The following is a 40,966-nucleotide window of genomic DNA, read 5'->3' as shown; positions in this document are numbered from 1 at the left end:
AGGTCGACCGGAACGCCGAGCGCGGTCGCGATCGACGCCAGCCAGTAACGCGAGCGCGAACCGCCGCCGATTGCCGTGACCCGGGATATGCCGGTGCCGGCCGAGCGCAGCGCTTCGAGATTGTCGCGAATGGCGAAGGCGACACCTTCGAGCACTGCCTGGGTCAGAACGATACGGCTGCTTTCGTGTTCGAGGCCGATGAAGGCGCCGCGGATGACGGCATCATTGTGCGGTGTGCGCTCGCCGGAGAGATAAGGCAGGAAGGTGACACCGGTGGGCGCCTTCAGCGTGTCGCCGACCTCGCCGGTAAGATCGGCGGCCGATCTGCCGGTCACACCGGAATGCCAGTTCAGTGCATCGGTCGCCGACAGGATGACGCCCATCTGGTGCCAGGTGTTCGGCAGCGCGTGGCAGAAGGCATGCACGGCGCTTTCCGGCTTCGGCAGATACGAGCCGTTCGCGGCAAAAAGTACGCCTGATGTGCCGAGCGAGACAAAGGCGGCGCCATCGCTGACCGTGCCCATGCCGCAGGCCGAAGCCGCATTGTCGCCGGCACCACCGGCAACGACGACATCACCTGATATACCCCATTGCGCCGCCAGTTCGGACCGGAGCTTGCCGGCCTGCTCGGTGCCTTCGACAAGCGCCGGCATCTGCTCCTCGGAAAGCTTGGTGGCGGCGAGCAGTTCGGAGGACCAGGCGCGTTTGCCGGTGTCGAGCCAGGAAGTGCCGGCAGAATCCGACATTTCCGAGATATATTCGCCAGTCAGCCAAAGACGCAGGTAGTCCTTCGGCAAGAGCACCTTGGCGATCTTGGCGAAGACATCGGGCTCATGTTTTGCGACCCAGGCGAGCTTCGGCGCCGTGAAGCCGGGGAAAACGATGTTGCCGGTGAGCGCGCGAAAGCGCGGATCGGCATCGAGTGCCGCGGCCTCGACATAGCTGCGGGTGTCGTTCCAGAGGATGCAGGGGCGCAGGACCTTGTCGGAGGCATCGATGAGCGTTGCGCCGTGCATCTGGCCGGAAAGGCCGATGCCCTTGACCGCAGCTAACTCCTTCGGATGTTTTGCCTTGAGGCCGGCGACAGCCTCCTCCGTGGCGCGCACCCAGTGGGCCGGCTCTTGCTCCGACCAGCCGGAATGCGGACGCGAGACGTCGAGCGAACCATTGGCCGAGCCGACGATCTTCTGATCACCGTCGATCAGCATCGCCTTGACGCCGGAGGTTCCGAGATCGAGACCCAGATACATGTGGTATTTCTCCCTTTGCCGTTACGGCAGATTGTCTTTCAGGAATATGTCGAGGCGGATGCGCTCCTGCGCTTCGATGACGGCAAGCCCATCCGCCTTGGCTTTCAGCACGCGGATTGCGCTGCGCACCTCATGGCCGGCATCCTGGTTGAGGATCGCGTCGATCGTGTTGTCGATGAGTGCCGCCCGCGTATGGGCGGTCAGCTCGTGGGCAATCACGGTCAGTATGCGGTCGACGGCCTTCTCCTTCAGAGCCCGGATCAGGCCGCGATTGCCGGCGCCGAGGCTGTAGACGCCGATGATTCCGGCATTCCTCGAAAGCGCGTCAGCGACGAGCATGTGGGCGACCTCGGGGTCGTCGCGGCCTTCGAGAACCGGCAGGATCGCCAGATCAGGAAATTCCTCGGCCATGACTGCGCTAAAGCCCTCCAGCCGCTCGCGATGATCGCGCACCAGCATGGAGCCGGCGAGCACAGCGATCTCGCCCTTTCGCCGCCCAAGAAATCGCCCGAGCAGTCGGGCGGCTGTACGGCCGGCCGCGATATTGTCGACGCCGGCATAGTGATGGCGCAGCGAGCCCGTGAGATCGGAAACCAGGGTAACGATGGGAAAGCGCTCGCGCACCAGCCGGTCGACGGCGGCGCGCACCTCAGGCGCATCGGTCGCGACCAGTGCGATGCCACAAGGTTTTTCCTGGGAAAGCCCTTCGAGCACGGAGACGAGGGCGGCCGGATCGAAGGCCGGCACCTCGATGGTGCGGATATCGGTACGCTCGGCCGGCGAGCGGACAGCGGCCTGCCGGATTTCGGCATTGAGCCCGTACATGAAGGAATTGTCGCTGGCCGGAAGGATGAAGACCAGCGGATAGGTGCGCCCCTTGGCAAGATTGGCGGCGGCGACGTCTCTGACATAACCGAGCTCGCGGATCGCGGTCTCGACCTTTTCCCGCGTGACGTGGCGCACACCGGGGCGCTGATTGAGAACCCGGTCGACAGTCGCGAGACTGACACCGGCGGCAGCGGCGATATCGTGAACTGTTGGCCTCATCATTCCTCCTGACGAGACCATTAGCGCCATTTTTGATGTACGTAAATCAAAAAATCGAATAGGCCAATTTCCGCTTTGTTTTCCGGTATTGCCGTCCGCTTCGCACCGATCCGGCCAACGCTTATCTGGCTGATGACACGGAGGCCAGAAAACGGCAAACAAAAAGGCCCTCCGAAGAGGGCCTTTTCAAGGGGCAGCAGGCCGGAGGTCAGTGGCCGCCACCGCCTCCCCCGCCTTGCGGCGCGGGTTTCTTGATCATCGCGACACCGAGGATCATGGCAAGGAAGAGTGCGGTCAGGATCAGGAACACGTCGCTGAAGGAGAGGATGATCGCCTGCTTGGTGGCAAGCCCCACCATCTGCTTGATCGCGACCGAGGCGCCATCCATGCCATAGGTATTGAAATTGGCGGCCATGTTGTTCATCTGGTCGATCGCCGCCGGATTGCCCCAATCCATATTCTCCCGCAGCCGCTCGTAATGCACGTCCTGCCGATTGGTGAGCACGGTGTTGATGACGGCAAGGCCGACGGCGCCGCCGAGGTTTCTGGTCAGATTGAACAGGCCGGACGCGCCGCGCATGCGCGAGGGCGGCATCGTGCCGAGCGCGATGTTGTTAATCGGCACCATGCACATCATTAGCCCGAAGCCACGCAGGATCTGCGGGATGAACAGTTCGTAGAAATCCCAATCCGCCGTCAGATGCATCATGATGAAAGTGCCGGCAGCGAAACTGACGAAGCCGATCACCATCATCAGGCGCAGGTCCATCTTGGTCGACAGCCGGCCGGCGATCGGCGCGGTGAAGAACATCGCAAGTCCGGAGACGAACATCGTCTCGCCGATCATCAATGAGTCATATCCACGGATGCGCCCGAGATAGACGGGATAGATATAGGTGAGGCCATAGAGGCCGATGCCCATGACGAAAGAAAACACCGAGCCGAAGGAAAAATTCCGGTTCGCGAAAGCCTTCAGGTCGACGACGGGGAAATCCACCGTGAAGGCGCGATAGAAGAAGACGATGGCTGCAACGCCGGAGGCAACCGCTGCGATGGTGATGGAACTGTCGTTGAACCAATCGTTCGAGTTGCCCTCTTCGAGCACATATTCCAGCGCGCCGAGGAACACGCCCATCGAGATCAGCCCCCACCAGTCGAACTTCTTGAAGAGCGACAGTTCCGGCTTGTCGAAATCGATGAAGTTCCAGGTGACGATCGTGACGATGATGCCGGGAACGATATTGACGAGGAACAGCCAATGCCAGGAGAAGGCGTGGCTGAGATAACCGCCGACCGTCGGGCCGATAGTCGGCGCCAGCGTCGCGATCAGGCCGATGATCGGCGAGACGATGCTACGCTTCGACGGCGGGAAGATGGTGAAGGCGGCCGCGAAGACCGACGGGATCATGCCGCCGCCGATGAAGCCCTGGATGACGCGATAGACGATCATCTGGTCGATATTCGTCGCCGTCGCCGCCAGCGCGCTCGCCATGGTGAAGCCGGCGGCCGAGATCGCGAAGAGATAACGCGTCGAGATGATGCGCGCCAACGTGCCAGACAACGGGATCATGATCACTTCCGCGATCAGATAGGACGTCTGCACCCAGCCGATCTCGTCGCTGCCGGCCGAAAGGCCAGCCTGGATCTCCGCAAGCGAGGCCGAAACGATCTGGATGTCGAGGATCGACATGAACATGCCGAGCACCATCGCGAAGAAGGCGATGAGCTTCTTCGGGTCCATGCGCTCGTCGGCATGGGCAGGCGCTGCCGGAATCGTCCCCGCTGTTGCTGTCGCGCTCCCGGCCATCAGACCACCTCCGCCTTTCCAGACCAATTCCGTTTTTCTTCGAATTACGGAATTGCTCTATCTCTTTGTTTCACGCAATTCCGGGTGCAAAACCGCTGCACACTTTTGCAGGAATTGCTCTAAAGGCTTACTTGCTCGGCGCCGTACGGGTGTCGACGTCGACGACGACGCTAAGGCCCGCGCGCAGACGCCCGCTGTCGAGCGCATCCTGCGGCAGCGCGATGCGCACTGGCACCCGCTGGATCACCTTGGTGAAATTGCCCGTGGCGTTTTCGGGCGGCAGCATCGAAAACACCGAGCCGGAGGCCGGTGAGATCGATTCGACGGTGCCGACAACCGGATGATCGCTATAGGCATCGACCTGGACGTTGACCTTCGAGCCCGGCACCAGATGCTGGATCTGCGTTTCCTTGAAATTGGCGTCGATGTAGAGCTGGCGCACCGGAACGAGTGCCATCAGGCGTTGGCCGGGAGAGACCAGGTCGCCTTCCTGGACGGAGCGGTTGCCGACAATGCCGTCATAAGGCGCCTTGAGCACGGTGAAAGAAAGGTCACGGATGGCCTTGTCGCGCGAGATTTCCAGCGAACGGACCGAGCCTTCTGCTTCCTTGCGCTGGGCCTGGAGGATGGTGATGTTGGCCTGTGCAGCGGTGATGTTGGCGTCGCCGCCGGCAAGATTGGCCTTGGCCTGGTCGAGGGCGATATTGGCGTTGTCGAGATCGGCGGCGGTGCCGACCGACTTCGCCTGAAGGTCGCTCTGGCGCTTCTGCGTGATCTCGGCACCACGAACGGCCGCTTCGAGTGCCACCTTCTGCGCCTGCGCCTGCACGAGGCTCGCATTCGCGCCTTCGATCTGCGCGTCGATACGCTGCAGCGAAAGCTGTTCGGTGACGATCTGGGCCTGGGCCAAGTCGAGGGCGTTCTGATAGTCGCCGTTATCAAGCGTGGCAAGCACGTCGCCCGCTTTGACTTCCTGGTTGGCGACAACGTTCACCTTCGCGACGTAGCCCGTGACCTTCGGCGAAATCGTTGCGATATCGCCTTCGATATAGGCGTCGTCGGTCGACACCATGAAGCGGCCGTTCGTCCACCATTCGTAACCATACCAGCCGCCGCCTGCGAGAAGGGCGAGCACGACGATCGGCAGCACCGGGCTGCGGCGCTTCTTTGCTGCCGCAGGTGCGGCGGCGACCGAAGCCGGCGCCGACTGCGCGGGAGCGGAAGGTACTTCGCGGGCTTCCGCCGTCGGAGCTTCTGCAACGGCCGCAACCTCGGCCTTTACCTCTTCGGTCCCGGCGTTTTCGCTGACGATACGCGCGACGTTGCTCTTCTGGTTGCTCGACATAACCACTTTACCGATCTTGGAGTAAATAATCGAACTGAACGGTTCGGTTCAGTTGACTTAAACCTGTTTTATCGTCATATCAAGATGTATAGAACCAATCGGTTCGATTTCTTTAAAGAAAGTGCGAAACCGTAAACACGGTTAAGAGGACATGACGCTGAAACTCGACCACGCCGCTGTATTCAGCCCTCCCGCTGCCGGAGGCCGATTTGCCGCAGGCGAAGATCCGGCCAAGCGCCAACAGATTCTCGCCGGCGCCAAGCGCGTCTTCATGAAGATGGGTTTCGACGCCGCCAGCATGAATGACGTGACGCGCGAGGCCGGAGTCTCCAAGGGAACGCTCTACGTTTATTTCACCAACAAGGAAGAGCTGTTTTCGGCGATGATCGAGACCGAGCGCGCCGCCTTCGTGGCGGCCGTGCGCACGGCACTTGCCGAACATGACGATCCCGAAGCCGGCCTGTACGAATTCGGGATAAGCTTCGTCACCCACATGACCGATGAGAAGGTCATCAACGCGATGCGCACCGTTCTCGGCGTTCGCGACCGCATGCCGGTGCTCTGTCAACGCTTCTTCAAGGGCCCGGTAAACCTGCGCACCATCATGCGCGACTTCCTGGAACGGCACATCGCCGAAGGCAGGCTGGAGATCGACGACATCGATCTCGCCGCCGGCCAGTTTCTCGATCTCGCCAGCGGTAGTTTCTTCAAACTCCGCCTGTTTGGAAGCATGGAAGAGCCGCCGCCGCGTGACGAAATCGAGCGCGTCATCCGCGGCGCCATCCGGGTCTTCATGGCCGCCTATGGCGTGCGCCGGCACGAGACCGCCTGACCACACCCTAGACCGCCGCACTCCATCGGCCAAAATCCCGCAATAGCGATCAAATCCGGCTGCCGGCTTTTCTTTAAGGAAGAAGCTGCAACACTGCATAATTCCTTAAATCGGAATCGATTTAAGGATAAAATTATGCAGCACTTCAAAGTGTTACAGCGTCCTTTGCGCCTCTCAAAAAGACGCGCGGCGCTGTAGGAGAGTGAGGATGAGCGCCGTTGGACGGGCGATCTGGTTCATCGAGAGCCATTTCGAAAGCGATATATCGCTGGAAGAGATATCGGAAGCAGCCGGATTGTCGCGCTACCATCTGTCGCGCGTCTTCGGGCTCGTCACCGGTCACTCGATCAGCGGCTATATAAGAGGGCGGCGCCTCAGCCGCGCCGTGCCCACACTGGTCGGCGGTTCATCCACCATTCTCGAGGTTGCGCTTTGCGCGGGCTACGGCTCGCACGAGGCCTTCACCCGTGCCTTCCGCGACCAGTTCGGCATGACGCCGGATGCGGTGCGCAGACAGGGGCACGCCCGTAACCTTGTCTTGCTGGAGCCGATCAGAATGGACCCTGCCCACCTCAACGACCTCGAACCGCCCCGCTTCGAAACCCTCCAACCGATGCTGTTTGCCGGCTTGCAGGAGATTTACCCCTATGGCGGCAACGCCGCCATTCCCTCTCTCTGGCAGAAGTTCAATGCCCATTTCGGTCATATCTCCGGTCAGAAAGGCAATGTCGCCTACGGCATCTGCACGCATATCGACGGCGAAGCGGAGAAATTCCGCTATATGGCCGCGGTCGAAATCTCCGATGCCGACGATCTGCCGGGAGATTTTGCAACGCTCAAGCTTCCAGGTCAGCGCTACGCCGTCTTTGCCCATCGCGGCCACGTCTCCGGCATTCCGGCGACGATGAACCGGATTTTTGGCGCATGGTGGCCGACCTCGGGCCTGGAGCACGGCGAGACACCCGACATGTTCGAACGCTATGACGAGCGCTTCGACCCCTATACGGGCATGGGCGTCACCGAAATCTGGTTGCCGATCAGAGCATGATGCCGAAAAGTGCGAGCGGTTTTCGGACGACGTCATGCTCCAACTCTTTAATTTAGAACAGGATTCAAATTTAAGGCCGACCCGGCCTTAAATCCTGTTCTAGGGAATAAAAGTCACATCGGTTTCGTATACCCCTTGCTGCGCTTGCTTGGCAGGCCGGCAACATTACATTGCGAGCGTCATTCACGCATGTGACGCGAAAGGGATATACGCTGATGCAGGAAATCATGACGCTCATTCAGGATCCGGCCGCCTGGGTGGCGCTCATCACGCTGGTGGTGATGGAAGTCGTTCTCGGGATCGACAACCTGATCTTCATTTCCATTCTCACCAACAAACTGCCGCCTGAGCACCGGGAGAGGGCCCGCAAGATCGGCATCGGTCTTGCGCTCGTCATGCGTCTCGTCCTGCTCGGCACCATCGCCTGGATCGTGCAGCTGACCGAACCGCTGTTTGAAGCCTTCGGCCACGGCTTCTCCTGGAAGGATCTCATCCTGATTGCCGGCGGTCTGTTCCTCGTCTGGAAGGCCACCAAGGAAATTCACCACAGCGTCGACCCCGTGGACCATGAAGAGGATTTCATCGCCAAGTCGGCCACGACAGGCTTTGCATCGGCCATCGGCCAGATCCTGTTGCTCGACCTCGTCTTCTCCGTCGACAGCATCATCACCGCCGTCGGCATGACGCCGCATCTGCCGATCATGGTGGTCGCCGTCGTCGCCGCTGTCACCGTCATGCTTGTTGCCGCGACCCCGCTTGCCAACTTCATCGAGAGGAACCCGACGATCGTCATGCTGGCGCTCGCCTTCCTGCTGATGATCGGCACGACGCTGATCGCCGAAGGCATGGGCTTCCATGTGCCGAAGGGCTACGTCTATGCCGCCATGGCCTTCTCGGCGCTGGTCGAGGTACTGAACATGATCGCACGCAACGCCCGCAAGCGAAAACGCGACGCCGCGCATTGAGGCTTGGGCACGAGGGCGCGGCGGAACCGACGCGCCCTCACGCACCACCATCAGGCCTTTGCAGGCGTGGTTTTTCTTGACGCGCCCGGTTGAATATGGCCTAAGGCCAGCCGAACGGACGATCGGCGGATAGTGCGGGCGCATGCCCTTTTCCGGCCGGTTTGCCGATGAAGATATCTGCATCCTTCCGGCCGAACGTCGCTTTCCCCATGAAAGCCGTCCGGCATCATTGACGGGCACACACAATGACAGTTTCCGGGACAGCTACCGGCGTCCGCGTTCGCATCGCTCCCTCGCCGACCGGCGAGCCGCATGTCGGCACCGCTTACATCGCTCTCTTCAACTACCTTTTCGCCAAGAAGCACGGCGGCGAGTTCATCCTGCGTATCGAGGATACCGATGCGACGCGCTCGACCCCGGAATTCGAGACGAAGGTGTTGGACGCGCTGAAATGGTGCGGTCTGGAATGGAAGGAAGGCCCCGATATCGGCGGCCCCTACGGCCCCTATCGCCAGTCCGACCGCAAGGAAATGTACCAGCCTTACGGGCAGGAATTGCTGGACAAGGGCCATGCCTTCCGCTGCTTCTGCACACCCGCGCGGCTGGAGCAGATGCGCGAAACCCAGCGCGCCGCCGGCAAGCCGCCGAAGTACGATGGTCTCTGCCTCAACCTCACGGCCGAGGAAGTCACCTCGCGCATGGCCGCCGGCGAGACGACCGTCATCCGCATGAAGATTCCGGCCGAAGGCTCCTGCGACTTCACGGACGGCGTCTACGGCGATGTCTCCATTCCGTGGGATTCGGTCGACATGCAGGTGCTCATCAAGGCCGACGGCATGCCGACCTATCATATGGCCAACGTCATCGACGACCATCTGATGAAGATCACTCACGTCGCACGCGGCGAAGAATGGCTGGCCTCCGTGCCGAAGCACATCCTGCTCTATCGCTATTTCGACTGGGACCAGCCGGTCTTCATGCACTTGTCGCTGATGCGCAATGCCGACAAGTCGAAGCTGTCGAAGCGCAAGAACCCGACCTCGATCTCCTATTATTCCGCGCTTGGCTACATTCCCGAAGCGTTGATGAACTTCCTCGGTCTGTTCTTCGTCCAGATCGCTGAGGGCGAAGAGCTCCTGACGATGGACGAGCTCTCCGAGAAGTTTGACCCGGAAAACCTCTCCAAGGCCGGTGCGATCTTTGACATTCAAAAGCTCGATTGGCTCAATGGCCGCTGGATCCGCGAGAAGCTGTCCGAAGAGGAGTTCCAGGCGCGTGTGCTGACCTGGGCGATGGAAAACGACCGTCTGAAGGAAGGTCTGCGCTTGTCGCAGACGCGCATTTCCAAGCTCGGCGAACTGCCCGATCTCGCCGGCTTCCTGCTGAAGTCCGATCTCGGCCTGCAGCCTTCCGACTTCGCCAAGATCAAGTCACCGCCGGAGGAGATCCTGGAGATCCTCAACACCGTTCAGCCGGATCTCGAAAAGATCCTGGAATGGAACGTCGAGACGATCGAGGCGGAGCTGCGCGCGATCGCCGACCGCATGGGCAAGAAGCTGAAGGTCGTGGTCTCGCCGCTCTTCGTCGCCGTATCCGGCTCATCGCGTTCCCTGCCGCTTTTCGATTCCATGGCGATCCTCGGCCGGTCCGTCGTGCGTCAGCGTCTGAAGCTCGCCTCGCAGGCGGTCGCCGCCCTCGTCGGCTCGAAGTAAGAACAGTCAGAGGATTTCGACAATGGCTGACAACAAGACCGAAAACACCCTTTCCTCCGACGCGACGGAAGTGCGCGCCCAGAAGCTGAAGCTGCTGCGCGAGCAGGTCGGCGAGGTCTATCCGGCGCATTTTCACCGCACGATGGGCAATGCCGAGCTTACCTCGAAATACGAGAGCCTGGAGCCGGACACCGAGACGCAGGATGTCGTCACCGTCGCCGGCCGCGTCTATTCCTCGCGCAACTCGGGCATGTTCATGGATCTCCATGACGCCTCCGGCAAGATCCAGATCTTCTCGCACAAGGATGTCACCGGCGAGGAAGCCCGCGCCCTGCTGCCGATGATCGACATCGGCGACATCATCGGCGTCACCGGCATCGTGCGCCGCACCAAGCGTGGCGAGCTGACGATCAACGCGCAGACGATCACCATGCTGACGAAGTCGCTGCTGCCGATGCCCGAGAAGTGGCACGGTCTCTCCGACATCGAGCTGCGTTATCGCAAGCGCCATCTCGACATCATGACCAACGAGGATTCGAAGCTCCGCTTCCAGCAGCGCTCGAAGATCCTCTCTGGCATCCGCCGCTTCATGGAAAATGACGGCTTCATGGAAGTCGAGACGCCGATGCTGCATTCGGTCTATGGCGGCGCCACCGCCGAGCCGTTCAAGACCCATCACAACACGCTGAAACTCGACATGTACCTGCGCATCGCGCCGGAACTGTTCCTCAAGCGCACGCTGGTGTCGGGGCTGACCGACAAGGTCTTCGAGATCAACCGGAACTTCCGCAACGAAGGCGTCTCCACCCGGCACAACCCCGAATTCACCATGATGGAGTGTTACTGGGCCTATGCCGATTACGAGGACATCATGGACCTCGTCGAGCGGTTGTTCGAAAACCTGGCGCTCTCCATCCACGGCGCGACGGAATTCCCCTTCGGCGACAAGACCATGTCCTTCAAGGGTCCGTTCAAGCGCGTGCCGATGCCCGATGCCGTCAAGGAAGCGACCGGCATCGACTTCCTCGCCATCAAGACCGATGAAGAGGCGCGCGCTGCCGCCAAGGCTGCCGGTTTTGCGGTCGAGAAAGATTGGACCTGGGGCGAATGCCTCGCCTTCATCTTCGAGGAAAAGGTTGAATCCACCCTGATCCAGCCGTCGCATGTCACGCATTTCCCGAAGGACATTTCGCCCTTCGCCAAGGAAGTGCCAGGCGAGCCGCGCCTGGTCGAGCGCTTCGAGACCTATTGCAACGCCTGGGAACTGGGCAACGCCTTCTCGGAGCTCAACGATCCCGAAGAGCAGCGCCGCCGCATGGTCGAGCAGCTCGAACAGGCGCATGCCCGCGGCGAAAAGGAAAAGCAGCTGGACGAGGAGTTCCTCGACGCCATCGACCAGGGCATGCCACCGGCAGGTGGCCTCGGCATCGGCGTCGACCGTCTCATCATGCTTCTGACCAACGCGCCGTCGATCCGCGACGTCATCCTCTTCCCGGCCCGCCGCAGCAAAGCCGACTGACCGGAAGAAAAGCAAAAAATCGAAGCGGGGTGCAACTGCATAATTCCTTAAATCGGGATCGATTTAAGGATAAATTATGCAGCAACTCAAAGTGCTACAGCGTCCTTTGCGCGTCCGAAAAGACGCGCGGCGCTGTAGCCGGCGCTCCGCTTTTTTCATGCTGTTCGTTCAATGGGCCTTAGATGGTGCAGTTTCCGCCGGCGGCTCTTCGGCCGGCGCTTCCGCCACCACATCGGCACCCGCGTTCTCGGCAGGCGCGGCTTCGCTTTCGGCTGCCGGTGCTGCGCCATGTGCGCCGCCTGCCGGCTTCTTTTCCTTGCCCTTTTCCCCGTTCTTCGTCGAGCCAACCGCGACCGGGTCGACGCAATCCTCGGGGTCCTTGAAACCAGCGCTGATCATGGCGATCTCGTCGAGTGGCATCTCAATCCGCTCGCCGAAGAACAGCCCGTTTTCACTGGCCTTGCCGTCGTAGTAGCGCGCCGTATAGGACTTGTCGTCGAGGCCGGGAACGGTCTTGTCGGGATGCGGGATATAGACGACATCGGCGCCGATCGCCCGGCCGCGAATATCCGCGCGCAAGGTGGGGCCGTTCTCGTCGAGCACCACCACCTGGACCAGATCCGGCTTCTGCGCGGCATAAACGGCCTGGGCGACACGAAGCGCGGTCTTGACGCGCGTCATCCCGTCGGTCGGTTCGGTTTTGATGTATTTGCGCACCCAGACGTGGTCCTGCTTCCGGATCGTCACCAGGTTGACGTCGCTGCATTCGAGCCCGTAGCCACCACCAGTTGCACCGATCAGCCTGTCCTTGCCGACATAGACCGCCGCACCGCCGGAAACGCCCGCCAGAAGAGCGACTCCACCGATGATGATTGCCAATTTCCGGGAAGGCCGGAAGATGCGCAGTAAGGCCTTCACGCCAACTGCTCCGCCATCTGAAACTCCAACGCAGGACAAGTGTTGAGAACGCTAAAGAAATGACGTTTCCGAAAGTTTAAGTGGGCGTGTGAAGCCTGCGCCATTTTGAGAAAACACCAAAAAAGGTCCGCTTTTTTGGGCCGCTTGCCACGGCCTATTCCGCCATGCTCTAAACGCCCATGGCCTTCACGCTTCGCCAGGTTCAATATTTCGTCGCCGTCGCCGAACAGGGTTCGGTGACGCGAGCCGCACAGAACCTTTCGATCTCGCAATCCTCGGTGACGGAAGCACTAAAGGAGCTCGAAACCGACCTCGGCGTCGAACTCTTCGAGCGCCATCCGCGCGGCCTGACGATCACCCATAACGGCCACCAGTTCCTGCGTCATGCGACGAAGATCCTGGCCTCCGTCTCCGATGCAAGGACCAGCTTTTCCGGCCAGCAAAGCGCCCTCTCCGGCACGCTGAACATCGGCGTCACCTCGCTTGTCGCCGGCTACGTCCTCTCCGACCTGCTGGCGCGATATCGGCGCGCCTGTCCGGGCATCGAGGTCAGCGCCATCGAGGACAATGGTGGTTACCTCGAACATCTCCTGGTCGGCGGCGAACTTGATGTCGCCGTCATGGTGATATCAAACCTGCGCGACCGCATGGCGCTGCAGGCGGAGATCTTGGAAACCTCGCCCTATCGACTATGGCTGCCGATGGGCCATCCCTTGGTATCGGCCGACATCATCTCGGTCGCCGACATCGCCCGCGAACCGCTGATCATGCTGACGGTCGACGAAATCGAGGAGAATACCGGCAAGCTGCTCTCAGCACTCGGCGCCCGCCCGCATGTCGCCTTCCGCACCCGTTCGGTGGAGGCGGTGCGCAGCCTGGTTGCAACAGGCGCTGGCGTGGCCCTGCTTCCCGATCTCGTGTACCGTCCATGGTCGCTGGAAGGCGACCGCATCGAGAGCCGCGACGTCTCCGGTTCGCTGCCGGTCGTCCAGGTCGGCATGGTCTGGCGCAAGGGCTCCAGCCTGCCGCAGGCGGCGCGCGACTTCGTCGGTATCGCCGAAACCTTAAGATCCGGCCGCATCCGCTGATATCGGAATTTCCGATACCGTCTTTCTGATAAATGAATTTGCGAAAGCGGCTTTTTCGCGTCACCTTTTCATCCGGGAACAAACCGCCACAGAAAGTGGCAAACCGGGAGACGGATGATGACGAATCTGTTGAAATCCTGCACGGTGGCTCTCACCTGCCTGAGCTTCGCGACGCAGGTGATCGCCGCCGAACCGCTGAAGGCCTTGGGCAAGGGCGAAGGCGCGGTCAGCATTGTCGCCTGGGCCGGCTATATCGAACGCGGCGAAACCGACAAGAACTACGACTGGGTCACCGATTTCGAAAAGGAGACCGGCTGCAAGGTTTCCGTCAAGACCGCCGCCACTTCGGATGAAATGGTGTCGCTGATGAACGAAGGGGGCTTCGATCTTGTCACGGCATCGGGCGACGCCTCGCTCCGTCTCATCGCCGGCAAGCGTGTCCAGCCGATCAACACCGATCTGATCCCGAGCTTCAAGACCGTCGACGAGCGCCTGCAGAACGGACCGTGGTATACGGTCGGTGGCGTGCATTACGGCGTGCCCTATCTCTGGGGACCGAATGTGCTGATGTACAATACCGATGCCTTCAAGGACAAGGCGCCGACCAGCTGGAACGTCGTCTTCGAGGAGCAGACACTGCCCGACGGCAAGTCCAACAAGGGCCGCGTCCAGGCCTATGACGGCGCGATCTACATCGCCGATGCCGCCATCTACCTGATGGCCCACAAGCCGGATCTCGGCATCAAGGACCCATACGAGCTGAACGAGGACCAGTACAAGGCCGCCCTCGACCTGTTGCGCGGCCAACGCAAGCTCGTCTCCCGCTACTGGCACGACGCGATGATCCAGATCGACGACTTCAAGAACGAAGGCGTCGTCGCCTCCGGCTCCTGGCCTTTCCAGGTGAACCTGCTGCAGGTCGACAAGCAGAAGATCGCCTCCGCTTTCCCGGATGAAGGCGTCACCGGCTGGGCCGACACCACCATGCTGCATGCCGACAGCGAACATCCGAACTGTGCCTATATGTGGATGGAACATTCGCTGAAGGCCAAGGTCCAGGGCGACGCCGCCGCCTGGTTCGGCGCCGTGCCTTCCGTTCCTGCGGCCTGCAAGGGCAATGAACTGATGGGTGATAGCGGCTGCGCCACCAACGGCTTCGATCACTTCGACAAGATCAAGTTCTGGAAAACCCCGGTCGCCAAATGCACGACGCAGGGCGAATGCGTGCCCTATCATCGCTGGGTGTCGGATTATATCGGCGTGATCGGCGGACGGTAACTTGCGCTCTCACTGAGGGGACTGTTGTAGCGTAAGACCCCTTCCCAACCCATCCCCACAAGGGGGAGGGGCTTCAGCGGCGCCGCCTCGTCCCTGCTGTATGCAGCAGTAAGGTTGTATCCGGAGGGTGCTGAAGGTTAAGTCCCTCCCCCTTCTGGGGAGGGGTTGGGGAGGAGTTTTTGCGTCTGCAAGAATCTCACCCGTTCAGTGCATCCCAAGACCCGGAGCCCTCATGACATCCGCCGTCCGTTTCCAACAGGTATCGCGCCATTTCGGCCAGGTTCGCGCCGTCGACGGCGTCGATCTCGAGATCGCGCCGGGCGAATTCTTCGCCATGCTCGGGCCATCCGGCTCCGGCAAGACGACGTGCCTGAGATTGATCGCCGGCTTCGAGCAGCCGACCGCGGGCCATATCCAGATCTTCGGCGAGACGGCAGACGGCGTTCCGCCTTATCGCCGCAACGTCAACACCGTGTTCCAGGACTATGCGCTCTTTCCGCATCTCAACATCCTCGACAATGTTGCCTATGGGCTGATGGTCAGGGGCGTCGGTAAGGCGGAGCGGATGAAGGCGGCAGGCGATGCCCTCGAACTCGTCAAGCTGCCGGGCTACGGCGCCCGCCGCCCCGGTCAGTTGTCCGGCGGCCAGCGACAGCGCGTGGCGCTCGCCCGCGCGCTCGTCAACAAGCCGAAGGTGCTGCTGCTCGACGAGCCGCTCGGCGCGCTCGACCTGAAGCTGCGCGAGCAGATGCAGGAAGAATTGAAGAGCCTGCAGCGCGCGCTCGGCATCACCTTCGTCTTCGTCACCCACGATCAGGGCGAAGCTCTGTCCATGGCCGACCGCGTCGCCGTCTTCAACGATGGCAACATCGTTCAGCAAGGCACGCCGCAGGATATCTACCGCTGCCCGAGGACCCGCTTCGTCGCCGATTTCGTCGGCTCGTCGAACGTCATCGCGCCTGATTTGATGGCCTTGCTTGGCGGCGAGAAACGCTGGGCGAGCCTCCGCCCCGAGGCGATCCGGCTGGCAAGCGACGGCGTCGAGGCGAAAGTTGAAAATGCAAGTTTCCTCGGCGCGGCCACGCGTCTCAGCGTCGACCTCAAGGGCAGCCGGCTGCATGTCATGCTGCCGGCCGGCGCGCCAGTGCCGGATCTCGGCGCCGGTATCCGCCTCGCCTGGCAACCGGCCGATATCCACTACATGGATGATGCGGCATGACGACGCTCACCATCACAGGCGGCAAGACTTCGATCCTTCCGGGGCGTGGCGGTTTCTTCGGCCAACTGTCGGATGCCTTCTGGCGGCACCCGAAGCTCTTGCTCTTCCTGATGCTGACGCCGCCGCTGCTCTGGCTCGGCATCATCTATATCGGCTCATTGATCGCGCTGCTTCTGCAGAGCTTCTTCTCGATCGACGATTTCTCCGGGCTGGTGAATACCGAATTCACCCTCTCGACCTATGCCCAACTGCTGAATCCTGCGAATTTCGACATCATCATCCGCACCCTGGTGATGTCGGCGCTGGTCACCGCCGCCGCCGCCCTGATCGGCTTCCCGATCGCCTATTATGCGGCGCGTTATGCGCAAGGCAAATGGAAGGCGCTCTTCTATCTCGGCGTCATGCTGCCGCTCTGGTCGAGCTATCTCGTCAAGATCTACGCCTGGAAGCTGATCCTCGCCAAGGAGGGCATCCTCACCTGGATCTTCGAGAAGCTCCATCTCTCCTGGCTGCTCGATGCCATCCTGAACCTGCCCGTCATCGGCGGAAACTCACTGTCGGTCAGCTACCTCGGCACCTTCATCGTCTTCGTCTATATCTGGCTCCCCTATATGATCCTGCCGACGCAGGCGGCCCTCGAGCGGGTACCCGGCAACCTGATCGAGGCCTCGGCGGATCTCGGCGCCACGCCGCGCCAGACCTTCCGCACCGTGCTCCTGCCCTTAGCACTCCCCGGCATCGTCGCCGGTTCGATCTTCACCTTCTCGCTGACATTGGGCGATTACATCATCCCGCAGATCATCGGCTCGTCCAGGCTCTTCATCGGCCAGGCGGTCTATGCCCAGCAGGGAACGGCCGGCAATGTGCCGCTCGCCGCCGCCTTCTCCGTCGTGCCGATCGTCATCATGGCGCTTTATCTGTCGCTCGCCAGGAAAATGGGGGCTTTCGATGCGCTCTGACCACAGGACATCGCCACTGACCTTGAAGATCGCCGCAGCCGTCGGATTGCTCTTTCTGCACCTGCCGATCCTGCTGATCTTCGTCTATGCCTTCACGACCGAAGAGAAGAGCTATCAGTGGCCGCCACCCGGGCTGACGCTGCAGTGGTTTGCCGTCGCCTGGAACCGGCCGGATGTCTGGTCGGCGCTTGGCCTTTCCGTACAGGTCGCCGTCATCGCCACGGCGATCGCGCTGGTCCTCGGCACGCTCTGTGCTGCGGCCGTCAGCCAGACGAAGTTCTTCGGACGCGAGGCGATCTCGCTGCTGGTCATCCTGCCGATCGCCCTTCCCGGCATCATCACCGGCATTGCCCTGCGCTCCGCCTTCAGCCTGTTCGACATCCCGTTTTCGGTCTGGACCATCGTGCTCGGCCACGCCACCTTCTGCGTGGTCGTCGTCTACAACAATGCCGTCGCTCGTTTCCGCCGCACATCCGGCTCGCTGATCGAGGCCTCGATGGATCTCGGCGCCGACGGTTTCCAGACCTTCCGTCATGTCATCCTGCCAAATATCGGCACCGCTCTTCTTGCCGGCGGCATGCTTGCCTTCGCCCTGTCTTTCGACGAGGTCATCGTCACCACCTTCACCGGCGGCCAGCAATCGACCTTGCCGATCTGGATGCTCGAAGAACTCATCCGCCCGCGCCAGCGCCCTGTCACCAATGTGGTCGCCATGGTCGTGGTGCTCGTCACCTTCCTGCCAATCCTGGCAGCCTATTACCTCACCCGCGATGGCGACCAGATCGCCGGTGCTGGCAAATAACAGGGAGAACATCATGGATATCCAAATGCTGATCGGTTCCCGCTTCGAAAGAGGCACGGAGACGGAAGAGCACATCCTGAACCCGAAGACGGGCGAGACAGTGATCGACCTTCCGGAAGCCTCGCTCTCTCAGGTCGACGCCGCCGTCGATGCCGCCGAAAAAGCCTTCACAAGCTGGTCGCAGACGACGCCAGGCGAGCGTTCCGGCTACCTGCTGAAGGTCGCCGACGCGATCGAGAAGGATGCCGTCGGCTTCGCCACACTGGAGGCTTTGAACTGCGGCAAGCCGATCAATGCCGTGCTGAACGACGAAATCCCGGCGATCGTCGATTGTTATCGCTTCTTCGCCGGCGCCGTGCGCAACCTGCACGCACCGGCGGCCGGCGAATATCTGCCCGGCCACACCTCGATGATCCGCCGCGATCCGATCGGCATCGTCGGCTCGATCGCGCCGTGGAACTATCCGCTGATGATGATGGCCTGGAAGCTGGCGCCGGCTATTGCCGGCGGCAATACCGTCGTCTTCAAGCCTTCGGAACAGACGCCGCTGACGGCGCTGAAGATGGCCAAGCTGCTCTCCGGGATCCTTCCCGAAGGCGTCGTCAACGTCATTCTCGGCCGTGGCGAAAGTGTCGGCAACGCCCTGATCAATCATGCCAAGATCGGCATGATCTCAATCACCGGCGATGTCGCAACCGGCAAGAAGGTGCTGCAGGCCGCTGCCAAGACAGTCAAGCGCACCCATCTGGAACTCGGCGGCAAGGCCCCGGTCATTGTCTTCGACGATGCCGATATCGATGCCGTCGTCGCAGGCATCCGCACCTTCGGCTATTACAATGCTGGCCAGGATTGCACGGCCGCCTGCCGCATCTATGCCGATGCCAAGGTCTACGACAATTTCGTCGCCGACCTCTCCTCGGCCGTCTCGAGCATCCGCTTCAACCAGGTCGACGATACCGAAAACGAGATCGGCCCGCTGATCTCCAGGCGCCAGCGCGACCGCGTCGAGAGCTTCGTCGCCCGTGCTTCCGAGCACAAGCACATGGAGATCACTGCCGGCGGCAAGGTCTCCGGCGACAAGGGCTTCTTCTTCACGCCGACCGTCATTGCAGGCGCCCTGCAGGACGACGAAATCGTCCGCCGCGAGGTCTTCGGCCCGGTCGTCTCGGTCACCCGCTTCTCCGATGCCGATGATGCCGTTGCCTGGGCAAACGACAGCGATTACGGCCTGGCCTCCTCCGTCTGGACCAAGGATATCGGCCGCGGCATGAAGACCGCCGCCCGCCTGCAATATGGCTGCACCTGGATCAACACGCATTTCATGCTGGTCAACGAGATGCCGCATGGCGGCCTCAAACAGTCGGGCTACGGCAAGGACATGTCGGTCTACGCACTGGAGGACTACACCGCCGTACGCCACGTGATGATCAATCACGGCTGAACCGGCGGGAAAAGCAAGGGTACGAAATTCGACGCAATGCCCATCAGTAGCACCGGGAGGTGCTTCACAGAGATCGCCATTCCATTCAAGCGATCTGGAACATTTTCCCGGTTGCTGCGTCTTTCCCAGGCAAACGCAAAGGATGATGTCATGCTGAAATGGGCTCTGATATTTTTCGTGATTTCGATCATCGCCGGCTTCTTCGGTTTTTCGGGCGTCTCCGCAGCTACCGCGACGATCGCCCGCGTTCTTTTCGGCATCGCGCTGGTGATCTTCCTGATCTTCCTTGTCCTTGCGCTGATGGCCGGTCAGGCGATCCTCTGATCGGTTGCGGAGCTGCTTGAAGACATCGGGGCCGCATCACTTCTGCATGCGGCCCTTCCTCTCTGTTGTCGAACGTCTCGGCTAGTTCGGCCGTGCATGGAACACGGCTAGGTCTTTTGCTCCTATCGCCTATTTCAACTCGGCAAGCAGAGCATCGGCACCTTTGCGGACACCCACCATGGAGGCGTCCATCGCCGTGAAGCTTGCGCCGATATTCATCGCATTGGGATATTGCTTGGTGACATAGGAAGACAGGAGACGATTGCTCGCAGCATCATAGACCTCCACGGCATAATTCACCGAACCGGTCATCGAACCTTCTCGGCCGCGAGCGGCCTGGACGGTGTTGTACAATCCGCCTGCAACATCGATGCGGGTGACCGTTCCGAGTACCGCAGTCGTCGCCTTCGCCCCCGTCAGTGTCAGATGCAATCTGAGCGTTGCCGGAGCGGGTGTGCTGACAATCGCAAAGCGCGTCTTCAATTTTTCGGTGAATTGCGCCTGCATGTAATTGGCCAGGAAGATCCTGTCTTTTTCCGCAAGCTTGCCAAACTGACTGTCAGGACCGCTATAGACGGTAACGGGATCGACGATGATCCGGTTGTATTGGCTCCAGTTGACTTTCGTCCGATAGCGATACGGCACGCGGCCGGTTTTATCCTCAGTGTTCGGCTGGAGCTGTGATGCCGAAGCAAGTCCGGAATAAATCGTGGGGTCAGGGGTCGTGCATGCGGCAACGCTCGAACAGGCGAGCATCACTGCAACGCCGATTTTCGGATTTTTTATCAATGACTTGGCTCCAGCTTTGGAAATGCCGAATGGCATGGGATCTGCTGGCACCGGTTTTATGGAATTCGAATGTTGCTGTGTTTGCTATGATATGCGGAAATGTTCGCGAGCCATCTTTTGCTGCGAAGGCAGCGCGACGCGTGACGACGCCACGACGGGCAGTAAGTCAATGTGATGAAGGGATCGACGGCGAGCCTCCGGGCTGGATCCCCTGAGGGGCGGGAAGATCGATCACGACGACCAAGCCGGTTGGCTTCCTGTTCAACAACGTCAATTGTCCATTGTGCGCTTTGGTGACGATCCCTTTGGCGATCGGAAGGCCGAGCCCAAGCCCAGAACCGCCTTTGGCACTGATCTGGCGGGATTTATCCACTTTGAAGAACGGCTCCAGAACTTTCGCCTTGGCCTCATCGGTCAAACCAGGGCCGTTGTCGCCCACCGATATTTTGATCCCGCCATCGTCGCTCTCTCGCAGATCGATTTCGACTTGCTTTGCATAACGAGACGCATTGTCGACCAGATTGGTAATTGCCCGAGTAAGGGCCTGAGGTTTGCAGATAAACGCCAGTCGCCGCGGACCGGTGAAGCTCACATCGATGCCCATGTCGGAGAAGTCTGTCGCAATCGTCTGCAGCAGGCTTGAGATATCGACCTTTCGATCAGCCTCCGCAGTGGATGCGTCTTTGAAATAGGCCAAGCACTCGTCGATCATGAAACTCAAGGTGGCGATATCGGTCAGCATCAGGCTGCGAAGCTCGGGCTCGCCGGAACGCTCGGCACGCATTCGCAATCTCGTCAGCGGTGTCCTGAGATCATGACCCACGCCACTCAGCATTCTTGTTCGATCCTCTGCCATGCTCTGGATTCGATCGCTCATAACGTTCAGCGATTCCGCCAGACTTCGAATCTCGGATGCGCCGTCCGGCTCGAAAGGCTTTTCCCAGCTGCCCTCCATGCTCGCTCGTTTTGCAGCGGCGGCAAAGTGCCTCAGAGGTTCGGTGATGAGCCGGCTGCTGAAATATGCGAGCAGCACCAATGGGATGACGATTTTTAAAAATCCGCTCGCCGCGGCTGGAACAAACCACACATAGCTGGGAAAAACTGGCAGTTGAAAGACAAGGGCGCGTTTGTCATCAATTCCGACAGTCAGGACATCAGGGTGTGATTGACCGATGACGAAGCGATGAAATGCCGCGAAAATATTGTCGGCGAGCATTGTGTTGATACGCGCCACCAGCTCGCCTGGAGATACCATCTGCTGTTTGCCGGCGAGCGGCCGGTCTAGCGACAATTTTTCGACCCCAACGCCGAGCGCTGCTGCTCTCGTGAGAACGGCGCCTTCATCTTGCGCTGAATTTGCCTGGGCAAATTGCTCCGCGACCATCGCCGCTCTGGCAGCAAACAGGCCGTTTTGAAAGCCGCGATCATGACGGCCGTAGATATAGGGCTCCATGGCGGTCGCCACCACGGAAACGAGCACGACAAGGAAGGTCGCCAATATGAGGATCTGGCTTTGGATCGAAGCCCGCCGGAAATTTCTCAAGAGAGACGCTCTACCTTGGATGCGAAAAGATAACCGCCCAGCCGCACCGTCTTTATGAACGACGGATCTTTCAGATTTGGCTCTATCTTTTGCCTGACCCGGCTGATGTGGGCGTCGATGCTGCGCTCGACCGGCCCCGCTGATCCGGCATGTGTCATCGACAAGAGCTGTTCGCGAGTCAAAACCTTGTTGGGATTGCAGCAGAAGGCCAGGAGGATATCGAACTCCGCGGTTGTCATGGAAACCTGCGCTCCATCGGCGTCGTGGAGTTGACGGCTTTTTGGATCGATGCGCCATCCCGAGAACATCATCGGTCCAAGTGCTTCCTCCTGATGATGAGCATAGGACGCTCTGCGGAGAATACTCTTGATCCGGGCCAGCAGCTCGCGGGAGTTGAATGGTTTCGTGACATAGTCATCGGCCCCGAGCTCCAGGCCGAGAATGCGGTCGATATCCTCCTGGAGTGCCGTCAGCATCAGGATTGGCACCGAGCACGACGCACGAAGCCGCCTGCAGATGCTGAAGCCGTCCTCGCCCGGTAACATCGCATCGAGGACGATGAGATCGAATTGCTGTCGCGCCATCATTCGATCCATAGCCGCGCCGCTCTCCACCGACGAGGCCTCGAAGCCGCTGGTTCGAACTAGGTCCACCAGCATATCTGCGATTGCGGGATCGTCTTCGACGATGAGGATATGAGCCTGATTGGGAACTGCCATTTCATATGCCATCGTCATTCGTTCTCTTGCCGGGAGATGTCTCTCGGCGCGAAATTACCACGTTTCACCGTGTCTACATCAGGCGGCCTCGGCCACTGTCAACCGCAGTGGTTAATCTCCCGGACATCAGACACCACACGATCTGTCGCCGCGCCGACACCGCTCCGCCTTTAGGATATCGAGTATCGTGCAATGCTATATTCGGTAATGTTGAGATATGTTGCGGGATTTCCGACACGGAGTCCGCCGTCAAAACTGCCTTTCGGGGTCGCCACTGACTTCCACATGGTCACCTCGGATTGCGCTATCGATGATGACGGTGGCGATGAAACACATCCGAACGACCAGCAGGCAAAAGAACACCAGAGAGACGATCGCCGTCGTGTAATGCTTCAACGCTGAGCGCTTCGGAAGCCGTGCGGTGAGCTTATGGAGAACGTTTCTGGCGAGACGACCGATCGCCACGAGCACGAACAGTGCCGTGATGATATATCCGCTCGCTGACGCTGCCCCGAGCAACTGAAACATGAGAAGACACCCGCACCAAGTCAGAAGTTCTGGTTTCGGAATGACGCTTTCAAGCCGACGAAACCCGGTAGAAAGATGCGCATAGGATCCGTCGGCAACGTGGCCCAGCGTGGCCGGCCAGAGCGCGCGCGCCGGGTCATCGGGATCTGAATCGAGCGAAGACCGGTCTGTCGGCAATGAGAATGCGCCCACGTCTAATCGGCTCGTTCTGCGCTGGGCGCGGCGCGGCGACTCAACAGAAGAGATGTGGCGGCCCGCCACCGGGATGCCTTCGCCGTGCTTGCAATCACTGTCTCGTTTGCGGCCGGATCTCTTCGGACTGCACTAACCCTGCCTGTCCTTGACTCCGTGAGGGCCGCGATCCTTCTTAGAAATGCATCGCTGTCGAACTCCTTCGAGGAGCGGACGGACTTTGTGGCCGACTGGACAGTGTGGAAGAACACCTCCAGATTGATGACCGGTATCGGCTTGATGTTTCGGACCATGTCGATATCCGATCGCATCGTTACGACCAGAAAATATCGGTCCGAACGCAAGGCGTCGAACAGTTCCGGCACCGAGGACACAGCCGCCGCGACATATCCGTTCTCATTCAATTTCGAGACGATGTCGCAGGCAGCGTCTTTTGCGAGAAAGACGAGAATTGGCTTTTGCTGATTGTTTTGCGCGGAAGACATCACTGGCACACTCCTGACCTGTCGCCAAAAGTGTAGCCCGCATCGACGCTTCTGTTTGTTCGGTTTTATTCGGTTTTATTGCGCCACTGAGTACTCGCGAAATTCGTTACGCCTTCGGATTTCGGTGCGCATTCACGACAACACCGCCCTGAGCCAAGGAGGCATTCTGTTTGTCTGCGTTCTCAGCAGCTTGTCGATCGATATCGATCCGGCACCCGAAACTACCAGGACGAACATACCGCCGGCAATCGCCAGGTCCTTCTCGAAATGCAGCAGCTCGTTCTGGCTCTCAAAATTCGTGTGAAAGAGCAAGGCGGTCGCCAGGCAGAAGAGCGCCAGCGCCAGTGCGCCAAGCCGGCTGAGGAGCCCTGTCGCAACGGAAAGGCCGGCGCCGATCTGAAGGGCAATGGTGGCAAGCGCGACCGGTGCCGACAGCCCCAGTTTCGCGAAAGTGTCGATGGTCGCGGTGATATCTGCCGCGAGTGACCAACCTTCGTGCAGGAAGATCAGTGACAGCAGAAGCCTGCCTAGGAGAAGAATAAGATCAGCCAGTCGGGGCCGGCTTGACGCGTTTTCCATCATACCCTCCAGTTAGAAGAGCAGGCGGCTCTCCCGCCTGTTCTTGCGTTCATATGCGGGTCAATTGCCGCCCTTGGCCGCGATGACCTCTTGCAGGTCTTCGAGTTCCTCGCAGCCGCTCGGACAAAGTTGCTTCAGCGATGACACCTGCTCCTCCGCCTTCGCCATCTCGCCCGTCTCGACATAGAGTTCGCCGAGATATTCACGCGCTGCCCTGTGATCTGGCTGCAGCTCTAGCGCCTTGGTGTAGTAGGTCAGCGACGTTCTGTAGTCGCCCGTCTTGCGCAGCGTATATCCCATCAGATTATAGACATCCGCCTGCTGGTTGTCTTCTGCAAGGCCGCGAAGCTCTGCCAACGCACCAGCATAGTCCTTGGCATCGATCTTGGCCCGCACCGAGGTCAGGTCGGGAGCGTCTGTCGTTTGCATGTTGTCGACGGCAAAGGCGGGAAGCGCCGTCACCGCGGAGAAGCCTGCGGATATAGCGCAAAGCCAGATGTATCCGAGAATTGCATATTTCGTCATGGTGATCTCCTTTCGGCCTTTCAGGCCTAGATTGTCGGCGTGAAGCCATAGGCGCTTCCGTCCTTGACAAAGGTGCCGGAGCCAGGGAACGGGAAATGTGAGCCGCAAATCGCGATATTGTCGGCAATGATGCGGTCGATAAGACGGCGGCGCGTGTCGATGGCCGTTGGCCCATCCTGGTCGTAGCTGCCCTGCCATTCAGGATGGGGTGCGAGCAGCGCCGGCACATACATGATATCGGCCGAGACGAGCAGTTGCTTGCTGCCGGAGGCGACAAGATAGGTCGAATGGCCGGGCGTGTGGCCGGGCGCGGCGACAAGCTGCACGCCGGGTGCGACTTCGGCGCCATCGGCGACGAGCTTCCAGTTCTTCCATTTCGGAAAGACCTCGGCGATGCGCTTGCCTGCCGGCTTGCGGCCTTCGGCGAGCTTTGAGACGCGGCCGGGCGCGGTCCACCAATTGTATTCGTCGGCATTGACGATGAGTTCGGCATTCGGGAAGACGGGATTGTTGGTGCCCTTTTCCATCAGTCCCCAGACATGGTCGGGATGGAAATGCGAGATCATGATCGTATCGATCTTCTTGTAGTCAATCCCCGCCGCGGCCATGTTCGCCGGCAGATGGGTGGCATTTTCCTGCCACTGGCCGACGCCCGAGCCGGCATCCATCATGATCAGGCGGTTGCCGAGCTTCAGGACCACGACAGTCAGCGGGATCGGCATGAACTCGGTGGTAAGCCCGGCTTTCGATAGCGCCTCCTTGGTATCCTCGATCGAGGCATTCTTGATGAAGGCCGGGTCATGCGGCTTTCTCCAGATGCCGTCGTAGATTGCCGTGATCTCGATATCGCCGACCTTGTATTTATAGAAGCCGACCGTCGGCTCCAGCGGTGTTGCAGCAAATGCCGGCATGACGAATTCAAGCTTCAACGACAGCCCGAATGCAGCAGCCGCAGCAGCCGACCCCAGGACGGCGCGACGTGACATGGTCAACATGAATATGCCTCCTCTTGTTGATGGCATTTCTGGTGGCGAAGACGGCTATTGCTCATATGTCCTCGCTGACGAACTAGATCGCCGGCAAGGAACGCTTATTCCCGATCTCCAGCGCTATTTCTTCAAGTGATTGAAAAGCAAACGTAATTTCTATCGCGCGCGACCGATATCCCGCTGCGTGCAGAAAAATCGGCGCCGGCGTGGAATAAAACCGCGTGCCGATCGGTCTAGACGGCAAGGGACCGCACTGCCGGTCTCACGCCTAAATTCGGCTGCTGTTGAGGCAGGGAGGATGATGACAAACGCTCAGATCACCTATCCCGTCGGATCGACCGATTGGACGCTGCTGTTGGCCCGGCACGCGTCAAGAACCCGCATTCGGCCATCAACGCTAGCGGAGTTTCTCGGCGGCGTGGGCCGCCTATTGCACCTCATGGTCTCGGAAAAATCGAGCAGCGATCCGATCGCTTCGACGGCGGATGCGACCATGCAGCACGAGTTCATGCAGCGCTTTCAGGACATGATCGTTCCGCATCTTGACGCGGCTTATAATTTTGCCCGCTTCCTCAGCCGCGACGCAGATGCCGCACAGGATATTGTGCAGGAAGCGTTCTTGCGCGCCTACCGCAATTTCGAAACCTATCGTGGCGGCGATCCGCGCGCGTGGCTCTTTGCCATCGTGAGGAACTGCTGCCATGTCTGGCGCCAGCAGGATCGCCGCAAGGCGCGGTTCGAGCAGCCTATGGGCAATGACGGCTACGCTGACCTTGATGAGGGTGGCGAGTACCAGATCGCCTCGGAGGAGGATTCGCCGGAGACTGAAACGATCCGGCGAAGCGAGCAGCAGCGCGTGCGCGCTGTTATCAGCCGGCTGCCGGAGGCGATGCGGGAAATTCTTGTCTTGCGCGAGCTTGAGGATCTCTCCTACCGGCAGATCGCCGAGATCATCGATGCGCCGATTGGCACTGTCATGTCGCGACTTGCCAGGGCGCGGCGTGACTTTGGCGAAGCCTGGGATGCATGCAACAAGAGCGAGACCGCAGGATGAGTGAAGCCCAACGGAAAAGCTGCCCGGAATGGCGCGTCATGCTGCACGGCTTTGTCGATGGCCAGCTGGATTCCGCCCATGCAGCGCAATTCGAGGATCATCTTGCCACCTGCGCGCATTGCAGCGCGGAGATGGAAAGCGTCCGTGCCGTGAAAGAGATCATCGATCAGGATGGCGTCAAGTGGCGACCGCCGGAGGCACTGCGTTCGCAGGTCCTGTCGATGTTGTCATTCGAACAGGCAGCGGCGGCGTCCAGCCTGTCCCCGCCGCGCCAGGCGCCTGTCTGGCGCCGCGCCTTGGATTTCATTCGGCAATGGAGCTTCGTGCCTTCGCTCGCGGTGCTGGCGGCAGGCGCCATCCTATTTGTCAACGCGCCGTCGCAGACTGTGCTTTTGCAGGACCAGATCATGGCAAGCCATGTCAGGTCGATGATGGCCGATCATCTGACCGACGTGCTGACCTCGGATCAGCATACAGTAAAACCTTGGTTTAACGGCAAGATCGATTTTTCGCCGCCGGTCAGCGATCTCGCCAAGGATGGCTTTCCGCTGGTCGGCGGACGTGTCGACTATATCGGTGATCGCGCCGTTGCGGCCCTCGTCTACCGGCGCCATGGCCATGTCATCAACCTGTTCATCTGGCCGGCGGCATCGGTCGCGCAGACGACGGCGGTGCATGACGGCTACAACATGACGCAATGGTCGGATGGCGGGCTCGTGTTCTGGGCGATTTCGGATGTCGCCGCGGGCGACCTGGCCGAGTTCGAGTCCTTCTTCAGGGCGGCGGCGAGAGCATGATGCCTAAAAGTGTGAGCGGTTTTCGGATGACATCATGTTCTGCTTTTTGATGATCTAAAGCAGGCTCGCCCCGACATTGATCGCCAGCGCCAGGATCGTCGTATTGAACAGGAACGACAGCACGGCATGCAACAGCGTCAGCTTGCGCATGCTGGTCGAACTGACCGCGACATCCGCCGTTTGTGCGGCAACGCCGATGGTGAAGGAGAAATAGAGGAAATCCCAGTAGCCAGGCTCTTCGATCCCGTCAGGAAACTTAAGCCCGCCCTCCTCGTCCGCCCCGCCGTAAAAATAATGGGCATAGTGGATGGTGAAGAGCGTATGCAGGAAGATCCAGGAGATCAGGATCGTCAGAACCGCGGCACCTGCCCGTGCCAGCGCAACATCAGGTGCCGCCTCCTTGATCGAATGAAGCTCCAGGCCGATCCCGGCAATGCTGGCAAGTGCCGCACCGATCGAAAGAGCCAGCAGGACGGTGTCGGAGAAGTCGAGATCCGCGGAACGTTTCCGGATGCTTTCGACCGTCGCCCGTAGCATCTTGCGCCAGCTGAGAGCGACAAAAACGCCGGCGCTGACATTCCAGCCGAACAAGATGTTGCCTGCGCTGACGTCGCGCGACGTCAGAAGCAGGAAGACCACCAGTCCGGCAAGGGCGGCGATGATGAAGCTCGCATGCTTGTAGGCAAATGCCGCCAGCGAATTTGCTCGTTCCTCATCCGCCATATCGGTCTCCGGCAGCATATGCGCTTGATAACACCACGAAAAAGGCGCGCCTGCCAGCCGGCAGCCGCGCCTCCGAATGCATGCCGTGCCTTATCAGGCGGCGGCGAGCTGCAGTTCCTTCTGCACCATGGTGCGCAGCGTTCCCAGATCCTTGGCGAAGGCGCGGATGCCTTCGGCGAGTTTTTCCGTCGCCATCGCATCTTCGTTCATCATCCAGCGGAAGGTCTTCTCGTCGACCGAGACCTTCGGATCCGGCTTGCGGCTGTCCGGCGAGAGCTTGCGCTCCAGCTTGCCTTCATCCTTGGCCAGCTCGTCGAGCAGGTTCGGGCTGATGGTCAGGCGGTCGCAGCCGGCAAGGGCTTCGATTTCGCCGGCGCTGCGGAAGGAGGCGCCCATGACGATCGTCTTGATGTCGTTCGCCTTGTAGTAGTTGTAGATTTCACGGACGGAGATGACGCCCGGATCTTCCTCGGCAGTGTAGTCCTTGCCGGTCGACTTCTTGTACCAGTCGAGGATGCGGCCGACGAAGGGCGAGATCAGGAACACTTTGGCGTCGGCGCAAGCGATCGCCTGGGCCTTGCTGAAAAGAAGCGTCAGGTTGCAGTCGATGCCCTCCTTCTGCAGGACTTCCGCGGCGCGGATGCCTTCCCAGGTGGAAGCGAGCTTGATGAGGATGCGGTCCTGGCCGATGCCGCGATCCTTGTAGGCGGCGATGATTGCGCGCGCCTTGGCAAGCGAAGCCTCGGTATCGAAGGAAAGATCGGCGTCGACTTCGGTCGAGACGCGGCCTGGGACGAGCTTCACCAGGGCTGCGCCGACGGAGATGGCGAGACGATCGGCGACGGCTGATGAAACGGCTTCGGGATTGCCGCCCTGTTTCTTGCCCCAGGCGACGGCTTCCTTGATGGCGTCAGCAAACATCGGCGTGCCGAGAGCCTTGAGCACGATGCTCGGGTTCGTCGTGCAATCCACAGGCTTCAGGCGTGCGACGGCTTCGATGTCGCCGGTATCGGCGACCACGGTGGTAATCTCGCGGAGTTGGTCAAGCTTGGATGTCATGGTCAATAATCCTTGTTGAACTTGGGCTGCGACCGGCGCGAGTTCCGCCGGGCAAAGGTGATCTACCGACAGGTTGTTTGCATGCTGCAGGCGAAAATGCGCGCATCCGTCACGGATGATTCACAAACGTGAAGGACGGTAGCCGTGTTCCCGAACGCAAGCGATGCCGCTTGCGGCTGGAAGGCCGGTCGTGACTTTCGGCATGCCCGCACTATGTCCTCCTCGGACGGACAAGAACGACGTGTGTCACCCGGACTATCGCCATTCGCCTAACGAAAAGTCAAGGACATTTGTGCATTTCAATTGACATAAGTGTCACACCCGTCATTATCCCCGGCAACAAAAGCGTCGCTAAGGCCTTTCATCCCATGAGGGATCTAGGGCAGGAAATCGTGCGGAGGAGATGTGGTCAAGCTCAAACGCGGCACGCACACGGCCTATTCGGAGGCATCCTCGCTGCGGCTAAGGGCGGCATGGCTCTATTACAACGAGGGCCTGACCCAGAAGGACGTCGCCGAACAGCTCGGCATCAGCCGCACGACGGTGATCCGCCTGCTCGACGAGGCGATGAAGCGCAGCGAAGTCCAGATCTGGATCAACGATTCGATCGGGGACTGCGTTGAACTTTCGGTGAAGCTGGAGCGTGCCTATGGCCTCGACGAGGCGATCGTCGTCCCTGCGCCGGTCAATGGTGACGTCAATTCGCTGGCTAAAAATGTCGGCCTGGCGCTTGGCCAGTTCCTCTCCGAAGCCATCCCCGACGACTATACCATCGGCGTCGGCTGGGGCCGCACCATGACCGCCTCGCTGTCGAGCTTCCGGCCGCCGCGCCGCGCCAATTGCAAGGTCGTCTCGCTGCTCGGCGGCATCGTCGCCGTGCACCAGACGAACCCGATCGATTACACATGGCGGCTGGCAAACCAGCTCGGCGCCGAATGCTACATGTTCCTGGCGCCGCTTCTCGTCGATTCCATCGAGACCAAGCGCAATCTGATCGAGAAATGCGGGCTGGACACGATCTATCGCCTCGCCGAGAACCTCGATCTGGCGATCGTCAGCTGCGGCGATATCGGCCCGCATTCGACCTCGCTGTCGGAGGGCTGGATATCAAAGGCCGAGTTGCAGCAATTGATCGATGCCGGCTGCGTCTGCGACACGATGTTCAACTTCCTCGACAGGGACGGCAATTCGGTTGACCATTCGATCAATCGGCGCGTCATGTCCGTCGATCTCGACACGCTGAAGGAGGCCAAGCACATCGTGCTCTCCTCCGGCGGAGCCCATCGGGCCGTGGCAATCCGTGCGACGATCAAGCGCATCGGCTGCAACACGCTGATCACCGACGAAAGTGCTGCCCGGGCATTGCTGGAACTGGCCGAGACATCACCGTCTGCCACTTCTCCCCAGCAGGGAGAACTGCCGGAGCGATAAGCGGCGAACGACCCGCCTCCGCCCAGGAAACCCGCTCAGGCGTGCGCCGATTCCCAGCCGAGCATCGCCCGTTTGCGGGTGAGGCCCCAATGGTAGCCCGTCAGCGCGCCATTCTTGCCGAGCGCCCGATGGCAGGGCACCACGAAGGAGATCGGGTTTGCCCCGACCGCCGCACCAACGGCGCGTTGCGCCGTCGGCCGGCCGATATCGTTGGCGATATCGGAATAGGTGACCGCCTTGCCGAACGGGATTTTCAACAGGCTCTGCCAGACGCGCACCTGGAAGTCCGTGCCGATCAACACGACACGCAGCGGCTGGTCCGAGGACCATTTGCCGGGCTCGAAGATGCGGGCGGCATAGGGAACCGTCGCCTGCAGGTCTTCGACATATTCGGCATTCGGCCAGCGGCAAGTCATATCCTCGAGGCAGGCCCGCTCGTCGCCGGAATCGCTGAAGGCAAGGCCGGCAAGGCCGCGGTCGGTCACCATGATCAACGCCACGCCGAAGGGGCAGATGTGGAAGCCGTAGCGGATGGTGAGACCACCGCCCTTCGCCTTCCATTCTCCGGGCGACATCGCCTCATGCGTGACGAAGAGGTCGTGCAGGCGGCTCGGCCCGGAGAGACCGACCTCAATCGAGGTCTCGAGCAACGGCATGTCTTCCCCACGCAGCAATCGCTTGGCGTGGTCGAGCGTCACCGCCTGCAGGAAGCCCTTGGGCGACAGGCCGGCCCACCGGGTGAAGGTCTTCTGCAGCTGGGTCGGCGACTGGTTGAGCCGTGCCGCGATCGCCTCCAGCGAAGGCTGGTCGCGGTAATCCTCGGTGATGAGTTCGATTACCCGACGGACAATGTCATAATCAGGGCCGTCAGGCGTGATGTCTGTCTGCAGGTTGGCAATCATATCCATCGTCTTTCTCCTTGTCACAAGGAGATAGTCAATAGGGGGTGAGCAAACCACCCGATTCTTGCGTAGCCGCTGGATAGAGCAATTCCAGGAAAAGTGCGAAGCGGTTTTCCGTCCGGAATTGCGTAAAAGCAAAAGCTAGAGCGGTTCTGCGCTTCCGTGAAAAAGCTGAACCGCTCTAGCTCAGATCCGCTGCTTGACCGTCGCCAGTGCTCCCTTGAAGGCCTTGGCGAAGCTTTCGCGATCGTCGGGATTGAGGAAGGAGCCAATATCCGTGCGCCGACCCTCACCGAAGATATGCATGGAAAGAATGCCGATCTCCTGGTGCCGGCGAACGAGGAAGCGTGCCCAGAACGGATTGAAATGATGCTCTACCATCCGTCCCGATGGCGTAAACTTGCGCACCGACACGTCCATACGCGACACCGTCACCTGTTCGCGCGCTTTTCCGGAGCGGTAATTCAGCCAGAAGGCGCCGTAGAGAAGCACGAAATCCAGTCCGAAGAAGAAGCCGATCGGCCAGGCGCCTGTCGCGATGAAGAACATGCCGTAGAGGAAGCAGACGGCACCGGACAGGGCAAGCAGCACCTTGAAGCCCCGGCGGCCAAGTGACCGGTGGGGAAAGAGTTCGGCAGCGAAAACAGGCTGCTCGTTGGAGCTGTCGGCGTTGCTTTCCATCATGGCTGCTGAGTATAGAGTTTCCATGGCAAATCCGAAACTCAAATCCGTTACCAAGACGCCTCAGGATACGAAAGTGATCGTCAGCCGCAAATCGGCGGCAGCGGTGCGCACCGCCTATTCACTGGCCGAGCGAGAGGAAATCTTCCGTCGTTTCTCGGTGCAGCGGCCGGAACCGAGGGGCGAGCTCGAGCACACCAACCCCTTCACGCTCGTCGTCGCCGTCGCGCTTTCGGCGCAAGCGACCGATGTCGGCGTCAACAAGGCGACGCGCGCGCTCTTCAAGGTTGCCGATACGCCGGAAAAGATGCTCGATCTCGGCGAGGAGCGGCTGCGCGATTACATCAGGACGATCGGCCTCTACCGCAACAAGGCGAAAAACGTTATCGCGCTCTCACAGATGCTGGTCGACCAATTCGGCGGCAAGGTGCCGGAGACGCGCGACGAACTGGTGAGATTGCCGGGCGTCGGCCGCAAGACCGCCAATGTCGTGCTGTCCATGGCCTTCGGCCAGGCGACGATGGCCGTCGATACGCACATCTTCCGCATCGCCAATCGCATCAGGCTTGCCCCCGGTAAGACGCCAGACGAGGTCGAGGCGCGGCTGATGAAGGTGATCCCGAAGCATTACCTCTATCACGCCCATCACTGGCTGATCTTGCATGGTCGCTACACCTGCAAGGCGCGCCGGCCCGAATGCGAGCGTTGCGTCATTGCCGATCTCTGCAAATCGCCGGAGAAGAGTTGGGATGTGCCGGCGCCGCTCGTCGAGCTACCGCCACAGATGATCGGCGAGGCCGTCGAGTAGAACAGCGATCGCCTGTTCGTACTGCCGCCTCTCAGCGCCCGCCTCGATCGCGATCGCCGCGCGATCGAAGGCCGCCGATAGCAGCGACGTCAGCGGTTCGAGCATAGCGCCGGCCTTCGGAAGCATGGCTGCAAGCCCTGCCCGCAGCGTCGCTTCCGCATTCTCTGCATCGATCGCCGCGGTCGCCGACAAGCCGAGAACGGCAGGTGCCTCGATCAGCAGCAGCCGCGTGCGCCCTTCCGCCCTCATCGCATCGAAATAGGCCGAGGCACCGGCGATCAGCGTGGCACGCGGCGCGTCGTAAGACGCCGAGCGCGCCTCGATGGCCTCGCCCACCGCTTTCGCCTCGCATTCGATAACCGCGCGAAAAAGCGCCTTCTTGTCTTCAAAGTGATGATAGAGCGCGCCACGCGTCACACCTGCCGCCGCCACGATCTCCGGCGTCGCGGTTTCGGCATAACCTTTCTCGACGAAGAGACGCCGACCGGCGTCGATCAGCGCCTGTCTCGTCTGTTCCGTTCTCTCGCGATTGCTGCGGCTCATACGCTCTCTTTACATACAAACAGAATGTATGTTAATAGGCAAAAACATACAGATTGCATGTAAATGCAAAGGAGGAAAAAGAGATGAAATCGACGAGCTATTATCCTGTCATCATGACCGACGACGTTGCCGGCACCGCCAGCTTCTATTGCACGCATTTCGGCTTCAAAGCTCTGTTCGAGAGCGACTGGTACGTTCACCTGCAATCGGCAGAGAATGAGCACATCGCGCTTGCCATCCTTGACGGCAGCCACGAGACCATCCCGACTATAGCCCGCGGCAAGGTGTCCGGCCTGCTCCTCAATTTCGAGGTCGCCGATGTCGATGCAATCTATGCAGCCTGCCGGAGCGCCGGCCTGCCAATTCTGAGAGAAATCCGCGACGAGGATTTCGGCCAGCGGCATTTCATCACTGCCGATCCGAACGGTGTGCTGATCGACATCATCAAGCCGATCCCGCCGAGCGCTGAATTTGCGGCGATGTACGACGTCTCCGCCCTGCCTGGTTGAGCCTTGGAGCCTTTCCGGGTTAGATTGAAGCATTCTGCCGGAGCAGGTTTTCGTCAGGGCAAAGGCCATTGGCGACGGGCATACCCCAAGGTACGTCCGAGCCGATCGCCTTTGCCCTGACGAAAAGATGCCCGGCCCTTCGGGTTGGCTGAAACGGGCCGGCTGATCGACCGGCCGGCTCCGTTTGAGCCAACAGAATGCTTCAATCTAACCCGAAAAGGCTCTAGGTCCGCAAACCGGTATCCCGCGCGGAAACCAGTTTGTGCAGATGCACCATCATGCCGGCGGCAAAAAGCGGTGTCAGCAGATTGACGATCGGGATCGCCAGAAAGAGGGCGATCACCAGCCCGCCGAGAAAGACGGTGGAGGCATGCTTGGCGCGGAAGAGCCGTGCCTCATCAGGCGAACGGGAGCGCATAGCGGCGAATTCGAAGAACTCCCGTCCGAGCAGATAGCCATTCACCAGAAAGAACGCGACCAGATTGACGCCGGGGATAAACAGCAACAACAATGCCACGATATTGCCGAGGATCACCACGCCGAGGAACTTGATCGAGCTTGCCATCGCCGGACCGAGCGGCATGGCGGTGCCCGGCGCGTCCTTGGGATAGTCGCGCTTTTCGATGACATCGGCGACATCGTCGAGAAACAGGCCGGCGATCAGCGCCGTCACCGGCGATAGCAGCAACGCCAGCATCAGCGCAAGGCCGATACCGGCAAGGATCGCGAAGAGGAAAGCGAGCCACCCCGCCCAATCCGGCATATCGGGAAAGAAGCCCGTGAGCCAGGGAAAGAGGAAGGCCATGAAGGCCCCGCGCAAAGCGAACCAGAGGCCGACGAGCACGAGAATCGTCAGGCCGAGCACCTTCCAGAAGACAGAACGTGTTTCCGATGCGAATAAATTGGCGAGCGAAAGTCGAGCGGCGTCAAGAATCATGTCTCAGGCGTCTCCGGTTGCGCCGAAGATGTAGGAAAGGTGGAGGCCATCGACAAGAGAGAATAAAATTGCATTCTGTAATAGAAAACTTGTCGAAAACTGAATGCTAATATAATATTGTAAGGCATCTAAAATACGCATGGGCCTGAGAAGCAGCTTCCGAGAATAGTTGCAAAGACAAGGGCGCGCAACAGCGCACCCCCGGAACGCCTCTGAGGGAAGACGGGGGAGGCTGATGTGGAAGACTTTGTGCACAAACTCAGGCAATACGCAAAAACCGGCACGCCGGCCGAACGCCGTATCGCGAAATATTTCACCGAGCACCTGAACGACCTGCCGTTCGAGACGGCTGCGTCCGTCGCCGACAGGCTGGATCTTTCGCCGATGACCGTCGGGCGCTTTCTGCGCGCGCTCGGCTATCAGGGACTGGACAGCGTCAAGGTGGAGATTCGCGAGACCGTGACGACATCGCCGGCGCAATTGCAGAGCGCTATGAGCGAGCTGCATGCGGACGCCGCGGAGGGTAAACCGCTCGCCGTGCTGGTCGCCGAACAGATTCAGGCCCTCCATCATATCTATCATCTGACGGCGCAGGCGCACTGGTCGGAGGCCGTCGGCTTGATCAGCACTGCCCGCGAAGTGTCGATCGCCACGCATGCGCGGCTCTCAAGCCTGGCCAATCATTTCTGTCAGCGGCTGACGCAAGCCCGCGACGGCGTGCGCACCCTCGACGCCGCCGACAACCGTTTTGCGGAACTCTTCGCCCGGCTGGCGGTCGACGACGCGCTGCTTGTCATCATCGATTGCCGCCGCTTCGCCAAGGCACGGCTGCTTGCCAGAACGGCGCGGCGCTACGGTTATAAGGTGGTGCTCATTTCGCCGCAGCAAGCGGACTGGATGGCGGACCAGTCGAACGTCATGCTGCCTTTGCCGCCCGCTCGCGCCCCCGATCTCGATAATCTTCCGCCGCTGATCGCGCTGCTCGATTGCCTGTCGGAATCCGTCATCCTCCAAGTCGGAGAAGAGGCTGCGCTTCGCCGCCGCCGCATGATGGAATTCGCGACAGTCCTCGGCGAGACGGCAAACCACTAATTTAAAAGGCCAGCGCATAGGCGGCGTCTATTGCATCGTTTCCAGTTCGGCGCGGTGCCGGTGCATGGCGAGAAGACGGCGGTAGTCGCGGTCGTAAAGCGCCTGCTTGGCCTTGTCGGGAAGCCGTTCGTCGCCGCCCGGATACATCGCCTCGCCGGCCGCCGCCAGATCCTTGTACAAGCCGCAGGCGACGGATGCTGCGATCGCGGTGCCGAGCAGCACCGCCTCGTTCATCCTCGGCACCACGACCTTGCAGCCGGTCGCATCGCTATAAAGCTCCATCAGCACCGGGTTCTTCACATGCCCTCCGGCAATATGCAGCGTATCGGGCATGTAGCCGTATTCCTTCATCATTTCCAGGATATGGCGGATGCCGAGCGCAATCCCCACCGCAGACCGCCAATAGAGCGCGCAGAGCCCGTCGAAGGACGTATCAAGTGTCAGCCCGCTGACGACGCCGACGGCATGCGGATCGGCGAGCGGCGAACGGTTGCCATGGAAATCCGGCAGCACGAAGATCCGCGCACCGAAGTCATCGCCCTCCTCAGCCCGCAATTCCGCGATGCGCGCGACGATCTTCTGATGCAGCGCTGCCGTCGGCTCGCCACCGGCCGCATGCATGCGCACGATGTGGTCGAGCAACGCGCCGGTCGCCGATTGCCCGGCCTCCACCAGCCAGGACTGCGGGAAGACAGCCTCGTAATAGGGACCCCACATGCCATGGCTCGGCTTACGTTCCCGCGAGAAGGTAACGATGCAGCTCGACGTGCCGGCAATCAGCGCCAGCTGGTGCTCGCGTTTGACAGGATCGGCAGCGTAGCCGCCGAGCGCGCCGAGTGCGCCGGCATAGGCGTCGATCATCCCGGCAGCGACATGGCAGTCCGTCGTCAGCCCCAGCGCTTCCGCCGCTTCCTGCGTCAGCCGGCCGACGCTGTCTCCGACAGGCATGGTCTCATCCGGCAGGTGGCCGCGCGCCTGAAGGTCCTCAAGGCCGATCCGTTCCAGGAAATCCTGCTGCCAGCCCTTTTCGAGATGGGCGAGATAGTTCCATTTCGCCGTCAGCGTGCAGCGCGAGCGGGCGGGCGATCCGGTCGATTTCCATGTCATGAAATCGGCGAGATCGAAGAAGTAGCCGGCCTTTTCCCATGTGGCGGGCAGCTTCTTCTTCAGCCACATCAGCTTCGGCATCTCCATTTCCGGCGACATCACGTGGCCGGAATGTTCGAGCACTCTATGCTGCGTCGCCGTGCAGAAATCGGCTTCCTTCAGCGCCCGATGGTCGAGCCAGACGATCGTGTCGAAACGCCTCTCCCCGCCTGTGGAAACGCTGAGCTGCCGGCCCTCGACGTCACGGACGACGAGCGAACAGGTGGCGTCGAAGCCGATCGCTCCGACCGAGGCGGCGGCGATGCCGGATTGCTCCATCGCCCTGCGCACTGCCATGCAGGCGGCCGACCAGATATCTTCGGAATCGTGCTCGGCATGGTTTTCGCGCGGCCGGTTCATCACGATCGGATGCTCCGCCTTGGCGAGCAGTCGGCCACGTGCATCGAAGACGCCGGCGCGCGCACTGCCCGTGCCGATATCTACCGCAACCACATGATCACGCATCAAGTCTTGGTCCCGTCCAGCTTATGGTTGCGGACAAGGTGTATCAAATCCGGCATGGCGTCAAACACCACTTCCGGCGAAAGGCGGTCGAGTTCGGCACGGTATCCGGCGAAGTTGGCGTGTGATCCGCCGGTGAAGGCGAAGACCGTCATGCCTGCCGCCTTGGCGGCGGCAACGCCGGCCGGGCTGTCTTCAACGACAAGGCAATGAGCAGGCTCGACCTGCATTTCACGCGCCGCATGCAGGAAGAGATCAGGCGCCGGTTTGCCGCGCTTGACCATGGTCGCGCTGAAGATGTCGGGCAGTTTGTCGAGAAGTCCGGTCACCGACAGCGACAGCCGGATTCGCTCCATCTGGCTCGACGAGGCAACGCAACAGGGAAGGCCAAGCCCGTCGATCGTCGCGGCGATACCCTCGATCGGCTTCAGTTCCGTGCGAAAACGGGCGTAGAGATCGGTGCGGATACGCTCGAGGAATTCCTCGCCGGCATGAACGTTGAATTCGGTTTCCAGCGTATCGATGAGAGTAGACAGGCTGCGGCCGAGAAAACGCTCATAAGCCTGGTCCTCGGTGATCGAGACGCCGAGATCGTTCATCGCCCCGACGAGCACGCTGATCGAGATCGGCTCGCTGTCAACCAGTACGCCATCGCAATCGAAGATGACCAGCCGTGTTTCCGCATCAGCCATGGAAGACCCAACCTGAGTTCAATTCGGACGTGTTACCGTCCCGCGTCGCTCGCAAGGCCGGATGAATGGCGGCAGCAGATACCGCCATCCGGATTCCTTACACTGCGAGCTTGCCGTCGAGATAGAGCTGCAGCGTCTCCCGCGTGCCCTTTTCCCACAGGGTTTTGAGAGCATAAGCGAAACGCTTGCGGAAAAGTTCGGATTTCGCCACTTCGCCGAAAATATCGTCGAAGACGAGGAAGGCCGACGGGTCGTCCTTGGCTTTCAGCGCCGCCGCATGCAGGCGCTCTGCGCTCGCGTCGTTGAAGACGATATCCTTGCCGCTGTCGGTCTTGCCGGCGAAATAGCGGCACCAGAGTGCTGAAACCAGCGCCAGGCCGACGACGTCCCTGCCCTGACGCAGATTGTCGAGCGTCGACGGCAGGATGAATTTCGGCTGGCGGTTGGAGCCGTCCTGCGCCAGCCGCGGAATGGTATCCGCAATCTTCGGATTGAGCAGGCGATGTTCGATCAGGGCGAAATAATCCGTCAGCGACGTGTTCGGCACCGGCGGCACGATCGGGATGATCTCGTCTTTCTCGAGCTTGGCAAGGAAGGCGCGGATCAGCGGGTCTTCCATGGAATCATGAACGAAATGAATGTCCATCAACGCCGCCGGATAGGCGATCGCGGCATGCCCGCCGTTGAGGATGCGGATCTTCATGTGCTCGTAGGGCGTGACATCGGGGACGAAGGTGACGCCGACCTTTTCCAGCGCCGGCCGGCCAGCCGTGAACTTATCCTCGAGCACCCATTGCTTGAATTCCTCGCAATAGACCGGCCAACTGTCCTCGATCTGGAAATTGTCCCGGAGGAAATCGACCTCGCGCTGGCTGGTCGCCGGGGTGATGCGGTCGACCATGCCGTTCGGGAAGGCGACATTCGCCCGGATCCAGTCGGCAAAGGCAGGGTCCGAAAGTGCCGCCGTGCCGACGACGGCATTGGCGGTGACGACGCCATTATGGGGAATGTTGTCGCAGGACATGACGGTGAAGGGACCGATGCCCCTGTCCTTGCGCGCTTTCAGGCCGGCGACGATCAGGCCGAACACTGTCTTCGGCGCGTGGGGATTTTGTCCGTCGGCGGCGATCGCCGGATGGGTCGGATTGAATGTGCCTGATGCGTCGATGAAATAGCCGCCCTCGGTGATCGTCATCGAGACGATGCGGATCTCGGGATCGGCAAGCTTGGCGATGATCGCAGCGGCATCGCCGACCGGCAGAATGTCGATCATCGGTGCCGTGACGCGCGCCGCCGTCTTGTTGTTGTCCTGTTCGACCACTGTCGTCAGGAAATCCTGCGCCGCGAGCTTTTCGCGCATGGCGGCATCCGACGGCAGTACACCGGCGCCGACGATCGCCCAGTCGTGATCCGTGCCGGCGTTGAAGAGATCGTCGAGATAGATCGCCTGGTGGGCACGGTGGAAATTGCCGACGCCGAAGTGCACGATGCCGGCTTTCAGCGATGCCCTGTCATATCCAGGGATGGCGGCAGTGCGCGCCACATCCGAAAGTGTTGCCAGCGATAATTTGCACGTCATGTTTCAGTCCTCTTGAAGGTCTACCGGAAACGGCCGGGCGCCATCGTCCGGCTCGCATGCCTGCCCCCCGCCCGGCCGCCTGCCTCAGATGGCAAGGCCGCCCTCGTTGAATTTGTGAATACGCGAACGGTCCGGCGTCAGGAAGACCGTGTCTCCCGCTTTGGCCGGGAAGTCGCCGCTACCGCGCGCCGTCACCATGCCGATGCCCTCGGCATCGATATGCAGGAAGGTGTCGGAGCCGAGATGTTCGGCGACCACGACCCTGCCCTTCCAGTCGCCGCTCTCCATCGACAACAGCACATGTTCGGGCCGGACGCCGATGGTATGTGCATTCAGCGCGGCGGCGTGTTGGCCTGTGATGAAGTTCATCTTGGGCGATCCGATGAAGCCGGCGACGAAGAGGTTGCGGGGGCGGCTATAGAGTTCGAGCGGCGAGCCGACCTGCTCGATATTGCCCCTGTTCAAGACGACGATCTTGTCGGCCATGGTCATCGCCTCGACCTGGTCGTGGGTGACGTAGACCATCGTCGTCTTCAGCTGCTGATGCAACTCGCTGATTTCGAGGCGCATGTTGACGCGTAGCGCGGCATCGAGGTTCGACAGCGGTTCGTCGAACAGGAAGGCCGAAGGCTGGCGCACGATGGCGCG

The 40,966-nt window shown here is 60.6% G+C and carries 41 protein-coding genes; 18 read left to right on the top strand and 23 right to left on the bottom strand.

From position 1 onward, the window contains the following. The 4 genes from xylB to MOV76_RS22050 form a co-directional block, all read right to left on the bottom strand. On the bottom strand, positions 1-1,250 hold a 1,250-nt coding region (gene xylB / locus MOV76_RS22065), incomplete at its 3' end, for a xylulokinase (protein WP_247265281.1). 21 nt (positions 1,251-1,271) lie between these two features. Further along, positions 1,272-2,297, bottom strand: a complete 1,026-nt coding sequence (locus tag MOV76_RS22060) for a LacI family DNA-binding transcriptional regulator (RefSeq protein ID WP_047622388.1) — start codon at positions 2,295-2,297, stop codon at positions 1,272-1,274. 208 nt (positions 2,298-2,505) lie between these two features. Beyond that, on the bottom strand, positions 2,506-4,104 hold the full coding sequence (locus tag MOV76_RS22055) for a DHA2 family efflux MFS transporter permease subunit (protein WP_018243623.1): 1,599 nt from the start codon (positions 4,102-4,104) through the stop codon (positions 2,506-2,508). A gap of 127 nt (positions 4,105-4,231) precedes the next feature. Next, on the bottom strand, positions 4,232-5,449 hold the full coding sequence (locus MOV76_RS22050) for an HlyD family secretion protein (protein ID WP_247265280.1): 1,218 nt from the start codon (positions 5,447-5,449) through the stop codon (positions 4,232-4,234). A gap of 151 nt (positions 5,450-5,600) precedes the next feature. Between MOV76_RS22050 and MOV76_RS22045 the strand changes: the two genes are divergently transcribed. The 5 genes from MOV76_RS22045 to lysS all read left to right on the top strand — a co-directional run bounded on the left by MOV76_RS22045 (position 5,601) and on the right by lysS (position 11,525). Then, a complete protein-coding gene (locus MOV76_RS22045) occupies positions 5,601-6,281 on the top strand; it encodes a TetR/AcrR family transcriptional regulator (RefSeq protein WP_018446017.1) in 681 nt (226 codons plus the stop codon). A 208-nt stretch (positions 6,282-6,489) separates the two neighbouring features. Then, complete coding sequence (locus tag MOV76_RS22040) at positions 6,490-7,329, top strand: AraC family transcriptional regulator (RefSeq protein WP_166480781.1); 840 nt, start codon at positions 6,490-6,492, stop codon at positions 7,327-7,329. 215 nt (positions 7,330-7,544) lie between these two features. Next, entirely contained in the window at positions 7,545-8,294 is a 750-nt protein-coding gene (locus tag MOV76_RS22035) for a TerC family protein (protein ID WP_247265279.1), read from the top strand. A gap of 245 nt (positions 8,295-8,539) precedes the next feature. Next, positions 8,540-10,006, top strand: coding sequence for a glutamate--tRNA ligase (gltX, locus tag MOV76_RS22030; RefSeq protein ID WP_018243629.1), 1,467 nt, complete (start codon positions 8,540-8,542; stop codon positions 10,004-10,006). 22 nt (positions 10,007-10,028) lie between these two features. Beyond that, complete coding sequence (lysS, locus tag MOV76_RS22025; protein ID WP_247265278.1) at positions 10,029-11,525, top strand: lysine--tRNA ligase; 1,497 nt, start codon at positions 10,029-10,031, stop codon at positions 11,523-11,525. Positions 11,526-11,693: 168 nt separating this feature from the next. Here lysS and MOV76_RS22020 read toward each other — a convergent pair whose 3' ends face one another. Further along, entirely contained in the window at positions 11,694-12,443 is a 750-nt protein-coding gene (locus tag MOV76_RS22020; protein ID WP_047622386.1) for a hypothetical protein, read from the bottom strand. 179 nt (positions 12,444-12,622) lie between these two features. On the opposite strand from MOV76_RS22020, the gene MOV76_RS22015 reads away from it, so the two are divergent. The 7 genes from MOV76_RS22015 (at position 12,623) to MOV76_RS21985 (ending at position 19,554) form a co-directional block, all read left to right on the top strand. Further along, on the top strand, positions 12,623-13,531 hold the full coding sequence (locus tag MOV76_RS22015; RefSeq protein WP_018446011.1) for a LysR family transcriptional regulator: 909 nt from the start codon (positions 12,623-12,625) through the stop codon (positions 13,529-13,531). A gap of 117 nt (positions 13,532-13,648) precedes the next feature. Beyond that, complete coding sequence (locus MOV76_RS22010) at positions 13,649-14,809, top strand: ABC transporter substrate-binding protein (RefSeq protein ID WP_247265277.1); 1,161 nt, start codon at positions 13,649-13,651, stop codon at positions 14,807-14,809. Positions 14,810-15,041: 232 nt separating this feature from the next. Continuing rightward, positions 15,042-16,028, top strand: a complete 987-nt coding sequence (locus MOV76_RS22005; RefSeq protein ID WP_112905227.1) for an ABC transporter ATP-binding protein — start codon at positions 15,042-15,044, stop codon at positions 16,026-16,028. Next, the gene (locus MOV76_RS22000; RefSeq protein ID WP_247265276.1) at positions 16,025-16,987 is read left to right on the top strand and encodes an ABC transporter permease; all 963 of its coding nucleotides are present in this window, start codon (positions 16,025-16,027) and stop codon (positions 16,985-16,987) included. Before MOV76_RS22005 ends, MOV76_RS22000 begins: the two co-directional genes overlap by 4 nt. Further along, positions 16,977-17,789 (top strand): ABC transporter permease, encoded by an 813-nt coding sequence (locus tag MOV76_RS21995; RefSeq protein ID WP_130653081.1) that lies wholly within the window; start codon positions 16,977-16,979, stop codon positions 17,787-17,789. Before MOV76_RS22000 ends, MOV76_RS21995 begins: the two co-directional genes overlap by 11 nt. 13 nt (positions 17,790-17,802) lie before the next feature. Then, positions 17,803-19,230 carry a gamma-aminobutyraldehyde dehydrogenase gene (locus MOV76_RS21990; protein ID WP_113542228.1) on the top strand — a complete coding sequence of 476 codons (1,428 nt, stop codon included), beginning with the start codon at positions 17,803-17,805 and terminating at the stop codon, positions 19,228-19,230. Between the two features lie 150 nt (positions 19,231-19,380). Beyond that, complete coding sequence (locus tag MOV76_RS21985) at positions 19,381-19,554, top strand: DUF1328 domain-containing protein (RefSeq protein ID WP_003552965.1); 174 nt, start codon at positions 19,381-19,383, stop codon at positions 19,552-19,554. Positions 19,555-19,683: 129 nt separating this feature from the next. Here the strand turns inward: MOV76_RS21985 and MOV76_RS21980 are convergent, their stop codons facing one another. The 8 genes from MOV76_RS21980 to MOV76_RS21945 all read right to left on the bottom strand — a co-directional run bounded on the left by MOV76_RS21980 (position 19,684) and on the right by MOV76_RS21945 (position 25,909). After that, entirely contained in the window at positions 19,684-20,343 is a 660-nt protein-coding gene (locus MOV76_RS21980; RefSeq protein ID WP_047622434.1) for a DUF3313 domain-containing protein, read from the bottom strand. 166 nt (positions 20,344-20,509) lie between these two features. Continuing rightward, on the bottom strand, positions 20,510-21,886 hold the full coding sequence (locus MOV76_RS21975) for a HAMP domain-containing sensor histidine kinase (protein ID WP_247265275.1): 1,377 nt from the start codon (positions 21,884-21,886) through the stop codon (positions 20,510-20,512). Beyond that, positions 21,883-22,623 carry a response regulator gene (locus MOV76_RS21970; protein WP_018243639.1) on the bottom strand — a complete coding sequence of 247 codons (741 nt, stop codon included), beginning with the start codon at positions 22,621-22,623 and terminating at the stop codon, positions 21,883-21,885. The genes MOV76_RS21975 and MOV76_RS21970 overlap by 4 nt, the downstream gene beginning before the upstream one ends. 231 nt (positions 22,624-22,854) lie before the next feature. Continuing rightward, positions 22,855-23,133 (bottom strand): hypothetical protein, encoded by a 279-nt coding sequence (locus tag MOV76_RS21965; RefSeq protein WP_018243640.1) that lies wholly within the window; start codon positions 23,131-23,133, stop codon positions 22,855-22,857. A 194-nt stretch (positions 23,134-23,327) separates the two neighbouring features. Then, positions 23,328-23,819: a hypothetical protein gene (locus tag MOV76_RS21960; protein WP_026230605.1), complete on the bottom strand. Its 492-nt coding sequence runs from the start codon at positions 23,817-23,819 to the stop codon at positions 23,328-23,330. A gap of 123 nt (positions 23,820-23,942) precedes the next feature. After that, positions 23,943-24,392, bottom strand: a complete 450-nt coding sequence (locus tag MOV76_RS21955) for a DoxX family protein (protein ID WP_018243642.1) — start codon at positions 24,390-24,392, stop codon at positions 23,943-23,945. Between the two features lie 57 nt (positions 24,393-24,449). Then, a complete protein-coding gene (locus MOV76_RS21950; protein ID WP_247265274.1) occupies positions 24,450-24,914 on the bottom strand; it encodes a M48 family metallopeptidase in 465 nt (154 codons plus the stop codon). 26 nt (positions 24,915-24,940) lie between these two features. Further along, a complete protein-coding gene (locus tag MOV76_RS21945) occupies positions 24,941-25,909 on the bottom strand; it encodes an MBL fold metallo-hydrolase (protein ID WP_247265273.1) in 969 nt (322 codons plus the stop codon). Positions 25,910-26,201: 292 nt separating this feature from the next. Between MOV76_RS21945 and MOV76_RS21940 the strand changes: the two genes are divergently transcribed. Both MOV76_RS21940 and MOV76_RS21935 read left to right on the top strand, forming a co-directional pair. Further along, positions 26,202-26,957 carry a sigma-70 family RNA polymerase sigma factor gene (locus MOV76_RS21940; protein ID WP_247265272.1) on the top strand — a complete coding sequence of 252 codons (756 nt, stop codon included), beginning with the start codon at positions 26,202-26,204 and terminating at the stop codon, positions 26,955-26,957. Next, a complete protein-coding gene (locus MOV76_RS21935) occupies positions 26,954-27,754 on the top strand; it encodes an anti-sigma factor (protein WP_247265271.1) in 801 nt (266 codons plus the stop codon). Before MOV76_RS21940 ends, MOV76_RS21935 begins: the two co-directional genes overlap by 4 nt. A gap of 54 nt (positions 27,755-27,808) precedes the next feature. Here the strand turns inward: MOV76_RS21935 and MOV76_RS21930 are convergent, their stop codons facing one another. Next, on the bottom strand, positions 27,809-28,477 hold the full coding sequence (locus tag MOV76_RS21930) for a DUF1345 domain-containing protein (protein WP_018243647.1): 669 nt from the start codon (positions 28,475-28,477) through the stop codon (positions 27,809-27,811). 93 nt (positions 28,478-28,570) lie between these two features. Then, positions 28,571-29,536 (bottom strand): transaldolase, encoded by a 966-nt coding sequence (gene tal / locus MOV76_RS21925; protein WP_018445996.1) that lies wholly within the window; start codon positions 29,534-29,536, stop codon positions 28,571-28,573. 405 nt (positions 29,537-29,941) lie between these two features. Between tal and MOV76_RS21920 the strand changes: the two genes are divergently transcribed. After that, positions 29,942-30,967, top strand: a complete 1,026-nt coding sequence (locus tag MOV76_RS21920) for a sugar-binding transcriptional regulator (protein ID WP_018243649.1) — start codon at positions 29,942-29,944, stop codon at positions 30,965-30,967. A gap of 35 nt (positions 30,968-31,002) precedes the next feature. Here the strand turns inward: MOV76_RS21920 and MOV76_RS21915 are convergent, their stop codons facing one another. After that, a complete protein-coding gene (locus MOV76_RS21915) occupies positions 31,003-31,875 on the bottom strand; it encodes a bifunctional helix-turn-helix domain-containing protein/methylated-DNA--[protein]-cysteine S-methyltransferase (protein ID WP_247265270.1) in 873 nt (290 codons plus the stop codon). 180 nt (positions 31,876-32,055) lie between these two features. Then, positions 32,056-32,553 (bottom strand): DUF2244 domain-containing protein, encoded by a 498-nt coding sequence (locus MOV76_RS21910; protein ID WP_018243651.1) that lies wholly within the window; start codon positions 32,551-32,553, stop codon positions 32,056-32,058. Here MOV76_RS21910 and nth point away from each other — a divergent pair. Further along, on the top strand, positions 32,552-33,358 hold the full coding sequence (nth, locus tag MOV76_RS21905; protein ID WP_018243652.1) for an endonuclease III: 807 nt from the start codon (positions 32,552-32,554) through the stop codon (positions 33,356-33,358). The two genes, MOV76_RS21910 and nth, sit on opposite strands and share 2 nt — an antisense overlap. Here nth and MOV76_RS21900 read toward each other — a convergent pair. Continuing rightward, the gene (locus MOV76_RS21900; RefSeq protein ID WP_247265269.1) at positions 33,323-33,901 is read right to left on the bottom strand and encodes a TetR/AcrR family transcriptional regulator; all 579 of its coding nucleotides are present in this window, start codon (positions 33,899-33,901) and stop codon (positions 33,323-33,325) included. The two genes, nth and MOV76_RS21900, sit on opposite strands and share 36 nt — an antisense overlap. An 83-nt stretch (positions 33,902-33,984) precedes the next feature. Here MOV76_RS21900 and MOV76_RS21895 point away from each other — a divergent pair, with 83 nt between their 5' ends. Then, positions 33,985-34,410, top strand: coding sequence for a VOC family protein (locus MOV76_RS21895; protein WP_018445989.1), 426 nt, complete (start codon positions 33,985-33,987; stop codon positions 34,408-34,410). 223 nt (positions 34,411-34,633) lie between these two features. On the opposite strand, the gene MOV76_RS21890 is transcribed toward MOV76_RS21895, so the two are convergent. After that, complete coding sequence (locus MOV76_RS21890) at positions 34,634-35,347, bottom strand: sulfate transporter family protein (RefSeq protein ID WP_018243655.1); 714 nt, start codon at positions 35,345-35,347, stop codon at positions 34,634-34,636. 237 nt (positions 35,348-35,584) lie between these two features. Between MOV76_RS21890 and MOV76_RS21885 the strand changes: the two genes are divergently transcribed. After that, positions 35,585-36,439: a MurR/RpiR family transcriptional regulator gene (locus MOV76_RS21885; protein ID WP_018243656.1), complete on the top strand. Its 855-nt coding sequence runs from the start codon at positions 35,585-35,587 to the stop codon at positions 36,437-36,439. Positions 36,440-36,466: 27 nt separating this feature from the next. On the opposite strand, the gene MOV76_RS21880 is transcribed toward MOV76_RS21885, so the two are convergent. The 4 genes from MOV76_RS21880 to MOV76_RS21865 form a co-directional block, all read right to left on the bottom strand. Continuing rightward, positions 36,467-38,050, bottom strand: coding sequence for an FGGY-family carbohydrate kinase (locus tag MOV76_RS21880; protein ID WP_130717944.1), 1,584 nt, complete (start codon positions 38,048-38,050; stop codon positions 36,467-36,469). Next, positions 38,050-38,739 carry an HAD family hydrolase gene (locus tag MOV76_RS21875; protein ID WP_018243658.1) on the bottom strand — a complete coding sequence of 230 codons (690 nt, stop codon included), beginning with the start codon at positions 38,737-38,739 and terminating at the stop codon, positions 38,050-38,052. The genes MOV76_RS21880 and MOV76_RS21875 overlap by 1 nt, the downstream gene beginning before the upstream one ends. 97 nt (positions 38,740-38,836) lie before the next feature. Then, entirely contained in the window at positions 38,837-40,318 is a 1,482-nt protein-coding gene (locus MOV76_RS21870) for a mannitol dehydrogenase family protein (RefSeq protein ID WP_130717946.1), read from the bottom strand. Positions 40,319-40,402: 84 nt separating this feature from the next. Then, positions 40,403-40,966: ABC transporter ATP-binding protein (locus tag MOV76_RS21865; RefSeq protein ID WP_247265268.1), on the bottom strand; the 564-nt coding region annotated here is incomplete at its 5' end.

Source organism: Rhizobium sp. PRIMUS64, assembly GCF_023006465.1.
GTDB lineage: Bacteria > Pseudomonadota > Alphaproteobacteria > Rhizobiales > Rhizobiaceae > Rhizobium > Rhizobium leguminosarum.
Note: the sequence above shows the minus strand (reverse complement) of the source record. Positions and strands in the feature narration are given on the sequence as shown.

What these genes read in the sequence shown, in the direction of transcription:
- MOV76_RS22060 (WP_047622388.1), bottom strand. Translation starts at nt 2,297, where the DNA reads ATGAGGCCAACAGTTCACGATATCGCCGCTGCCGCCGGTGTCAGTCTC.
- MOV76_RS22055 (WP_018243623.1), bottom strand. Translation starts at nt 4,104, where the DNA reads ATGGCCGGGAGCGCGACAGCAACAGCGGGGACGATTCCGGCAGCGCCT.
- MOV76_RS22050 (WP_247265280.1), bottom strand. Translation starts at nt 5,449, where the DNA reads ATGTCGAGCAACCAGAAGAGCAACGTCGCGCGTATCGTCAGCGAAAAC.
- MOV76_RS22045 (WP_018446017.1), top strand. Translation starts at nt 5,601, where the DNA reads ATGACGCTGAAACTCGACCACGCCGCTGTATTCAGCCCTCCCGCTGCC.
- MOV76_RS22040 (WP_166480781.1), top strand. Translation starts at nt 6,490, where the DNA reads ATGAGCGCCGTTGGACGGGCGATCTGGTTCATCGAGAGCCATTTCGAA.
- MOV76_RS22035 (WP_247265279.1), top strand. Translation starts at nt 7,545, where the DNA reads ATGCAGGAAATCATGACGCTCATTCAGGATCCGGCCGCCTGGGTGGCG.
- gltX (WP_018243629.1), top strand. Translation starts at nt 8,540, where the DNA reads ATGACAGTTTCCGGGACAGCTACCGGCGTCCGCGTTCGCATCGCTCCC.
- lysS (WP_247265278.1), top strand. Translation starts at nt 10,029, where the DNA reads ATGGCTGACAACAAGACCGAAAACACCCTTTCCTCCGACGCGACGGAA.
- MOV76_RS22015 (WP_018446011.1), top strand. Translation starts at nt 12,623, where the DNA reads ATGGCCTTCACGCTTCGCCAGGTTCAATATTTCGTCGCCGTCGCCGAA.
- MOV76_RS22010 (WP_247265277.1), top strand. Translation starts at nt 13,649, where the DNA reads ATGACGAATCTGTTGAAATCCTGCACGGTGGCTCTCACCTGCCTGAGC.
- MOV76_RS22005 (WP_112905227.1), top strand. Translation starts at nt 15,042, where the DNA reads ATGACATCCGCCGTCCGTTTCCAACAGGTATCGCGCCATTTCGGCCAG.
- MOV76_RS22000 (WP_247265276.1), top strand. Translation starts at nt 16,025, where the DNA reads ATGACGACGCTCACCATCACAGGCGGCAAGACTTCGATCCTTCCGGGG.
- MOV76_RS21995 (WP_130653081.1), top strand. Translation starts at nt 16,977, where the DNA reads ATGCGCTCTGACCACAGGACATCGCCACTGACCTTGAAGATCGCCGCA.
- MOV76_RS21990 (WP_113542228.1), top strand. Translation starts at nt 17,803, where the DNA reads ATGGATATCCAAATGCTGATCGGTTCCCGCTTCGAAAGAGGCACGGAG.
- MOV76_RS21985 (WP_003552965.1), top strand. Translation starts at nt 19,381, where the DNA reads ATGCTGAAATGGGCTCTGATATTTTTCGTGATTTCGATCATCGCCGGC.
- MOV76_RS21970 (WP_018243639.1), bottom strand. Translation starts at nt 22,623, where the DNA reads ATGACGATGGCATATGAAATGGCAGTTCCCAATCAGGCTCATATCCTC.
- MOV76_RS21965 (WP_018243640.1), bottom strand. Translation starts at nt 23,133, where the DNA reads ATGTTTCAGTTGCTCGGGGCAGCGTCAGCGAGCGGATATATCATCACG.
- MOV76_RS21955 (WP_018243642.1), bottom strand. Translation starts at nt 24,392, where the DNA reads ATGATGGAAAACGCGTCAAGCCGGCCCCGACTGGCTGATCTTATTCTT.
- MOV76_RS21950 (WP_247265274.1), bottom strand. Translation starts at nt 24,914, where the DNA reads ATGACGAAATATGCAATTCTCGGATACATCTGGCTTTGCGCTATATCC.
- MOV76_RS21945 (WP_247265273.1), bottom strand. Translation starts at nt 25,909, where the DNA reads ATGTTGACCATGTCACGTCGCGCCGTCCTGGGGTCGGCTGCTGCGGCT.
- MOV76_RS21940 (WP_247265272.1), top strand. Translation starts at nt 26,202, where the DNA reads ATGATGACAAACGCTCAGATCACCTATCCCGTCGGATCGACCGATTGG.
- MOV76_RS21935 (WP_247265271.1), top strand. Translation starts at nt 26,954, where the DNA reads ATGAGTGAAGCCCAACGGAAAAGCTGCCCGGAATGGCGCGTCATGCTG.
- MOV76_RS21930 (WP_018243647.1), bottom strand. Translation starts at nt 28,477, where the DNA reads ATGGCGGATGAGGAACGAGCAAATTCGCTGGCGGCATTTGCCTACAAG.
- tal (WP_018445996.1), bottom strand. Translation starts at nt 29,536, where the DNA reads ATGACATCCAAGCTTGACCAACTCCGCGAGATTACCACCGTGGTCGCC.
- MOV76_RS21915 (WP_247265270.1), bottom strand. Translation starts at nt 31,875, where the DNA reads ATGGATATGATTGCCAACCTGCAGACAGACATCACGCCTGACGGCCCT.
- nth (WP_018243652.1), top strand. Translation starts at nt 32,552, where the DNA reads ATGGCTGCTGAGTATAGAGTTTCCATGGCAAATCCGAAACTCAAATCC.
- MOV76_RS21910 (WP_018243651.1), bottom strand. Translation starts at nt 32,553, where the DNA reads ATGATGGAAAGCAACGCCGACAGCTCCAACGAGCAGCCTGTTTTCGCT.
- MOV76_RS21900 (WP_247265269.1), bottom strand. Translation starts at nt 33,901, where the DNA reads ATGAGCCGCAGCAATCGCGAGAGAACGGAACAGACGAGACAGGCGCTG.
- MOV76_RS21895 (WP_018445989.1), top strand. Translation starts at nt 33,985, where the DNA reads ATGAAATCGACGAGCTATTATCCTGTCATCATGACCGACGACGTTGCC.
- MOV76_RS21890 (WP_018243655.1), bottom strand. Translation starts at nt 35,347, where the DNA reads ATGATTCTTGACGCCGCTCGACTTTCGCTCGCCAATTTATTCGCATCG.
- MOV76_RS21880 (WP_130717944.1), bottom strand. Translation starts at nt 38,050, where the DNA reads ATGCGTGATCATGTGGTTGCGGTAGATATCGGCACGGGCAGTGCGCGC.
- MOV76_RS21875 (WP_018243658.1), bottom strand. Translation starts at nt 38,739, where the DNA reads ATGGCTGATGCGGAAACACGGCTGGTCATCTTCGATTGCGATGGCGTA.
- MOV76_RS21870 (WP_130717946.1), bottom strand. Translation starts at nt 40,318, where the DNA reads ATGACGTGCAAATTATCGCTGGCAACACTTTCGGATGTGGCGCGCACT.